Origin of the sequence: Paenibacillus helianthi (assembly GCF_001909055.1) — a bacterium.
In the GTDB taxonomy this organism is placed as follows: Bacteria; Bacillota; Bacilli; order Paenibacillales; family Paenibacillaceae; genus Paenibacillus_AQ; species Paenibacillus_AQ helianthi.
Genome location: NZ_LVWI01000001.1, coordinates 576,714 through 634,384, shown reverse-complemented (window position 1 = coordinate 634,384; position 57,671 = coordinate 576,714). Strand labels below are relative to the sequence as shown.

47 protein-coding genes, 1 pseudogene and 1 other annotated feature (2 of these 49 cut by a window edge) are annotated in these 57,671 nt (G+C 50.6%); of the genes and pseudogenes, 40 read left to right on the top strand and 8 right to left on the bottom strand.

The window, feature by feature from the left end; genetic code table 11:
* From A3844_RS02780 to ptsP, 3 genes are all read left to right on the top strand, one after another.
* A protein-coding gene (locus A3844_RS02780) for a CoA-binding protein (protein WP_074088555.1) crosses the window boundary here: on the top strand, window positions 1-390 show its 3' portion. It extends 45 nt beyond the left edge of the window; 390 of the gene's 435 nt are visible here — the last part of the coding sequence; its start codon lies beyond the left edge, outside the window; it ends in the stop codon at window positions 388-390.
* A 412-nt stretch (window positions 391-802) separates the two neighbouring features.
* A complete protein-coding gene (locus tag A3844_RS02775; protein ID WP_074106524.1) occupies window positions 803-2,689 on the top strand; it encodes a glucose PTS transporter subunit IIA in 1,887 nt (628 codons plus the stop codon).
* Window positions 2,686-4,452: a phosphoenolpyruvate--protein phosphotransferase gene (gene ptsP / locus A3844_RS02770; protein ID WP_074088557.1), complete on the top strand. Its 1,767-nt coding sequence runs from the start codon at window positions 2,686-2,688 to the stop codon at window positions 4,450-4,452. Before A3844_RS02775 ends, ptsP begins: the two co-directional genes overlap by 4 nt.
* A gap of 178 nt (window positions 4,453-4,630) precedes the next feature.
* Here ptsP and A3844_RS02765 read toward each other — a convergent pair whose 3' ends face one another.
* Window positions 4,631-5,155, bottom strand: a complete 525-nt coding sequence (locus tag A3844_RS02765; RefSeq protein ID WP_074106523.1) for a type 1 glutamine amidotransferase domain-containing protein — start codon at window positions 5,153-5,155, stop codon at window positions 4,631-4,633.
* 252 nt (window positions 5,156-5,407) lie between these two features.
* Here A3844_RS02765 and A3844_RS02760 point away from each other — a divergent pair, with 252 nt between their 5' ends.
* The 3 genes from A3844_RS02760 to A3844_RS02750 all read left to right on the top strand — a co-directional run bounded on the left by A3844_RS02760 (window position 5,408) and on the right by A3844_RS02750 (window position 7,961).
* Window positions 5,408-5,842: a hypothetical protein gene (locus tag A3844_RS02760; RefSeq protein ID WP_074101683.1), complete on the top strand. Its 435-nt coding sequence runs from the start codon at window positions 5,408-5,410 to the stop codon at window positions 5,840-5,842.
* 319 nt (window positions 5,843-6,161) lie between these two features.
* The gene (gene ccpA / locus A3844_RS02755) at window positions 6,162-7,172 is read left to right on the top strand and encodes a catabolite control protein A (RefSeq protein WP_074088561.1); all 1,011 of its coding nucleotides are present in this window, start codon (window positions 6,162-6,164) and stop codon (window positions 7,170-7,172) included.
* A 93-nt stretch (window positions 7,173-7,265) separates the two neighbouring features.
* Window positions 7,266-7,961 carry a 5'-methylthioadenosine/adenosylhomocysteine nucleosidase gene (locus A3844_RS02750; RefSeq protein WP_074088562.1) on the top strand — a complete coding sequence of 232 codons (696 nt, stop codon included), beginning with the start codon at window positions 7,266-7,268 and terminating at the stop codon, window positions 7,959-7,961.
* Window positions 7,962-7,991: 30 nt separating this feature from the next.
* Here the strand turns inward: A3844_RS02750 and A3844_RS02745 are convergent, their stop codons facing one another.
* Window positions 7,992-8,624, bottom strand: coding sequence for a GNAT family N-acetyltransferase (locus A3844_RS02745; RefSeq protein ID WP_074106522.1), 633 nt, complete (start codon window positions 8,622-8,624; stop codon window positions 7,992-7,994).
* Between the two features lie 160 nt (window positions 8,625-8,784).
* On the opposite strand from A3844_RS02745, the gene acsA reads away from it, so the two are divergent.
* Entirely contained in the window at window positions 8,785-10,509 is a 1,725-nt protein-coding gene (gene acsA / locus A3844_RS02740) for an acetate--CoA ligase (protein WP_074088564.1), read from the top strand.
* Window positions 10,510-10,607: 98 nt separating this feature from the next.
* Here the strand turns inward: acsA and A3844_RS02735 are convergent, their stop codons facing one another.
* Window positions 10,608-13,577, bottom strand: a complete 2,970-nt coding sequence (locus A3844_RS02735) for a transglycosylase domain-containing protein (protein WP_074106521.1) — start codon at window positions 13,575-13,577, stop codon at window positions 10,608-10,610.
* A gap of 138 nt (window positions 13,578-13,715) precedes the next feature.
* Window positions 13,716-13,972: a binding site (T-box leader), on the top strand.
* A gap of 80 nt (window positions 13,973-14,052) precedes the next feature.
* Here A3844_RS02735 and tyrS point away from each other — a divergent pair.
* Window positions 14,053-15,304 (top strand): annotated as a pseudogene (gene tyrS, locus A3844_RS02730) (tyrosine--tRNA ligase).
* Window positions 15,305-15,419: 115 nt separating this feature from the next.
* On the opposite strand, the gene rpsD reads toward tyrS, so the two are convergent.
* A complete protein-coding gene (gene rpsD, locus A3844_RS02725) occupies window positions 15,420-16,019 on the bottom strand; it encodes a 30S ribosomal protein S4 (RefSeq protein ID WP_025704015.1) in 600 nt (199 codons plus the stop codon).
* Between the two features lie 462 nt (window positions 16,020-16,481).
* Between rpsD and A3844_RS02720 the strand changes: the two genes are divergently transcribed.
* From A3844_RS02720 to A3844_RS02700, 5 genes are all read left to right on the top strand, one after another.
* Window positions 16,482-18,488 (top strand): sensor domain-containing diguanylate cyclase, encoded by a 2,007-nt coding sequence (locus A3844_RS02720; protein WP_074106520.1) that lies wholly within the window; start codon window positions 16,482-16,484, stop codon window positions 18,486-18,488.
* 102 nt (window positions 18,489-18,590) lie between these two features.
* A complete protein-coding gene (locus A3844_RS02715; protein WP_074106519.1) occupies window positions 18,591-19,454 on the top strand; it encodes a hypothetical protein in 864 nt (287 codons plus the stop codon).
* A gap of 95 nt (window positions 19,455-19,549) precedes the next feature.
* Entirely contained in the window at window positions 19,550-20,665 is a 1,116-nt protein-coding gene (locus A3844_RS02710; protein ID WP_074088569.1) for an aminopeptidase, read from the top strand.
* 136 nt (window positions 20,666-20,801) lie between these two features.
* On the top strand, window positions 20,802-21,047 hold the full coding sequence (locus tag A3844_RS02705) for an HPr family phosphocarrier protein (protein ID WP_074088570.1): 246 nt from the start codon (window positions 20,802-20,804) through the stop codon (window positions 21,045-21,047).
* 181 nt (window positions 21,048-21,228) lie between these two features.
* Window positions 21,229-21,534: an Fpa/YlaN family protein gene (locus A3844_RS02700; RefSeq protein WP_074088571.1), complete on the top strand. Its 306-nt coding sequence runs from the start codon at window positions 21,229-21,231 to the stop codon at window positions 21,532-21,534.
* A gap of 93 nt (window positions 21,535-21,627) precedes the next feature.
* Here the strand turns inward: A3844_RS02700 and cax are convergent, their stop codons facing one another.
* Window positions 21,628-22,698, bottom strand: a complete 1,071-nt coding sequence (gene cax / locus A3844_RS02695; protein WP_074088572.1) for a calcium/proton exchanger — start codon at window positions 22,696-22,698, stop codon at window positions 21,628-21,630.
* Window positions 22,699-22,851: 153 nt separating this feature from the next.
* On the opposite strand from cax, the gene A3844_RS02690 reads away from it, so the two are divergent.
* Entirely contained in the window at window positions 22,852-23,217 is a 366-nt protein-coding gene (locus tag A3844_RS02690; protein WP_019911482.1) for an Asp23/Gls24 family envelope stress response protein, read from the top strand.
* A 134-nt stretch (window positions 23,218-23,351) separates the two neighbouring features.
* Here the strand turns inward: A3844_RS02690 and ftsW are convergent, their stop codons facing one another.
* Both ftsW and A3844_RS02680 read right to left on the bottom strand, forming a co-directional pair.
* Complete coding sequence (gene ftsW / locus A3844_RS02685) at window positions 23,352-24,596, bottom strand: putative lipid II flippase FtsW (RefSeq protein WP_074088573.1); 1,245 nt, start codon at window positions 24,594-24,596, stop codon at window positions 23,352-23,354.
* Window positions 24,593-24,940: a YugN family protein gene (locus A3844_RS02680; RefSeq protein ID WP_074088685.1), complete on the bottom strand. Its 348-nt coding sequence runs from the start codon at window positions 24,938-24,940 to the stop codon at window positions 24,593-24,595. The genes ftsW and A3844_RS02680 overlap by 4 nt, the downstream gene beginning before the upstream one ends.
* A gap of 238 nt (window positions 24,941-25,178) precedes the next feature.
* On the opposite strand from A3844_RS02680, the gene A3844_RS02675 reads away from it, so the two are divergent.
* The 15 genes from A3844_RS02675 (at window position 25,179) to A3844_RS02605 (ending at window position 40,451) form a co-directional block, all read left to right on the top strand.
* The gene (locus tag A3844_RS02675; RefSeq protein ID WP_074106518.1) at window positions 25,179-26,348 is read left to right on the top strand and encodes a M20 family metallopeptidase; all 1,170 of its coding nucleotides are present in this window, start codon (window positions 25,179-25,181) and stop codon (window positions 26,346-26,348) included.
* Window positions 26,349-26,425: 77 nt separating this feature from the next.
* Window positions 26,426-26,857 (top strand): CBS domain-containing protein, encoded by a 432-nt coding sequence (locus A3844_RS02670; protein WP_083606649.1) that lies wholly within the window; start codon window positions 26,426-26,428, stop codon window positions 26,855-26,857.
* 123 nt (window positions 26,858-26,980) lie between these two features.
* A complete protein-coding gene (locus A3844_RS02665; RefSeq protein ID WP_074106517.1) occupies window positions 26,981-28,681 on the top strand; it encodes a DNA repair helicase XPB in 1,701 nt (566 codons plus the stop codon).
* Window positions 28,678-30,636: a helicase-associated domain-containing protein gene (locus A3844_RS02660; protein WP_074106516.1), complete on the top strand. Its 1,959-nt coding sequence runs from the start codon at window positions 28,678-28,680 to the stop codon at window positions 30,634-30,636. The genes A3844_RS02665 and A3844_RS02660 overlap by 4 nt, the downstream gene beginning before the upstream one ends.
* Window positions 30,637-30,709: 73 nt before the next feature.
* Window positions 30,710-31,150 carry a YlbF/YmcA family competence regulator gene (locus A3844_RS02655; RefSeq protein ID WP_074106515.1) on the top strand — a complete coding sequence of 147 codons (441 nt, stop codon included), beginning with the start codon at window positions 30,710-30,712 and terminating at the stop codon, window positions 31,148-31,150.
* Window positions 31,151-31,193: 43 nt separating this feature from the next.
* Window positions 31,194-31,457, top strand: coding sequence for a YlbG family protein (locus tag A3844_RS02650; protein ID WP_074088579.1), 264 nt, complete (start codon window positions 31,194-31,196; stop codon window positions 31,455-31,457).
* A gap of 123 nt (window positions 31,458-31,580) precedes the next feature.
* Window positions 31,581-33,047, top strand: a complete 1,467-nt coding sequence (locus A3844_RS02645; protein ID WP_074106514.1) for an ethanolamine ammonia-lyase reactivating factor EutA — start codon at window positions 31,581-31,583, stop codon at window positions 33,045-33,047.
* Window positions 33,048-33,077: 30 nt separating this feature from the next.
* Window positions 33,078-34,433 (top strand): ethanolamine ammonia-lyase subunit EutB, encoded by a 1,356-nt coding sequence (gene eutB / locus A3844_RS02640; RefSeq protein ID WP_074101667.1) that lies wholly within the window; start codon window positions 33,078-33,080, stop codon window positions 34,431-34,433.
* Between the two features lie 53 nt (window positions 34,434-34,486).
* Window positions 34,487-35,197: an ethanolamine ammonia-lyase subunit EutC gene (gene eutC / locus A3844_RS02635; protein WP_074106513.1), complete on the top strand. Its 711-nt coding sequence runs from the start codon at window positions 34,487-34,489 to the stop codon at window positions 35,195-35,197.
* Window positions 35,198-35,380: 183 nt separating this feature from the next.
* Entirely contained in the window at window positions 35,381-36,289 is a 909-nt protein-coding gene (locus A3844_RS02630; protein WP_074088583.1) for an EAL domain-containing protein, read from the top strand.
* Window positions 36,270-37,235 (top strand): GGDEF domain-containing protein, encoded by a 966-nt coding sequence (locus A3844_RS02625; protein ID WP_074088584.1) that lies wholly within the window; start codon window positions 36,270-36,272, stop codon window positions 37,233-37,235. Before A3844_RS02630 ends, A3844_RS02625 begins: the two co-directional genes overlap by 20 nt.
* 34 nt (window positions 37,236-37,269) lie before the next feature.
* Window positions 37,270-37,785, top strand: a complete 516-nt coding sequence (locus A3844_RS02620) for a hypothetical protein (RefSeq protein ID WP_305953388.1) — start codon at window positions 37,270-37,272, stop codon at window positions 37,783-37,785.
* Between the two features lie 183 nt (window positions 37,786-37,968).
* Complete coding sequence (locus tag A3844_RS02615) at window positions 37,969-38,868, top strand: LysR family transcriptional regulator (RefSeq protein ID WP_074106512.1); 900 nt, start codon at window positions 37,969-37,971, stop codon at window positions 38,866-38,868.
* Window positions 38,869-38,957: 89 nt separating this feature from the next.
* A complete protein-coding gene (locus A3844_RS02610) occupies window positions 38,958-39,527 on the top strand; it encodes a GNAT family N-acetyltransferase (RefSeq protein WP_074106511.1) in 570 nt (189 codons plus the stop codon).
* Window positions 39,528-39,548: 21 nt separating this feature from the next.
* Window positions 39,549-40,451, top strand: coding sequence for a PHP domain-containing protein (locus A3844_RS02605; RefSeq protein WP_074106510.1), 903 nt, complete (start codon window positions 39,549-39,551; stop codon window positions 40,449-40,451).
* Window positions 40,452-40,672: 221 nt separating this feature from the next.
* On the opposite strand, the gene A3844_RS02600 is transcribed toward A3844_RS02605, so the two are convergent.
* Window positions 40,673-42,598: an Rqc2 family fibronectin-binding protein gene (locus A3844_RS02600; protein ID WP_074106509.1), complete on the bottom strand. Its 1,926-nt coding sequence runs from the start codon at window positions 42,596-42,598 to the stop codon at window positions 40,673-40,675.
* Between the two features lie 192 nt (window positions 42,599-42,790).
* Here A3844_RS02600 and A3844_RS02595 point away from each other — a divergent pair, with 192 nt between their 5' ends.
* The 11 genes from A3844_RS02595 to priA all read left to right on the top strand — a co-directional run.
* Window positions 42,791-45,616: a calcium-translocating P-type ATPase, SERCA-type gene (locus A3844_RS02595; RefSeq protein ID WP_074106508.1), complete on the top strand. Its 2,826-nt coding sequence runs from the start codon at window positions 42,791-42,793 to the stop codon at window positions 45,614-45,616.
* Window positions 45,617-45,688: 72 nt separating this feature from the next.
* Window positions 45,689-46,525 (top strand): diaminopimelate epimerase, encoded by an 837-nt coding sequence (dapF, locus tag A3844_RS02590; protein WP_074106507.1) that lies wholly within the window; start codon window positions 45,689-45,691, stop codon window positions 46,523-46,525.
* 253 nt (window positions 46,526-46,778) lie between these two features.
* Window positions 46,779-48,086 carry an ABC transporter substrate-binding protein gene (locus A3844_RS02585; protein ID WP_074106506.1) on the top strand — a complete coding sequence of 436 codons (1,308 nt, stop codon included), beginning with the start codon at window positions 46,779-46,781 and terminating at the stop codon, window positions 48,084-48,086.
* A 5-nt stretch (window positions 48,087-48,091) separates the two neighbouring features.
* Window positions 48,092-49,798: a methyl-accepting chemotaxis protein gene (locus A3844_RS02580; protein WP_074106565.1), complete on the top strand. Its 1,707-nt coding sequence runs from the start codon at window positions 48,092-48,094 to the stop codon at window positions 49,796-49,798.
* A 155-nt stretch (window positions 49,799-49,953) separates the two neighbouring features.
* Window positions 49,954-51,828 (top strand): bifunctional homocysteine S-methyltransferase/methylenetetrahydrofolate reductase, encoded by a 1,875-nt coding sequence (locus tag A3844_RS02575; RefSeq protein ID WP_074088593.1) that lies wholly within the window; start codon window positions 49,954-49,956, stop codon window positions 51,826-51,828.
* A gap of 38 nt (window positions 51,829-51,866) precedes the next feature.
* A complete protein-coding gene (locus A3844_RS02570; RefSeq protein ID WP_074088594.1) occupies window positions 51,867-52,757 on the top strand; it encodes a YicC/YloC family endoribonuclease in 891 nt (296 codons plus the stop codon).
* Window positions 52,758-52,808: 51 nt separating this feature from the next.
* On the top strand, window positions 52,809-53,069 hold the full coding sequence (remA, locus tag A3844_RS02565) for an extracellular matrix/biofilm regulator RemA (RefSeq protein WP_006209218.1): 261 nt from the start codon (window positions 52,809-52,811) through the stop codon (window positions 53,067-53,069).
* Window positions 53,070-53,087: 18 nt separating this feature from the next.
* Window positions 53,088-53,657 carry a guanylate kinase gene (gmk, locus tag A3844_RS02560; RefSeq protein ID WP_074088595.1) on the top strand — a complete coding sequence of 190 codons (570 nt, stop codon included), beginning with the start codon at window positions 53,088-53,090 and terminating at the stop codon, window positions 53,655-53,657.
* A gap of 55 nt (window positions 53,658-53,712) precedes the next feature.
* Window positions 53,713-53,913: a DNA-directed RNA polymerase subunit omega gene (gene rpoZ, locus A3844_RS02555; protein ID WP_074088596.1), complete on the top strand. Its 201-nt coding sequence runs from the start codon at window positions 53,713-53,715 to the stop codon at window positions 53,911-53,913.
* A gap of 225 nt (window positions 53,914-54,138) precedes the next feature.
* On the top strand, window positions 54,139-55,371 hold the full coding sequence (coaBC, locus tag A3844_RS02550) for a bifunctional phosphopantothenoylcysteine decarboxylase/phosphopantothenate--cysteine ligase CoaBC (RefSeq protein WP_244169665.1): 1,233 nt from the start codon (window positions 54,139-54,141) through the stop codon (window positions 55,369-55,371).
* Window positions 55,371-57,671, top strand: partial view of a primosomal protein N' gene (gene priA, locus A3844_RS02545; RefSeq protein WP_074106505.1) — the 5' portion only. 231 nt of this gene lie beyond the right edge of the window; the window shows 2,301 of its 2,532 coding nt (coding positions 1-2,301); the start codon lies at window positions 55,371-55,373; the stop codon falls past the right edge of the window. The genes coaBC and priA overlap by 1 nt, the downstream gene beginning before the upstream one ends.

Sequence of the window (57,671 nt, the reverse complement as noted above, 5' to 3'; positions counted from 1 at the left end):
GCTGCCGCGGGCAATATAGCTGTAGTCGGGCTCTCCGACAAAACAGACCGCACCTCTTATATGGTGGCAGGTGCCATGCAGAGCCGGGGCTATCGCATTATTCCGGTCAATCCATCGGTGGATGGTGAGATTCTGGGCGAGAAATGCTATCATACGCTGGCGGAAATCCCTGAGCCTGTGGACATTGTCAATGTGTTTCGCCGCAGTGAATACTGCGCTGACGTAGCCCGGGAAGCCGCTGGCATTGGCGCGCGTGTCCTCTGGCTTCAGCAGGGCATTGTCAGCCAGGAGGCTGCCGACATCGCAGCTGAGCACGATATGATTGCGATCATGGACCGCTGCATTAAGGTTGAGGAAGCGATCACGATGAAAGGCCGCAGCCGGTTGTAAGTGCTTAAGGTGAAGCCAATCTGCGGGACCCCTGAACTTAAGGGTTCTTCCTTCCTCACGGTTGCGCTGGGTTCGGCTAATGTGAATCCGCTGGATCATTTTCACCAGAACCGTCGTTATTTCAGGCGGTATTGTTATACTTAATGAAGACGAGGAACGTCCTTTGCTCCATTTCACTTTGGAGCGGGACGTTCTTTTTTATTTTTTCCGGGGAAGGAGCCAACGAAGGGGCATAATATTCTCAGAATCAAACCGCTTTTCATCACTCTGATTAATCAAGTACATTAGGTGCACCGGCACCAGTCTTCCACATGAAATTCCTCACTTTCCCGGTAACTTTGCGCTCATAATCTTTTGACAAAAGCTGCTGTAGCGCTTACCATTCAATATAGAATGAAAGGAGAGGGTCACCTTGAATTGGCTCGGATCTTTGCAGCAGTTGGGCAGAGCCATTATGCTTCCTACCATGGTGCTTCCGGCGGCGGCTATTCTGCTGAGTCTGGGCAGCTTGCCGTGGTCTGCATGGGGACTTTCTTCGGTATCCGAAGTGACTACTTACGCGGGGCAGGGGATATTTTATTTCATGCCTTATTTGTTTGCTGTCGGTGTGGCGTGGGGGTTGTCCAATCAGGCCGGACCGGCGGGGATGGCGGCACTCGCGGGGATGTTCACTTATGACCGGATTGTTTCCAACATGGGATACGGGGCTGTACAGCCTGCAACACTAATCGGAATTATCCTCGGAATTGTTGCCGGTGTGGCGCATAACCGGTTCAAAAATATCAAGCTGCCGGAGGCGATCCAGTTTTTTGGAGGATCGCGTTTTGTTTTGCTGTTCATGGGACTGTTCTCCGCGCTGTTCGCCTGGGTGATGCTTGGACTGTCACCGGTGCTGCAGCATGGCCTTGATATTATGTTCCGGGATATTCAGATGACCGGCGGATACGGAGTCTTCGTCTACGGGGTTCTTTACAGGGTGCTTACGGCATTTGGACTGCATCATATTTTGAATAATCTGTTCTGGTTTCAGCTGGGAACCTATGCTACACCTGACGGCAGCGCGGTCGTGCAGGGGGATTTGCCGCGTTTTTTTGCCGGAGATCCTACAGCGGGTATATTTATGGCCGGTCTGTTTCCGATTATGATGTTCGCGCTGCCGGCAATTGCGTTTGCCATTATTCAGGAAGCGCGTGAGGATTTGAAGCCCAAAATCAAGAAGACGTTTTTGCGCGCCGCTTTGGTCTGCTTTTTGACCGGAGTATCGGAGCAGATCGAGTTTGCTTTCTTGTTTGCTTCTCCTTATTTGTTCGCACTTCATGTGGTCATGTCCGGCCTGGCGATGGTGCTGACCTATGCGCTCGGCATTCATCATGGCTTCTCCTATTCTGCAGGGGCCATTGACTTCTTCCTTAATCTGCATTTATCACAGCGAGCCTGGCTGCTCATTCCGATTGGGATCGGCTACGGCATTGTCTACTATAATGTGTTCCGCTGGGCAATCCGGCGCTTTCAGATTCCGACTCCTGGACGTGAGGAAGGCTCGGAGCTTGGCGACTGGGCGGGTAACATCCCTTACCAGGCACCATTGATCCTTGAAGCGCTGGGCGGGAAGGAAAACATCGTTCAGGTGCAAGCCTGTATCACAAGGCTAAGATTAACGGTACACAATGACAGAAATGTAGATACGGGGGCGCTGAAGGGCCTGGGTTCAGCAGGTATTATCAAGCTGGGCGGCGGAAATGTTCAGGTCGTATTCGGGACCTATTCGGAGCTGATCCGTGAAGAGATCAACAAGCTTCTGCTCCGTGATTTGCCTCAAGTGCTGTTCAGTTCGCCGATTCAGGGCCGGATGATGCCGATTGAAGAGGTGCCTGACCATATTTTTGCCGCGAAGCTGGTTGGAGACGGGGTGGCCTTTTTCCCGGAAAAGGGAGAGCTCGTCTCGCCGGTCTTCGGCAAGGTCATGCACGTATATCCAACCATGCATGCAGTAGGCATTTCTACACCAGAGGGGCTGGAGGTGCTTATGCATATAGGGATCGATACTTCACAGCTAAAAGGGCCGTTTGAGGCGCTCGTGAAGGAAGGGGACAGTGTGGAGCCAGGGCAGCTGCTGGTCAAATTTGACCTGACCTTTTTACGTGACCATGCAGCCTCATTAGCTACCCCGATGGTCATCACCAACCCGGACCGTGTAAAATCCTGGAGCTATGCTCCATTTAAAAATGTTAAAAAAGGACAGTCTTCTGTGATGTCCGTAGTTTTACATGAAAGCAATGTTGGAGGGATTGAAGCATGATACAAGGCATAGGCGCCGCAGCAGGTGTAGCCATCGGGAAGGCCTTTGTCTTGCCGAACTGGGAATGGAGCCTGCCGGACACACAGGTGAACCCTGTAGATCTGGCGAAGGAATTTGAACGTCTATACGAAGGCATCCGTACCTCTAAAGATGAGATTGAGTTTATCAAAAGAGAATTCCGTGAGGTTGTCGGGCCGGAGGAATCCAGCATTTTCGACGCCCATCTGGCGATTCTGGATGATCCGGTATTCATGAGTGAAATCCGCGGTATTATCGAGCGTCAGTACAAGGCGGCCGAAGTGGCAGTCAAGGAAGCAATTGACCACTTTGTCGCCATGTTTGATCTGCTGGACGATGAATATATGAAGGAACGGGCTGTCGATATCAAGGATGTCGGCAACCGTCTGCTGAAGCATCTCCTGGGAGCGCCGGAGGTCACACTGCCATCAGATACACAGCCTTATATTCTGGTGGCCAAGGAGCTCTCACCTTCTCAGCTGGCCCATTTGAATCCTACCTATGTGCTTGGCATCGTAACCATGATGGGGGGTAAAACCTCACATTCGTCCATTATGGCCCGGGCCCTCGGTATTCCGCTGGTAGCAGGGCTGGAGAACAAGATCCTGACTCCGATTCAGACCGGCGATATGCTGGTCATGGACGGTGAAGCCGGAGTCGTTCAGCTCTACCCGGATGAACAGACCGTGGAGGATTATGCATCCAGACGTGCGAAGCAGCAGCGCAAAAAAGAGCAGCTGGAACTGCTCGCTACCGTGGAGGCCGTGACCAAAGATGGCGTTCCGCTGCGATTGGCCGGCAATATCAGCTCCGTGAAGGAGCTGGATATGGCGCTCAAATACGGGGCGCAGGGTGTCGGACTGTTCCGGACCGAATTTTTGTATATGGACCGTACTTCTTTCCCGACGGAAGAGGAGCAGTTCGAAGTCTATAAGCTGGTTGCTGAAAAAGTAGGAAGCGAAACGGTGGTCATCCGCACACTGGATATTGGGGGAGACAAGCATCTGGATTATTTTCAGCTTCCCGAGGAGCAGAATCCATTTCTTGGCTACCGGGCAATCCGCATCAGTCTGGACCGTAAGGACATGTTCAAAACCCAGATAACAGCTATACTGCGGGCCAGTCATTACGGGAATATGAAAATGATGTTCCCGATGATTTCTTCCATTGAGGAAGTACAGGCTGCCAAAGCGGTCTTGAACGAGGTCAAGGAAGAACTCGATCAACTTGGCGTTCCGTATAACCGCAACATGCCTGTAGGCATTATGATTGAGGTTCCGGCAGCGGTGATGATTGCAGATCTTCTGGCAGAAGAGGTTGACTTCTTCAGTATCGGCACGAACGATCTGGTGCAGTATGTATTGGCGGTAGATCGGATGAATGAACAGATTGCCCATATGTATCATCCATACCATCCCGCAGTACTGCGGATGATCCGGATGACCGTGGAAGCAGCGCAGAGTGTGGGCATCGAAATTAGTGTATGCGGTGAAATGGCTGCAGATGAACGGTCTTTGCCACTCTGGCTGGAGCTGGGAATCAGCAACCTCAGCATGTCGCCTCAAGCGTTGCTGAAGGTGAAGCACCGCGCCTTGAACACGCTGGCTTCTGAAGCCAGAGAAACGGCCAAGTTCTGTTTCAAGCACCGGACCAGCACACAGACAGAGGAGCTGCTGACAGCCTTTGCTGGACGGAGCGGGGTTCCGCTTGGGACAGGTGCCGACTCGAAAGAAAAAACCTCTTGAGTATTCAAGGGAACCCATAGTGACAGTGAGCAGAATCCGGCGGGTCCGCCGGATTTTTTGCAAGTATTAGCTTCCTGTAATCCGATAAAAGAACAAGTTTCCCTCTCTATCCGCAAATAGCCGCATAAGCATAATAAGAGCCCTGACCTTCTAGCTGAAGGTGCAGGGCTTATTGATTTTATTCTCCCGCCAGCGCATCGCAAAAGGCTTTGCCGTAAGGCGGAAGATCCGGTGGGCGGCGGGCCGAGATGATATGCCCGTCAGTGACGACAGCCTCATCTTTCCAGATCGCCCCGGCATTTTCCATATCATCACGGATGCCGGGAGTAGATGTAACTGTCACACCGTCCAGTATTTTCGCAGAGATCAGCACCCAGCCGGCATGGCAGATTTGGCCGATTGGCTTCTTGGCGGCGTTGAAATCCTGCACCAGCTTCAGCACTGCGCTATATCGGCGGATTTTATCGGGAGCCCAGCCGCCCGGCACCAGAATGCCGTCATAATCGGCGGCGTGCAGTTCATCCCAGGAATATTCGGCTTTGGCGGGTACGCCATATTTTCCAACGTAAGTTTTGTCTTTTTCCAGTCCGGCCAGATGCACTTCGGCACCTTCCTCCCTGACACGGTACACCGGGTACCACAGCTCTAAATCTTCGAACTCATCGTCAACGAGTGCTATGACCTTTTTTCCGGTTAGTCTCATGCTTTGCAGCTCCCTTCATCAATCTTGACTTCAGTTCATTCTAGCAAATTTGAAATATGAAGTCATCCCGGGCCTAGGAATACTTTGCTTAATTGCCAAATAAATCATTTTTTGCAAATCGGAAGGGTTTAAGGGGAAGCAGGTCGAATATAGCAATTGAACAGGAGAGTTTTCGTTTTTTTTCTTAAAGATAGCCGTTCAGGGAATCTTATTACTAAGTCTGAGGTGTGGGAGATGCATAAGGAACAATTAATGAAGAAACCGTGTGACTGCGGCGGTATCATGACCATACATATGCATACGCTGATCTATAGTGCAAAGATAAAAATAACACATGTTCCAGTCTACACCTGTACAGAATGCGGCCGTTACGAGCCTCTGCCATTTATCAAAAGCGATCTGGGCAAGCTGATCCACGAACTCGGGGAATCACCGCCTAAGCGGCATATTTCGTTTGCGGACAAGAATGAATGGGCAAGTGTACTTAAAGAAACTTTTGCTGCTGGATTGTTCGCGGGTGGTATGTCCGAGGTAGAGGACGCGATCCGGAGCGGCATACAGGGACGCATAGACTTACTGCTGGATGTCTACCGGGTGGCAGCGGATCTTCTTGATCGTAAGTGGATGGACGAAACTGGAAAAAGAATATCTCAATTGACAGTTCAATCGGCAGAAAGAGCAAAATAAATGCAGAATAAAGCGGATTCTGAAATTTTTTCTGCAAAATCAATGAAAATCTTTCACGAATGTTGGATTTTTCACGCGCTTTTTGATACGATAGAATCATATCAGACAAACCTATGAATGCGACAAGTTCATTAGAAGCAATCATTCGGAGAAAATGATGCAACAGCAGGCCTTTATTCCGTATAGCGATAGCGTTCTCGGCCTTTTGAAAGAAATTTTGAAAGGAAAATGAAGCGTTATCATTGCACAATTGTACAAAGTGTCGTATCATAATTTTAATTAGTCGAACGATAAAATTTATCGCAATGGAGAGAGTAATTTGACGGTAACCATTTACGATGTAGCTCGAGAAGCAGGCGTATCTATGGCTACGGTATCACGGGTTGTGAACAATAACCCGAACGTGAAACCGCAGACCCGGAAGAAAGTTTTTGAAGCGATTGAGCGTTTGGGCTATCGTCCAAATGCCGTGGCGAGAGGTCTCGCCAGCAAGAAAACGACAACCGTTGGGGTTGTTATCCCCGATATCTCGAACTCGATTTTTGCAGAAATTGCGCGTGGGATCGAAGATATTGCCAACATGTATCATTACAACATTATTTTGTGTAACGCGGATAAACGCAAAGAGAAGGAAATTCGTGTTATCAATACGCTTTTGGAGAAGCAAGTGGACGGTCTGCTCTTCATGGGCGGGACGGTAACTGAAGAGCACATTCAAGCGTTCCAAACGTCTGCTGTGCCAATCGTGCTTTGCGCTACACGTGATGAGAAGGGAACCTATCCTTCAGTTGACATCGACCATGAGACGGCGGCATTTGATGCTGTGAACACACTGATCCGTCATGGTCACCGCGAAATTGCGATGATCAGCGGTACACTGCAGGACCCTGCCAACGGCTATGCCCGTTTTCAAGGTTATAAGAAAGCACTGGAAGCGGCAGGCATTGAGTATCAGGAGGACCTGGTCCGCATCGGGAACTATCGTTACGAATCCGGTGTCGAAGCCATGAAGTATTTCCTGGGGCTTAAGAAGAAGCCGACGGCTATATTTGCTGCAACCGATGAGATGGCGATTGGAGCAATCCACAGTATTCAGGATGAAGGTCTTAAGGTTCCAGATGACTTTTCAATTATCAGTGTTGATAACATCCGCATGGCATCCATGGTTCGTCCATTGCTGACCACAGTAGCACAGCCAATGTACGATCTGGGTGCTGTAGCAATGAGACTGCTGACGAAGCTAATGAAGAAGGAAACTGTTGAGAACCCGAGGGTTATTTTGCCGCATGAGACGATTCTCCGTTTGTCTGTCAATCATGTGAACAAGTAAGCATTCGAATAGGTTTGAATATCAGTGCGTAGAAAGCTCCTTTTGGGGCTTTTTATGTTTTATATCGTTGATTTTGACCGTAGGAGGATACATATGAACGAAGTCATTGGATTAATTGGAGCGATGGACGAGGAGATTAAACTGCTGCTCGACAGCATGGATGACAAAGTGAGCACTCTTAAGGCGGGTATTGTTTATTATACTGGTACAATCTCCGGCAAACAGATCGTTCTCTGTAAATCGGGGGTCGGCAAAGTGAATGCTGCGGTAACGACACAAATTCTGATCGATACCTTTGGCGTGGCACGTGTGTTGTTCACAGGTGTTGCGGGAGCGGTACATCCGGATCTGGGCATTGGGGATATTGTGATCTCAACGGACTGCATTCAGCATGATATGGACGTTACCGCTCTTGGCTACCCGCGGGGGGTGATCCCCTATCAGGCGGTATCCTCTTTCCCCGCAGACCCTGCTCTTGTTCAGTTGGCAGAAGAGGCCTGTATGAGTCTGAAGCAAAAGTGGATTACGGGAATAGTGTTGTCAGGGGATCAATTTATTGCCAGCGCAGCCGTTGTGGCTGGGCTCCGTGAGCATTTCAACGGGGCATGCGCGGAAATGGAAGGGGCCGCCGTTGCACAGGTTTGCTTCATGAACGATATTCCTTTTGTGATTATCCGCTCCATGTCTGATAAAGCAGATGGTTCGGCACATGCGAATTATCACGAGTTTACGGTAACCGCCGCCGAATGCTCCCATGCTATCCTTGAATATATGCTGAAGGCGATGTAAAACATTCCTTCCGGAGATGGATCTGCCGCGTTAGTACATGAAACGCTGCCTGAACCGCACCCGGTCAAAGGTTTCCTGCGAAGACATCGGCACTTCACGGCCGATGCGGACCATGAGGCAATTGGCAGGGTGGGAGCAGATCTCCGGATCATCTGTGGCATACCACACCATGTCCACGGTTTGCATAAGCTTCTCCATCATCTGGCGGTAAGCCCATACATCAAGTCCGCTGCCTTTAAGATCCCAATGCCAGTAATATTCGGTTGTAAATACGATGCAATTCTCCAGCTGTTCCTGCTCAAAAGCGCTGGTAATCAGCAGCTTTGCAAGCCCCATCCCCCGATATCCATCCGCTACTTCAATAGCACCCAGCTCTATAAGATCTACCATACCGCCCTGGGACCACAGCTCCAGTTCATCAGGATAGTGAAAAGTAACATATCCTGCGATCATGTTGCCTGCAACAGCAGCTATTACACGGCCCTCAGGCAATCCAGCTATCTCTATAAGCGCTTCCAACTGTTCCTGCGGTTTACGGAAGGCATCCAGATCAGGATGCATCTGCAGGCCTTTCAGCGTGTCTGGAGATAGAGGTCCACTAACGGTAAGTATACTATCTTGCTGATGAAGGATATGGGATACAGGAATTTTGCGGTGCTCCATGGCCAGGCTCCCTTCAGTCACTATAATCTAGAATGTAACCGCTTCCTGTGATATACTAGGTCCGACATAAAATATTCACAATTGATCCATTGACAGCATTGCTTAAGAGAAGAGTCTCGCCCTTAAAGCTTAAATCAAACGAGTGAGGGAGGCAAGAGTAATGGGGCAAGTCCACAGCGAAATTTTACCGGGCCGCGTGAAGCAAGCCAATATGGCGGATTATTCCCGGGCAGTAAGCGAATTCCGGTGGGAGGATGTGGAGAAAAACTTCTCCTGGCATGAGAGCGGCAAGGTGAATATGGCTCATGAAGCGATTGACCGGCATGTGCTCGAAGGCCGCGGAGCAGCAACGGCTTTGATCTACAGTGATGCGGTAAGGGAAGAAATGTACACGTTCTCAGATCTGCGGGAAAGGTCCAACCGCTTCGGAAACGTGTTGCGTGCGCACGGTATTGGCCGGGGAGACAGAGTATTTATTTTTATGCCCCGCAAGCCGGAGCTGTATTTCAGTCTGTTGGGTATTCTCAAGGTAGGTGCGGTAGCGGGACCGTTGTTTGAGGCGTTTATGGAAACGGCTGTTAAGGACCGCCTGGAGGATAGCGGCGCCGTAGCTCTCGTAACCACACCGGAGCTGCTGCATCGGGTCAAACGTGAAGAGCTGCCTGCGCTGAAGCATATTTTTGTGGTAGGAGGCACTGCAGATATTGAACATGGGCTAGTAAGCTATGAAGAAGAAACCGCTGCAGCGTCAGTGGAGCTTGATCCCGAATGGCTTAGTCTGGAGGATGGGCTGATTATGCATTATACTTCCGGCTCAACCGGCAAGCCCAAAGGTGTATACCATGTGCAAAGAGCAATGATTCAGCATTATTATACAGGGAAGATTGTACTTGACTTGCGTCCTGACGATATCTATTGGTGCACAGCCGATCCAGGATGGGTCACGGGAACCTCTTATGGGATTTTTGCCCCTTGGCTGAACGGTGTGACCAATGTTGTACGTGGTGGCCGCTTCAGTCCGCAGGATTGGTATAAGACCATTGAACGGTTTGCGGTTACTGTATGGTACAGTGCACCTACCGCATTCCGCATGCTCATGGGGGCAGGAGAGGCAAGCCTGCAGGGGATGGATCTTAGCAGTCTGCGTCATGTCCTGTCAGTAGGGGAACCGCTGAATCCCGAAGTGGTGCGCTGGGGAGATAAATTCTATCGGCAGCGCATTCATGATACGTGGTGGATGACGGAAACCGGAGCACAGCTGATCTGTAATTACCCTGGAATGGATATCAAGCCCGGCTCCATGGGGCGGCCACTGCCCGGTATCGAAGCTGCTATACTGGATGACCGGGGTAATCTGTTACCGCCTTATTCCATGGGCAACCTGGCCATTCGGACCCCTTGGCCCTCTATGATGGGTAAGATCTGGAATAACCAAGCGAAATACGAGGAGTACTTCCGCATTCCCGGCTGGTACATCTCCGGAGATTCTGCTTACATGGACGAGGACGGCTATTTCTGGTTCCAGGGCCGTATCGATGATGTCATCAATTCCTCTGGTGAGCGGATCGGACCTTTCGAGGTGGAGAGCAAGCTGGTAGAGCATCCTGCGGTAGCTGAAGCCGGGGTTATCGGTAAACCGGATGTTATGCGGGGAGAGATTATTAAGGCGTTCATTTCTTTACGGGATGGTTATTTCCCCACGGCCGAGCTGAAGGAGGAAATTGCGGCTTTTGTCAAAACGGGATTATCCGCTCATGCAGCGCCGCGTGAAATCGAATTCAGGGAAAAGCTGCCCAAGACCCGATCCGGTAAAATTATGCGCCGCGTTCTGAAAGCCTGGGAGCTGCATCTCCCCGCAGGTGATCTGTCCACCATTGAGGATTAAAGAACGATATAGGTATACCAAAAAACACCACTGCCGGCCATGAACCGGTAGCGGTGTTTTTTGGGTTTCGAGAGTCTGACAGTTTCTGCAGACCAATATTAAGGTGTTGTAGCTCCGGCATTCCCGCCAGCAGCGTTTCCTCCGCCAGCAGCAGCATTGCCTCTACCTGTGGCATTGACTTCTTCACCAGCGGCATTAGTGCCCGATCCGGTAGGAACGTCAGAGCCACCCGATGGCGGGATAATAATCATCCCGGGATCCTCTGTAGCTGACGGCCCGGCTCCCGGGTCGGGTGTCGCTTCTGTATCCGGAATATCTGCCGGTGGTGGAGTCGATTCCGGGGTAGGTGTAACTCCTCCTGCTACACTGCCGGATGCCGACTCATGACCGGCAACATCTACGGCAGCCACATAGAATGAGGCATTTACGTTAGCCGGAGTACCTGGTGTAAAAGTAGTCCCTTCACCAACAGACAGAACAGCCTGCTTCTTGAACGAACCACCGTTCAGCGAACGGTACAAGCGGTAGCCGACTACATCCGGTGAACCGCTCGGATTAAAGGTAATGACAGCCTTGCCCGTACTGTAGGATACATTGACTCCGCTTGGAGCTGTTGGTGCACTGCCATCATCCACACGGGGATCAACCTCGGTAGGGAAGTCGGATTTGGCATCTTCAGGCATATAATATTCCAGCGGTTCATGCTCCTTCATTGATGGGAAAGCGGCAAGCAGTTCCTTTACCAGATCCTGAATTGGTTTTTCACGCTTGACGACAATTTTTTGTTTGAGGAAGTCCTCAGGTGTGCCATCCAGAGGGATATAGTTCACTCCATTATAGCTAATATACTTGGCTTTGGAGATTCCGTCATCACTTGCGGTCGGCACAAATTTTGCATTGAATACATCTGTAGTGAACCTGTCGGTCAAGTCAGTAGGAAGCTTACCGCTGTATGCAGACACTGTCTTTTTGACGATTCCTTCAGGTTTTGGGAATTCCTTCGTGACAAAAAGCTCAGGCTGCTTATCAATAACGGCATTCATCACTTTCGTCCATAGGGTCTGTGCCTGCCGTTTCTGGGTATCGCCCTGTAGAGTATGAATTTGCTCCTTGTAGCCCACCCACATGCCAAGGGTCACATCCGGTGTATAACCCATAAACCACACATCCCCATAATTTTGGGTAGAACCGGTTTTGCCGACAATCGGCACATCTTTAAAGTGCTTATAGTTTTTCTTAACCGTACTTGCTGTTCCTTCGGTAATAACCGTGCGCAGCATATCCGTCATCAGATAAGCGGTTTGCTTGGAGTAGACCTGCTCGGGATTTACTTTATGCTGGTAAATAATTTTACCTTGGGAATCTACAATCTTCTCGATCATATAGGCGTCATTGAATGCCCCCTGATTCCCAATAGAGGAGTAGGCATTTGTTAATTCCTCAACTGTAACCCCATAGCGTAACCCGCCGATAACCCCGGTCTGGGCGTTGTAATCATTATCCTGTATGGTGGTAATGCCCAGTTTCTTGGCAAAAGCCCATGCCTTCTCAATTCCAACCTTTTCATTGAACAGCTTCAGGGCTGGCAAGTTCAAGGATTTGTTAAGCGCATAACGGGCTGTGACCAGACCCTGATACCGGTTGTTGGCATTTTTCGGTATGTGGAATCCTTTACCTCCGTCTTTGAGAATAATCGGCGCATCATCCAGAATGCCAGCAGGCTGAATGAATCCAGCGTCCAGCGCAGGGAGGTAGGCAGCTATCGGTTTCATGGTCGAACCCGGCTGGCGAACCATTTGCGTAGCATAGTTCATTTGCTCAATGTTGAAGTCTCTGCCTTCAATCATGCCCAGGATAGCCCCGGTTTTGTTGTTGATCATCATGCCTGCCGTCTGTTCCTTGCCTCTCGCCTTGCTGTCCTTTGTGAAGTTTCCGCTGTCCTCGGAGATGCCGTGCATAGCGCTGTATACCTTTTTATCAATCGTTGTATATACGCGGTAGCCTCCGGTCATAAGCTGCTGGCGCGCTTCCTCCAGCTGCACACTGTTATCTTCAGTAGAAGGGGAATTCGGATCGACCACACCGTTATTGCCTTCATTGATGGACAGTAGGACCTCGGCCGCTTTGCGTTCCGTCTCTAGCATCAAATAAGGATATGTAGCGTAAGCCTTCTTCGTATGCGGCGCTAAAGAACTCTTGATATCAAACTGGAGTGCTTCGTTATACTGGGAGGCAGTGATTTTGTTCTCCTCCAGCATCCGGCGAAGTACAAGCTTTTGGCGCTCCATGGCACGTTTAAATGCGGTTTCATTAAATGCACCAACTCCATTAAACGCAGAATACTTGGAGGGGAGCTGGGGGAGTCCGGCTAAATAAGCAGCTTGGGCAATATTCAGCTTTTCCAGGTCATCTAATCCGAAAATCCCTTTAGCTGCAGCTTTGATACCGTACACATTGTAGCCGTTGGATCCGTTTCCGAAAGGAACCTTATTCAAATAGGCCGTCAAAATTTCCTGCTTGGATAAATAGCGTTCCAACCTTAGAGACAGCAGGATCTCCTTGATCTTGCGGTCCTCTGTCCGGTCCAGATTAAGGAACACGCGCCGCGCCAATTGCTGGGTCAGGGTGCTCCCGCCGGTCTGGACGGATTCGTTCAGCAACTTTTGCTTAACGGCACGCAGGGTGCCGCTGAAATCGACCCCTTTATGATTGTAGAAATTATTGTCCTCTATAGCGAGAACGGCATCAATCACGAGCTGCGGAATATTGTTGAATTCTACAAGTCTTCGGTCCTCTTCAGTCCGGAGCTGGCCAATCGGTTGGCCATCGCGGAAATACGCAAAGCCGGTAATGGAATTCTGGCTGACTTGCTGTTGGATCAATTCTTCGGAGCGGACAGGATCGTCCTTCACTATGGAAGTGACATAGCCTGCCACAGCACCACCGGCAAACAGTATGCCGAGTATGCCGAGTATAAACATCCACTTCACGACGGAACCGAACCTGCGGAGCCAGGATCTACGGGGTGGACGCTGCTTTACGTTCTTCTTTTTGTTCTCCTCAACCATCGACGTTAATCCTCCTTTTAACGGAACTATTATAGCACAATTTGGCGATTTTGAATGCGCCCCTGCGTTAGGCGGCTTTTCAGCCTGTAGTTGACTTTTGAAAAGCGGCTGCGATACAAATAGATTCAATTAGATATCATAAAGGCGTGGAAGGACATCAGTAGAAGGCAAGCCATGTGTTTCAGAGAGCCGGTGGGTGGTGCGAACCGGCAGCAGGCCCCTTTGAATTACAGTCTGGAGCTGACCGGAGGAAAGACAATCTGAATTCTGGCTTGTCCAGTAGTCCGGTACCGGGTATGATCCCGTTATCTTAATGAAGTGGAGGATTACGGCTGCGTCCAGCGCGGCGGATCTTTAATTAGGGTGGTACCGCGAGTCTTTTGCTCGTCCCTTGTGGGATGAGTGAAAGGCTCTTTTTGCGTTATTTGAACATGGAACGAAGGATGCACTAACAGATTTTTTAGGAGGCGTAATTATGAAATGGGGAGAGTTGACCCGTGCGCAGCAGCAGGAAGTCGAGCGGCAGCTGGAAGTGGTCTCACGCGGAGTGGTAGAAATTGTGCCGGAAGAGGAGTTGAGAGGCAAGCTGATGAAGTCTGTAGTGACGGGGGTTCCGCTTAACGTTAAGCTGGGACTGGACCCTTCGGCTCCGGACATCCATATCGGGCATACGGTTGTGCTCCACAAGCTGCGTCAGTTTCAGGAGTTTGGGCATGTAGTCCAGCTGATTATCGGGGATTTCACTGGACGGATTGGTGACCCTACAGGTAAATCCGAGACACGCAAGCAGCTTAGTGAAGAAGATGTGCAACGCAACGCGGCGACGTACAAGCGGCAAATTTTCAAGATTCTTAATCCTGAGCAGACACAGTTACTATGCAACTCGGATTGGCTGAGTCTGATGACTTTTGCAGAAGTAGTAAATTTGTCGTCAAAAGTAACCGTGGCCCGGATGATGGAGCGTGACGATTTCACGAAACGCTTCCAGAGCGCCAGGCCATCAGTATTCATGAATTTTTCTACCCGCTGATGCAGGGAATGGATTCGGTTGAGAACAAGACTGATATCGAGCTGGGCGGTACGGATCAGAAGTTCAATATATTGATGGGGCGTACTCTGCAGAAGGAATACGGTGCAGAGCCGCAGGTTGTCATACTGATGCCTTTGCTCGAAGGGCTCGACGGAGTTAAGAAAATGAGTAAGAGTCTCGGCAACTACATTGGTATCGATGAAGATCCGAATGAAATGTACGGGAAGACCATGTCTGTTCCGGATGAGCTGATGCTGAGATACTATGAAATGGTTACGGCCTCAGCAGTGAGGAGCTGGCTGCACTGAAGGAAGCTCTGTCGTCAGGGAAGGTACATCCAAGGGATGTCAAAATGAAGCAGGCCTATACCTTTGTACGCCTATACCACGGTTCAGCAGCAGCGGAGTCTGCGCAGCAGCATTTCATCACTGTCTTTCAGCAGCGGCTGCTGCCCGAGAATATCGAGATCTATAATCTTGCAGCTGCTGAGCTTGAGAATGGCAAGATTCAGCTGGCCGAGCTACTGACCCGAATTGGTTTTGCAGGCTCAAAAGGTGAAGCCAAACGAAGCATTAAGCAAGGCTCAGTAAAATTAAACGAAGTGAAACAGGAAGAAATGAATGGTGAATTCATGCCGGTAAACGGAGATATTATCCAGGTGGGCAAGCGGAGGTTCATTAAGTTGCACTTGGTCTAGCCATGCTGAATAACCAGCGAAGGAATTTCTCCCCGCTGTACTCTTGTTCAATGGAAATGAAAAAAGCCCCCAGATTGCTCTGGAGGCTTTACTCGTTTTCGCAATAAGCGAAATCTTAACGGTTGTAGAATTCGACGATTTGCTTTTCATCGATATCTTGGGACAGCTCGGCACGTTCTGGCAAACGAATGTATTTGCCTTCGAAAGAGCCATCAGCATATTCCAGATAGCCTGGAAGGTGGGAACGGTTTTCCAGAGCTTCTTTGATGGAAGCCATAGCGCGGCTTCTTTCACGAAGTCCGATAACGTCGCCCACGCTTACACGGTAAGAAGCGATGTCGACTTTTTTGCCGTTAACGGTAACATGTCCGTGGGATACCAGCTGACGCGCACCAGCGCGGGAGTTAGCAAAACCAAGACGGTATACCAGGTTGTCCAAGCGGCTTTCGAGCAGGAACATGAAGTTTTCGCCCGCAATACCCTGGAGCTTTTGTGCTTTAGTGAAGAGAGTCTTAAACTGCTTTTCACCCAAACCGTACATGTGACGCAGTTTTTGTTTTTCCAAAAGCTGCATTCCGTAGTTACTTACTTTTCTGCGTTGGTTAGCGCCGTGCTGTCCTGGTGGGAAAGGGCGTTTCAGGTCTTTGCCTGTACCGCTAAGGGAAATGCCCAGACGGCGGCTGAGTTTGAATTTAGGTCCGGTGTAACGTGCCATGTTATAGTAGACTCCTTTATAATTGAAATTTCATGTTAGGGCCTATTTGCGCCGCAAATCGTATCCGTGAAAGCGTTAGATGGTTTCACACTGCCGGGGAAGTTCAGCCGCTGCCCTGGCAGTAACGAGATGCGTGAGGGTGACACAACGTTACGCCCAATTAAGACTTGTTACAGTCTTGTTCAACAATAAATATTATATGAAAATGACAGGTAAAGTCAAGAGCAACTTAAAAGAGTTTTTGTCTATCTTTGTCGTTAGTTCTTTGGTCCTAAAAAAAATCCCGGTTTTGAGGAAAATATAATGCAATACCTAAAGAAAGGGAGTAAAATATAACTAATTAGATGTTATCGGAAAGCTATTTTAAAATTATCCTTCTCTTTCTTGTTGAAACGTTACAGGCCTATTTGAGGGCGGCAAAGTCGTTTCTGCTTGTTTTGAGATGCAAAGGGGATCCTCTTTATGTCAGAGCGGGAAGCATACGAATGCAAGGATAATCGTGTGCTGTTACAGGACACCATGCAATCAAGCGGAGAGAATCAAGATCCCGCCGCATGGCTCAGGGAAATGGATATTGTATCCTATGACTTCCCTTATGCTGCCAGTTTGATTGTGGAAAGCTTCAGGGAATGGCGAAGTCTGGCTGGACCGGCATTCGCGAAGTCCTGGAACTGGGGTGTGCTTAATTTTGAAGGGAAATATATTGATAATACAAATTTTATAGGCCATTCGGAGCAAAGCTGGAAGGTTCAATGGGAGGCTGCGGCAGCTTTTGCCCTCGAATCAAAAGAGCTATATACGGCACATCAAGAGGCTGATGGACATCAAATGTCCTTTTTAGTTCTGCCGATATTCTCGCGTGGTAAACGGGAAATATTTGCTCTGCTCGGCTGCGCCATGCCGCAAGATCAATATGAACAAGGCGGATTGCATACTGCGGAAGCCATGGCGGCACATTATGAGACATGCTTTTACCGCAGATTTGAGCATGTGTTCGTGTCTGACTTGGCTGGTGTGCATCTTCATGCGGAGCGTGAGAGCAACAGGCGTTCACTGCTCTTCCAAATTGTGCAGCGGATGCATGACAATATAGATGTGAACGCTGTGCTTAATGAGGTTATTGACAGTATTTCGGCCATGTACCCGGGAGCCAGACTGGAACTCTTCATGTCACAGGACCACCGGAGCACTCATCCTCAGGTCAAACCGCTCCCGCTGTGCTGGGCCAATGATGATGTGTGCGCCAAGGCATTCAAGGATGGGCGAGTTGCCTTGTATGCCGGACGAGATGATTGCCATTCTGTTGAGATTGGCCTTCCGCTCGGCGGGAAGCAAGGGGTATATGGCGTATTTCATATGGTGATGGACAAGCCCTCTTTTCCGGAGGTCGATTTGCGCTTTCTAACCATGGTAGCTGATACTGCAGGGACTGCTTTTGAAAATGCCAAACTGTATGAACGTTCCAACCAGCTGATTCGAGAACTGCGCATGAGCAATGAACTCACTCAGCGTCTGAACCAAAGCCTGCGGCTCGGGGAGATCTTTCAATATGCCTTTGAAGAGCTGCTTGATATGTTTGATGCAGATTATTGCTGTATTTTGCATATGAATGAAGAAAAGGGCGGGCTGGAGGCGATCGCCTGCAACTATCATCCTCTGCTGGGCGAAATTATTGAGAAGAGTGCAGGTCTTGGAGGCAAGGTGTATGCCACGGGCGAGGCGCTTATTCTATCCGATTATCAGAATTCGGCGGGTACCTATTCGCGTCTGATGGATGCTACCGGGTCTAATTCTATCATCGCTACTCCACTTAGTGTCGGCGGAGAGGTTCGCGGCGCAATTATGCTTACCCACCGTGATCCGCATTTCTTCTCTTATGACAGCTACAGGCTGCTTCAGGCGATGGCTGGTCATATCGGACTTGCAGTAGGCAATGCACGTCTGCATGCCGAGGTTCGGCGTTTGGCAAACCGTGATACTCTGACCGGATTGTATGCGAGGCATTATCTGGACGAAGTAATTAAGGACAAGCAGGTTACAGATTTTTGCGGTTCCTTAATTGTTGTCGATATCGATCAGTTCAAGATGGTCAATGACACATACGGACACCAGCAGGGCGATAAAATTCTGAAGCAGGTAAGCGAAATCGTCAAGTCATCTATCCGTCAGGGAGATATTGCCGCGAGATGGGGCGGCGAGGAGCTTGCAGTCTATTTGCCCCAGCTTGGCGTTCAGCAGGCTGTATTTGTAGCGGAACGCATCCGCAATCGGGTAATGGGTGAGACCAAGCCGCGTGTTACCGTCTCCTGCGGGATTGCAGAGTGGAGCTGGACCGACGAGAAGGTCAGCGTGGAATCGCTTTTCTATCGGGCAGACATGGCGCTATATGAAGCGAAGAATAACGGCAGAAACTTGGTCGTAATTGATAATAAAAAAGCTGAAGTCGGTGCGAAGAATCCTTGGGTGTAAGCCTGAGGATTCTTTTTTGTGTTTGGCTTGGGCGTATAAGCCTCAGTGCGTAGGAGACTCTAAAGAAATATTAACACTCTTAACCTGAAGGGCTTGAATACTATGAGAAAAACAAATGTTAAGAAAAAGGTCCTGAGCACTCTTCTGCTGGGCTCCGCGATACTATGCACGAGCTGTGGACCCCTAAATAACAAACCTGCGGCTGAGAATCTGAATCTGGCGCTAGCCGGGATGGACGGGAGCGACGGGGTATCCTTCGAAGGGGCTTCTTCCCTGCTGCTTAACGGCAAGCCTGCTCCGGAAGCTTCGCTATACTATGGAGGATCTGTTGCAGAACATAACAAGGTAAGTCTTTACACTGTTTTGCCGGATAGGGGGACACCTCGCACGGCGGCCAGGGGAGAAAAGGTAACGCTGAAATCAAGCCCGGCAGGAACTCCAGCCTACTATTCCAAGCTCGAGAAGAATAATGGCGAATGGACCCTGCTGTCGGAGAAGGGTTCTGCCCAGGGAGATAATCCGCTGCCTGCGCTTAATCCGATCCGTCAGCTCGACGAACTGGAGAATCTGGAAAAAAAGGTTACCGAAGAAGCCGGTACAGCAAGAGGAACAAGGGTGTTGCGCATCGAGCTCAGTGAAGCGGAATCGAAGAGACAGCTAGCTGCAGAGCTCCAGCATCAGATGGATGCCATCCGCCCAGAAGGGTCCACGATAAACCTTAAGACAGCGGACAAGGGATTGGAGTCTTTGCAGCTGGTATGGGAGCAGAAGAACAATGAACTTCAGCAGAAGCTTAAGCAGGTATCCGTCAAGACGGTGTACTATCTTAAGGTGGATAAGAAACGCAACCTTCCAAAGAGCCTGACCAGTAGCCGAAAAGTAAGCCGTCCTGGAGTCCAAACCGTAAGTGGCAGTACCGTAGAAGAAATTTATCTAACACAGGTCAATTTTTATGGCTACCGCTGAATTTCGGTGTCCCCCATGCCTTGCGCTCCAGTACAGGCGTGCTACAATGAAACGGTATGTCTACTATTTAGCATGAGGAAGGAAGAGAGAAAAGAATGAAGGATCCAAGGATTCAAAAGCTTGCGGAAAACCTTGTAAGCTACTCTGTAAACGTGCAGCCGGGCGAAAACGTGCTAGTCGAAATGATCGGCAGCGAGAGAGATTTGATCAAAGCTGTGGTGGAGGAAGTGGGTAAAGCCGGAGGCCGTGCATTTGTGCAGCTTACCGACCGTACAGTCCTGCGAAGCATGCTTAAATATGCGACACGTGAAGGGCTTGAAGCCTGGGCGGAAATCGATCTGAACCGGATGAAACAAATGGATTGCTATATCGGAATACGTGCCGGGGAGAACGTTAATGACCTCTCGGACGTGCCTGAAGAAAATATGAAATTGTATAATTCCCTGTATTCTCATCCGGTACATAGCGAACAACGCGTCAAGCACACAAAATGGGTTGTTCTTCGGTATCCCAATGCTAGTATGGCCCAATTAGCCAATACCACCACGGAAGCCTTTGAGGACTTCTACTTTGAGGTCTGCAATCTGGATTATGCCAAAATGGATAAGGCTCAGGACGCGCTTGCTGACCTCATGCGAAGAACGGATAAGGTCCGCATTGCCGGACCAGGTACAGAGCTTACTTTCTCCATTCAGGGGATTGGTGCAGAGAAATGCTCCGGACAGAAAAACATTCCAGACGGTGAGGTTTATAGCGCTCCAGTCCGTGACTCCGTGAATGGAACAATCAGCTATAACGCTGCCACACTGTATAACGGAGTGACTTTCGAAAATGTCAAATTCAAATTCGAAAACGGGAAAATTGTTGAAGCTACAAGCAATGATACCGCGCGGTTGAACGAGATTCTGGATTCTGACGATGGTGCCCGCCATATTGGCGAATTTGCGATCGGCTTCAATCCATATATCCTGCACCCTATGAAAGACATTTTGTTTGATGAGAAAATCGCCGGCAGTCTGCATTTCACCCCGGGCCAAGCCTATGATGTAACGGATAACGGGAACCGGTCCTCGATTCACTGGGACCTGGTTCTCATCCAGCGTCCAGAATACGGTGGCGGCGAAATCTATTTTGACGATGTGCTAATCCGCAAGGATGGGATTTTTGTTCTTCCTGAACTGAAAGGTCTGAACCCCGAAAACCTGAAATAAAATGGGTTCATAAGCGAATTTAGCGGCTTACATTCTATTTTCAGGAAAATTCCTTGCACGAGTAAGCGGATTCAATGTATCATGGAATTGGTTACAAAAGACTTAAGTTTCATAATCAAGTTGCGGAGGGATTCCTATGTCCAGTAACAATGCGGCAATCGTGGATATTGCCCAAACGGCAAGCCAGTTCAACTCATCTATCGTTCTTCAAGCAGAGAACAAGTACATTGATGTTAAGAGTATTCTTGGTTTGTTTACAACTCTTGTATCCAGCCAAAGCTACGAGCTGCATGTTCATGGCGCAGATGCCGAAGAAGCAAAGAAGGCAATGAGCGAAGTGTTTGCCAAACATGGATTGAAATTTACAGTGGTAGCGGAATAATTCAATTATTCCCGTAGGACGTCCTGCCTGTGCAGGGCGTTTTTTCTATAAACATATAACTAAAATATGGTGCATTTCTGCTTGATTATAAACTGCATTCTTGTATTGGGTTCCGATTTCGACTAATATTAAACTAAATAGCAATTGCAGCTGTAACTTTTGGACATGGGGGGGATAATGCATGACTTCATCGGATTTACAGGAACAGCTTAATCTAAGAGCAGTCACTCTTCTACAAGAAGATGCAGATAAAATTCAGAAGCTCATTGAAGTGCAGATGGAGAATCTGGCGACACGCTACTGTCCTCTCTATGAGGAAGTGCTGGATACCCAGATGTACGGTTTCTCCAGAGAGGTGGATTTTGCAGTCAGAGCAGGCCTGGTGCCGGAAATTTCGGGTAAGCTGATACTGAGCGAGCTGGAGCGTAATCTGGCTGTACTGTACGATGCGCTGAATAAGAAAGCTGAAGAGCGCGAGATGCTGTAATCTTAAGCAGGATAATGTATGGTGTTCAACAAATAATCCTTATATTTATAAAAAAGCACATGAGGACCTATGTCCGCCATGTGCTTTTTTGTCTTAGACGAGATAAAAAGAAACGCCGAGAATCATGTATACGGCAAGCAGGAGTAATCCCTCATACCAGTTGGTCGCCCCATCCTGAATGATGGATTTGGCGATGAAGACCGAGACGGCGATCGCGACAATCTCTATCGTGGTGAAGACAATGTCCATCGTGTTGCCCATGAAATAGCTGGCAAAGATCAGGACCGGGGCGACGAATAGAGCGATCTGCAGACTGCTGCCGACAGCTATTTCTACCGCTGCACCAATCTTGTTCTTCATGGCCAGCATGATTGCAGCGCTGTGCTCCGCGGCATTACCAATGATGGCAACAAGGAAGGCGCCGACAAAGAGCTCGCTGAAGCCGAAACGTTCGGTCAGAGTTTCCAGTGTACCCACCAGCCATTCACTGACGAAAGCAACCATTACTGTTGCCAGCACCAGATAAATAATCGATCTCTTCATGGACCAGGCTGGCTTATGCTCATTCGGCAGTTCTTCATCATTGTCTTCGGTAACGTCTGCCAGATATTTTTTGTGCGTAATCATGGAGAAGACCAGCCAGGCCATGTAGGCGGCGATCAGCAGTCCGGCGACCACGAGACTGAGTATATCCGTATCTTTTTCCGTGATGGAATGGGTATTGAAGAACATGGCGGGTACAAAGAGGGCAATGACCGCCACAATCATCAGAGAGCCATTTAGCCCAGCCAGCGTGACATTGAAGTTCTGAACTTTGAATTTCATGCCTCCGGCGAAGATACTAAGGCCCAGTACCAGCAGAAGATTACCGATGATGGAGCCGGTGAGGCTGGCTTTGACCATATCGAACAGCCCTTCCTTCACCAGGAAAAAGGCGATTATCAGCTCTGCCGCGTTGCCGAAGGTGGCATTTAGAAAGCCCCCCAGCCGCTGTCCGGCATAGTGAGCTACACTTTCGGTAGCCCTTCCCAGAAATCCGGCTACAAAAACGACCGAAATGGCAGAGAGTATGAACTGCAGCGTGTGGTCCCAGTCCGCATAATGTCCGATGGCGCTGAGGAGAAAGGTAACGGCTAACAGCGCGGGAGATATCCATTTTTTCAAGTAAGGCACACTCCAGTCTCAATATGTAGGTTGAATTCATAATCAATATACCCAAATTGTTCCTGTGTGTAAACGGAAATGCGAGAAAGTCATTTGCTTTTTAGCCTGTTTTCGAATTACAATAATTGATAATGAGTGTAGGGGGGTTATGGCATGGCGGAACAACTTCAACTGGAAATGGGTAACATACGGATATCAAATGACGTCGTCTCGAAGATTGCCGGACTGGCTGCTTTGGAGACCCCGGGAATTGCGGCCATGTCTGGTGGCTTGTCCGAGGGCTGGGCCAAGCGTCTCAGCGGCAAGAACGTGCAAAAAGGTGTAACCGTTGAAGTGGGGCAGCTTGAGGCCGCAGTGGACTTACGCATTATCGTTCTGTATGAAACTCCGATTCACGAGGTGTGCCGGATGCTTCAACAGAATGTACGCGAGGCTGTGGAGAGCATGACGGGACTTCATATCGTTGAAGTCAACGTTAAGGTAGAAGGCGTGGCTTTTAAGAACGACGAAATTTCGTAAGCGGTATACCGCTGAAGAGGGCAGCTTGCTGACCTGAATACCAAAAGGCAGTCCGGGAGGTTATCCTGGGCTGCCTTTTGTTTGGTGAAATCATATAAAAATTCATTTCTCGCTGAAACGACACATCTGTACCGTCAGCGGGCGCGTACCTGTCTAACGGTAGTAACCGATTTCGTGACTTCCTCTTTGGCTGGCCGGTTGGTCTCTCTTGATATACTAAGCATAATCCCCATGGAGAGCATGGTAACCAGCAAGGAGGAACCGCCATAGCTGATGAATGGAAGGGTTACCCCGGTAAGCGGAATCGTGTTGGTGACACCGCCGATGTTGACAAAGGCCTGGATGGCAATCAGACCCATGACCCCGATGCCGACAAGGGTTCCGAAAGGATCCGTGCATCTGAGCGCAATCAGGATGCCCCGCCAAATGAAGTAGAGGTAAATTAACAGAAAAATGGATGTCCCCACAAATCCCAGTTCTTCACCGATAACGGCAAAGATGAAGTCTGTATACGGATAGGGCAGGTAATGCAGCTTCTGGATACTTTGCCCGAAGCCGGAACCGCGGGTTCCACCCTCCCCAAGAGCAATCAAGGACTGAACGATATTGAAGCCGCTGTCTTCAGCGTCTGCCATAGGGTTTAAGAAGGCGCTGATCCGGTCCTGTTTGTAGTCCTGGCTGCCTGCCGTGGTCCCTGAGGACGGTGACAGGGAATCAATGGCTGTTTTCGCTCCCATAACAATGCCGACACCCAGCACAAGCAGAGCAATGGAAGCCATAATGTGCTTCATGCTCGCCCCTCCTGCGTAGATGACAAGCCCGCTGGTGGCAACAAGGATAAGACATGAACCTAAATCCGGCTGCATCATAATGAGTCCGGCTACAATCCCGACAATAACCATCACCGGAATATATCCAGTGCGCAAATCTCTAAGCCGCTCGCCTTTTTTGGTAATCAGGGCAGCCAGATAGAGAATGATGGATATTTTGGCCAGCTCCGTGGGCTGGATGCCGAGACCCCCGATGCTGAACCAGCTTTTGGCACCGTTGATTTTCTCTGTGGACGCTACGAACAATAGCAGAACTAATGTAATCATGAAGATTGGTGCATACCATTTCTTGAATTTAGTGTAGTGGATATTCATGGTCATAAACATGACGATGCTTCCAAGCACCACCCAGATGATCTGGCGTTTAACAAAAAATAAGGGATCATTTCCGAACTTTTCACTGGCTAAGGTAAGGCTTGAACTGGAGCTGAAGACCATCACGAGTCCAAAGCCGACAAGCAGGAGAGTCAGAATAAGCAACTGGAAATCAGGCGTTCCTCTTTTGGGCAGGCTGACATTTTTTGTCGTCGTTCCCTTTACACTTCTCAAGCCTCAAGCAGCGCTTTCAGTTCAAGAATATGCTTCGCTGCATCGTCCAGAACAGGTGTAGGAACCGGAGATTCATACTCCAGACCATGAGGAAAGGTGGCTTTGCCCAAGTAAACGGCTTCAATGGCGAGCACAGCGTCCGACTTTTCCAGCTTGCCCTCGACAGCACGTGTATTGATCCGTAAAAAATATTCTCCGCCGTTCTGCTTGTCTTCGATTTTGCAGTCGTAAGTGGCACGGTAGTATTCCCACTGCCAGCGGATGAACCCGGCTTTGGCGGCACTTTCGTCCAGATAGAGAAGGTCGCTTTTCAATCCAACGAGGCCCGTGTTCTCAAATATCATAGCGCACATATCCCCCTTATGAAGTATAATCATAATTTCATGTTCAATATTATAGATGTACTTTTTCATGATAGTATGTTTCCCGGTGTTCTGCAAGGCATGACAGGCCTATCAGTACCCTCTTTTTTGTGTTTCTGCTACAATAATAGAAATATAGCCTTAACGGCTGAATGGAAGTTGAACGGAAGGTTCGAAAGCCTGTCCAAAGCGGGAATCAAGAGAAGGGAATGGATCAGATATGGAGAGGTTAGTGCTTGAACAGCTGCTGCCGGATATGGTGGAATGGCGCCGGCATTTGCACCGTCATCCGGAGCTGTCTTACCAGGAGAAAGAGACATCGGCATTTGTTGCTGCCAAGCTTGAAGAGTTCGGGATTGGGATCATTAGAAGCAAGGCGGGTTATGGATTGACCGGGATATTAAAGGGGCAGAAGCCTGGGAAAACGGTCGTTCTGCGTGCAGATATGGATGCTCTTGCCATCACGGAAGAGAACGGCCGGGAATATGCCTCACAGAAACCTGGAGTCATGCATGCCTGTGGTCATGATGGACATACGTCCATGCTGCTTGCGGCTGCATCCTATTACAGCAGCCGGAAGGAAGAACTGCAAGGAGAGCTGCGCTTCCTGTTTCAGCCTGCGGAGGAGATTTGCCCCGGCGGAGCGCTGGGAATGATTGCTGAAGGGGTACTGGAGGGGGCGGATGCGGTCTACGGTCTGCATCTGTGGACACCGCTGCCCTTTGGAACGGTAGCCAGCGCACCCGGGCCGCTGATGGCATCAGCGGATGAATTCTTCATCGACATCATCGGCAAAGGCGGACATGCCGGTACTCCACATCGCACGGTCGATAGTATTGTGGCCGGAGCTGCTCTTGTGACGCAGCTACAGAGCATTGTGAGCCGGTCCGTAGACCCGTTACGGCCTGCTGTAGTCAGTGTGGGTACGATTCAGGGAGGTTCGGCCCAGAATATCGTTTCGGAGAGATGCAGGCTCACCGGGACGGTGCGTGCATTCGATGAGGAGACCCGTTATCTCATCCGCCATAGAATGGAAGAGATCGTGGCTTCCGTGGCGGCGGCCTATGGTGCGGAAGCTAAGATGGAATATTTGATGGGTTATCCCCCGCTGGTAAATGATGAAGCGGAATTCCGCCGTTTTTTCCGTGTGGCTCCCGCAGCACTTGGAGATTCGGTCAAAGTTGTTCAGATGGAGAAAATCATGCCGGCAGAGGATTTTGCATATTATGTCAAGGAAGTTCCCGGCTGTTTCATCTTTGTTGGAGCGGGCAACCCGGATAAAGATGCGGTGTACCCGCATCACCACAGCAAATTCGATTTTGATGAGGATGCCTTGTTGTATGGTGCGAAACTGCTCGTAGCGATGGCTGATTCCTGCCTGAATGAATAAATAATGGTGCATAAATTTACAGTTTAAGGGGACCCTACTTCCGAAGAACATGGACAACATGATAGGAGGGTTCAATCTTGAAGACAGTCAAAGAAGTGATGACAACGCATCCTGTGTGTGTGACACTGCAGGACAATATCTATGAGGTTGCCGTGAAAATGAGAGATGCTGATACAGGTGTAATCCCCGTTGTTGATTCAACGGATCGAGAAACCTTGATTGGTATCATTACGGACCGGGACTTGGTCATCCGTGGTTATGCACAGAAGCATTCTGGTTCAACTTCCGTGGAAACGGTAATGACCAAAGGGATCACAGCTGTTTCTGAATCGACCTCTGTGGACGAAGCAGCCGATCTGATGGCTTCCAAGCAGATCCGGCGCATACCGGTAGTGAACGGGAAAAAGCTGATCGGGATTGTATCGCTGGGCGATTTGGCAGTGAAGAACATTTTCGCTGATGAAGCAGCTGATGCCCTGACTGACATTTCGCAGCAGCATCTGCATTAGATAAGCATTAGGGGAAGCTCATGTCCGTTGTTTACGGGGGTGGGCTTTTTCCTGCTACCTTCTTATTTCAAAAGATACATAGTCCCGGGAGACCATAGCCAGATTCGTATTGGAGGGTTTTGGATGAAAGGAAGCGGAATAGGAGCGTGCATTGTCCGTAAGGACCGGACCCTGCTGCTGGAATGCGGACATCCCGGTTTTGAGGCGGCAAGAATGGACTTGGCCGATTATTGCGAGCTTGTGAAGAGTCTCCCTGCCTATCACACTTACCGGGTTACCCCTTTGTCACTTTGGAATGCGGCGGCTGCAGGCAAGACTGCGGAAGAAATAATACAGAGTCTGAGCCTGCTATCGCGCTCGGGGATTCCCGCAGGCCTGGAGGAAGAAGTCAAACTTCTGGTATCCCGTTACGGAAGACTGCAACTCTATGCTGATTCGGCCGATCTTTCGCTGATGATCCTGCGCGCTGACACCCCTGGGCTATTAGACGAATTGGCAGAACAAGCAAGCTTGGTTGAGGTCGGTCTGGTAAGAACGGCTCCATTGGAATACCAATGTCCGGCAGAACAACGGGGTCTGCTGAAGCAGGAACTGACGAGGATGGGGTTCCCGGTTCTTGATTATGCAGGATATCGGGACGGTCAGGCACTACATGTGCCATGGAAGGAATCTGCCGGGAGTGGAACGGCTGCCGTTTGGGATGCTTTTGGTCTGCGTGACTATCAGGACGCAGCGGTCCGCAGGTTCGAGGGAATGGGCGGGAGCGGTGTTGTTGTTCTGCCCTGCGGTGCAGGTAAGACGATTGTGGGTCTGGCGGTGCTGGAGAGTCTCCAATGCGAGACACTGATTCTCACTTCAAGCGCTACCTCAGTGACGCAGTGGCGGGAAGAGCTGCTGACGAGAACCGGTCTGGATGAAGAATCTGTAGGCGAATATAGCGGCGTGAAAAGAGAGGTCCGGCCGGTTACGGTGACGACATATCAAATGATGACGCACCGGCGATCCAAAGGAGGATCTTTTGTTCATATGAATCTGTTTACGCAGCGGAATTGGGGACTGATTATTTACGACGAAGTGCACCTGCTTCCGGCTCCGGTGTTCAGAGCTACAGCAGATATCCAGGCCACCAGGCGGCTTGGACTGACCGCAACATTAGTCAGGGAGGATGGGCGTGAAACGGATGTATTTTCTCTTATCGGCCCTAAATGCTATGAAATTCCCTGGAAGGTGCTGGAGAAGCAGGGATGGATAGCGGCTGTAGACTGCATAGAAGTCGTTGTGCCTATGCCTGATGAGTTAAGGCTCAAGTATCTGTATGCCGGAGAAAGAGAGAAGTTCCGGATCGCTGCAGGCAATCCGGCGAAGATTGCGGCTGTGGCGAGGATTGTTAGCACACATCCTAATGAACCCGTGCTGGTCATCGGGCAATACCTGGACCAGCTTAAGAACTTGGCGGAAAGCCTGGAAGCGCCGTTGATTACTGGGAAAACGCCTCAGCGCGAGCGGGGCGAGTTGTATTCTGCTTTTAGAGAGGGAAGACTGCGGCTTCTGGTTGTATCCAAGGTAGCGAACTTTGCCGTGAATCTTCCGGATGCTTCGGTGGGCATTGAGGTATCCGGTGCCTACGGTTCCCGGCAGGAGGAGGCCCAGCGCCTGGGGCGTATTTTGCGGCCGAAGCCGGGTGAGAACAAGGCCTACTTTTATACACTTGTGTCGGGAGACAGCAGGGAACAGGATTTTGCTTTGCGCCGCCGTCTGTTTCTGACCGAGCAGGGCTATGAGTATGCTGTCCAGACGGAGCAGCAGGAGGAGATCATCCTATGATGGGGTTATCTAGGGAAGCATTACTGGTGCTCCACCAAATCATCAGAAACTACGCCGCGCAACGGTTTACAGAAGCTCAGGCAGAGCAATTGTCTCCAGTGTCACTGTGCCGGGTAGAACTGCATCTGGCTCTTATGGAGCTGCGGGAGGCGGGTGTGCTGGAGCTTCGGCAGAAATTATGGGGGGAGCGGCTGTATCAAATTTCCGGTCAGTACCTCCCTTTTTTTCTACAGAAGCTGTTTCCCGGTTCACCTGTCCGGGCAGCAGGAAGGGTGGCGGTAATTGAAGCGGAGGCCGGACCGGAGCTCGCTGGACAATTGTTTCGAACGCTGGTGTTCATCGCCAGTGAAGGGCTTCCGGTTACTGCCAAAGGAGCCATCCATAAAAAAAATATCAGTCGTCTGGCCGCCACGCTTACTCTGCCGGAGGAACAGTTGAAGGGGCTGTTCCCGCCGGATCAGCTAGCGTTGTATCCGTTCCCGCTTCCGGTCATGGTTATGCTCGATCTCCTGCTATGCCTGGGGCTTGTCCGCCGCACAGATTCGGCGTATCTTCTGGACACAGGTATGCTGGAAAACTGGCTGCAACTTTCAGGCATACAGATGTCGAATCTGCTGTACGGAGTGATATTGAACCGTTACGGCCTTCTGGGGCCTGCAGAGCAGCATTTCCGCTATATCATTTCCTCATCCGGGTATTATTCAGGCCAGTGGTTTATGATCCGGGATATTCTGGTCTGGATGTCTGAAATGGGACTGGCCCTTGGACAATCCATGGAAACGCTGGAGGCTTCTGCACGGAATTGGCTCAGAGCGCTGGCCGGATTCGGCTGGTGTGAGCTGGGAAGTCTGGATGACGGATCAGCTTGTTTCCGCTGGACAGCGGTCAGACCAGAGATCCATCCGGGCGAGCCTGCTTCGTTCTCCAGCCCCAGCAGCGGCATTCCAGCACAAGAGATCGGAGCTGAGAAAAAAAGGGATCAGGAGGCCTTAGTGCAGCAAGCTGGAAAACGGCCGGTTTCCGCGTCTCCCGGATTCATTGTGCAACCGGATTTTGAGGTGCTGCTTCCTCCAGAGAGTCCTTACAATCAGCGCTGGATGCTCGCAGCTTGTGCAGAACTACTGCATAGTGATGATCTATGGAGCTACCGGCTGACCCGGAACAAGCTGGAATCTGCAGCAGAGCAGGGGCTGTCACCGCAAAATGTGATTAGCTGGCTGGCAAAGCATGCAAAGGGCGGACTGCCGGACCAGGTGGAGCAGTCTTTGGTGCAGTGGGGCAAAGGAATCGGCAGAACAGAGCTCTCAGAGGTAATCCTGCTGTCTTGCCGTTCCGAGGCAGACGGAAATGATATCGCTGCCCATCCCCGTGTGGCTGGAATTCTGTCCCGCTTAGGGCCATTGCATTTTATCGTCCGTGCGGAAGATATCGAGCTAGTACGAAAGGAATTGGGAGCAGCAGGAATGGCTCCAGCCAAGAGGATAGCAGGACAGGAAGAAAAGCCCGGGAAGGATTGGCCGTTAGTCAGCGGGAGTAGGGAGAACCTGTCTTCTGCAGCTGTCTTTTCCGTCGATGGTACAGAACGCGGTCTGCTTGTAAGCGCCCCGGAACTGCCAAGAGTACCTTTCAATCCGCATGCCGCAGAGGAGGCGATACTTACTGGTCTCGAGTCTGTTCCGCAAATGTGGATGAAGCAATGGCGCAAGTATCATGTTACGACTGCCCAAAAAGTAATGGAGCAGGCTTTGGAATGGGGGATTAAGGTCCGTTTGACCCATAAGGGACAAGACTGTGAATTTATCCCTGTACGGATCAGCCGCAATCCTTGGGAAGTAAAAGGTGTGCTGCTTTCCGTGGATTCGGATAGTGTGGAGGAGATGCGGCTGGGCGCGGACGATTGGCAGGAAATGCAGCTCATCATTCCCAAATTGCGGAGAAATTCCTCTTCTGCTTAGGCTAGCGGGTATGGTATGATAGGAGAGTCTACGGTATGCAGTAGAACATTAACGCAGAAACGAGTTGAAGTTCATGAGCGTAGCGGAATTGAATACGGTCGATATGGCCGAAGTGCTGACATACGCCTATGAATTAGGTGATATGATTAATCAATCCGCCGAAGTGTCGGATTACTTATACTGGAAAGGACGGGTGGATGCCAGCCCGGAAATCCAGGCCATGGTCAAGCGGCTGCAAGGGAAGAAGGAGCTGTTTGAGGAGACACAGCGGTTTGGACATTTTCATCCTAACTATCATTCAGCCAAGGATGAGGTTACAGCGGTAGAGCAGGAGCTTGAGCAGTTCGAAGAGGTTGCCCGCTTCAAGCAGGCAGAGAAAAACCTTGATGATATGCTTCATTCCATGTCAGAAACCATTGCTTATTCGGTATCGGAGAGCATTAAGGTTCCAAGCAATGACCCGTCTCCCAAAGGCGGAGGATGCGGCAGCGGCGGCAGCTGCTCCTGCGGATAGATAGGCTTCTGATCAGGGGAACAGAAAGTGAGGCGAATAGCTGATGTTTGCGGAACGAACAGGATATATTGTATGGGTTAGTGACGTTAAGGCGGCACGGAATCTGGAGAAATACGGGACTTTGCATTATGTATCCAGGAAGATGCATTACGCCGTGATGTATGTGAACGCGGAACGAGCCGAGGAAGTCATGAAGAACGTCCGCAGACTCTCCTACGTGCGCAAGATTGAAAGATCCTACCGAAATGAACTGAAGACAGAATATACCAGCAACGGACCGGACAAGACCCGTTATTATGGATTGTAGGTTCTGATCTTTGAGAATGAGCAGGTGCCAGGGCGGCATCTGCTTTTTTGCATAATTTACATAGGAACAGGTAGATCTGAAAGTCAGAGAGGGATATGAAGCAGGAGGGAGAACCCAAGGAACATGCAGAATGAAGAATGGCTCACAAGCGCAGGCATTGACATTGGAACCAGTACGACAAAATGTGTGTTCAGCCGTTTGAAAATAGAGCGGCAATCCGGCTTGTCCAGCCTTCCGCAGTTTCATATTACCGAACGAAATGTGTTCTATGAAAGCCGGATGCATCGAACACCGCTGATTGGAGATTCGCAGATAGATCTTGGGCAATTAGAGCGGATTCTAGCCAGCGAGTATAGCAATGCAGGTCTTTTGCCTGATGATATTCATACGGGTGCTGTTATCATTACCGGGGAAACAGCGTTTAAGCAGCAGGCGGATGTGGTATTGCATAGCCTTGCTGCAAGTGCAGGAGAATTCGTTGTTGCACAGGCGGGCGGGGATTTGGAAGCTGTGCTGGCAGGCAGGGGATCTGGGGCAGAAGCCCGTTCCCTGCACGTAAAGGGACAGGTAGTCAATGTGGATATCGGTGGCGGGACAGCCAATGCTGCTTTTTTCGAAGGCGGGAGCTGTATTCGAACGCTCAATTTCCATATCGGGGGCCGTTTGATCATGCTGGAAAGGGACGGGAGCATCACACGGATTTCCCCTTCTGTCCTGCAATGGCTGAAGGCTGCGGGTTTCAAGATGCTACAGGAGGGAGAGGTGGCTGAGATTGGCCGGCTCCGGCAACTTGCTGAGCGATGGAGCGAAATGCTGCTGGAGGGGATTCAAGAGACTGTGGACTGGAGCAAATATCCACTCATCTACGGAAATCCTGACAGCAGAAAGGTACGCGCTGAAACAGAGATTGCTGAGATCTGGATATCCGGTGGTGTAGGTGCGCTTATGGAGCAGGAGTCACCGCCAAACCTCGCTGAAGCCGCCAGATTCGGAGATATCGGACCGCTGCTGGCCTCGGCTTTGCGTATCGCCGGAATCCGTTATCCTGTAAAACTACAGGCTGCGCCAGAAGCGCAACGGGCTACCGTTATAGGGGCTGGAGTCCACACGGCAATGCTAAGCGGCTCAACCGTGTTCGCGGATCGGATGCTGCTCCCGCTGAGGAACCTACCTCTGGTGCGTGTGACATGGCATGACCAGCTTGGTGAAGAGCTAACCGCGATAGAGCTCGGAGTAAAAGAAGCTTTTGCGGAAGGGAAACAAAAATATGGGGGTGCAGGAACAGAGGCGTGCAAGTTCGCAGTAATTGTTCCGCATCTCTCTGTCTGCACCTATCCGATGATCCGCCGGATTGCCGAAGCTGCAGCTGCCTCGGCTCTTCATTATCAGCTGGAAATGGCTGTTATCATTTGTGAGAATGATATCGCAAAAGCGCTGGGGAATTGTATCCATCTGATAACGGGCGGGAACCTGCCTTGTGTATGCCTGGATCAGGTTGCGGCCCGGCATGGGGATTATGTGGACATCGGTGAGCCTGTAGGTGAAGGATATATTCCGCTAGCTGTAAAAACCCTTGTTTTTCATTCATGAGGGAAAAAACAAAGAAAGGGATTGAAGCCGATGAAATTGACGATCTCGCTACAAGGGGAGAGCTATGGCTTCCGCGATTTGAAGCAGCTGTTCGCTGCAGCCAATGAGGAGAGGTCAGGGGATATACTGGCTGGACTTGGAGCGGAGCATGCCAAAGAACGGATAGCGGCCAAGCTGCTGCTTGCGGATCTGACACTGGCCGATATCCGCAGCCACCCTATGCTCCCTCCAGAAGAGGATGAAATCTCAAGAGTCATCGAAGAAGGCGTAGATGAACAGGGATATCAGCGCATTCGCCACTGGACGGTGGGAGATCTTCGAGATCAGCTGCTGTCCCAAGACGCGGCCGGGGTTCAGGACATCAGCAAAGGATTGAACAGTGAGATGGTAGCAGCGGCTGCAAAGCTCATGTCCAACCTGGATCTGATTCAAGCCGCCGCCAAGTGCGAGGTTATCACCCGCTGCAATACGGTTCTTGGGGGCAGAGGAAGACTGGGGAGCCGGGCACAGCCCAACCATCCGACAGATGATCCTAAAGGCATGAAGGCTTCAATCTATGAAGCGCTGAGCTACGGTGTTGGGGATACGGTGATTGGGATTAATCCGGTCATCGATACAACCGACAACATCCTCCGGCTGTTCCATGAGACGATGGAGGTCATCCATCGCTGGAACATTCCGACTCAAAATAGTGTGCTCGCCCATGTCACCACCCAGATGAGAGCCATTGAAAAGGGCGCGCCAGCGGATCTGATCTTCCAGAGTCTTGCGGGTACGCAGAGCGGCAATGATTCATTTGGCATTAACCTGCGGCTGCTGGAGGAAGCTGATCAGCTGATTCAGGAGTCGGGAACGGCGAAGGGGGAGAACCGCTGGTATTTTGAAACCGGCCAGGGTTCCGAGCTGTCTGCAGGGGCCCATCATGGTATTGACCAGGTAACGCTGGAGTCCCGCTGCTACGGGCTGGCGAAGCGTTTCAAGCCCTTTATGCTGAATACCGTAGTTGGGTTCATAGGCCCGGAATATTTATATGACAGCAAACAGGTGATAAGAGCAGGCCTGGAGGATCATTTCATGGGTAAAATCCAGGGGCTGCCGATGGGTGTGGATGTCTGTTACACCAACCATATGCGGGCAGACCAGAATGATATGGATAATCTGGCTGTCCTGCTGGCTGCCGCAGGGGTGAATTTCATCATCGGGGTGCCCATGGCGGACGACTGTATGTTGAATTACCAGTCAACCAGCTTTCATGATATAGCTACTCTCAGGGAACTGCTGCGCTTGCAGCCCGGCGCTGAATTCGCGGCGTGGGCAGAGAGCATGGGCATTCTGCAGGACGGGCGGCTGACCGCGCTTGCCGGTGACCCGACGAGATTGATGTAGGTGGAATGGTCTCAAAAAAAGTATAGCTAACCAAACGTTCAGGAGGAAAAAATATGCCCTTTCGCGATGAAGACAGAATGCAGGAGCTGAAGCAGGCGACGCCCGCCAGAATTGGCACGGGCAGAGCGGGCACGCGGCCGACCACCCGTGAACTGCTGAAGCTGCGATATGATCATGCGGCTGCAGTTGATTCAGTGTACGGCAGCGTTAGCACCGACCTGCTTGCAGAGCTGGGGCTCTTCATGGTGGATTCCGGAGCGGTCGACCAAGAGCTATATTTAAGGAGACCGGATCTGGGCCGGCTCCTGCCGGATCACAGCATACAGCAGCTCATCCAGCGTTGTATTCCTTCCCCTCAAGTGCAGCTTGTGGTCTCGGACGGGCTCAGTGCCGGTGCCATTGAGCATAATGCGGGTGATTTGATTCCAGCGCTCCTGGATTCGCTGCAGGTGCAGGGTCTGAAGGCAGGGACTCCTTTTTTTGTAAGGAATGGGCGGGTGGGAATTATGAATACCATTGGAGATATTCTCCATCCAGAGACTATCGTGCTCCTGATCGGTGAACGGCCGGGGCTGATTACCTCCCATTCGATGAGTGCCTATCTCTGTTATAGACCGTGTGCCGGAATGACTGATTCGGATCGGATGGTCATCTCCAATATTCATCAAGGCGGGACACCTCCAGTGGAAGCGGGTGCTCATATAGGCAGTCTGATCGCCAGGATGCTGAAACAAAAAAAGAGCGGGGTTGGTCTGGTTCAGTAAACAGAATGAACGGGATCTAATTCCTGGACTGCCCAAATCAGGGCAGTTTTTTTGTGGACGAGGTCGTGGGAATTGTCGAAATGCCTCTGTTTTGCCTTGTACTTTTTATCGCTGCTTAATACTTCCGCTATATGCTGGGAAGAGAGTGACAAAATTCACGAGAGAAAACAAACAGGTGACCTAATGACGAAACGAATGGCAATAACCCAAAAACTGTCGGCAATTCCCCAGTATCTTCAGCACATCAACGGCAGGCTGCATAACGAGGTGAAGGAGCTGAGAAGGCTGTCGGCCCTGTTGGATATTATGAATCATGGGCGGCTGGATACCTTTTTCCAACCGATTCTGCAGCTGAGAAGCGGGCTGACGATGGGTCATGAGGTACTGAACAGGCCGCCCAACTCTACGCAATTTCCGACCACGGAGCATTTCTATGAATTTGCCGGCCGTACGGATCAGATGTTCAGATTCGAGCACTATTGCCGGCGGATTTCGCTATCGCGTTATATGGAACGGCTGCCGGAAGGAGGAGCAAAGACCGACACGCTTGTATTTATCAACGTACACCCGGGAGTCTTGAACGATGTCCGGCATAAAAGCGGTGAAACGCTCAGTCTCCTGCAGGAGCTGAATCTCTCCCCGGAGCGGGTTGTATTTGAATTAACCGAGCGGCAGGCAGTCCAGGATTATGTAGGATTCGAGAAAGTGCTGTCACATTACCGTGAGCAGGGCTTCCGAATTGCTGTGGACGATGCCGGCTCCGGTTATAACAGCCTCAAGACACTGGTCTATCTGAAGCCGGAGTTCATCAAGCTGGACAAATCCCTGATCCGTGGCATCCACGGCAACCGGGAGCAGCAGGAGCTATTGGAGCTAATCAGTGAATATGCCTATCGATCCGCTACCCGGGTCATTGCTGAAGGTATCGAAACGGAAGAAGAACTGCTGTATTTGCAAATGGCCGGCATTGAATTCGGACAAGGCTATGCGCTTGGCAGGCCCGGACACCGGCCGGTGCGGGGTGCTTTTCCAGCGGATTCCCCACAAGTTCCAGTTAGAGGAGGCTATAAGCATGTTTCTTCAGATCGGTGAAATTGCTGAACAAATTCCAGAGATCTCCCCTCACCAGAAATGCGCGTATGTAGACCATATCTTTAAGAGCAATCCTCAGCTCCAGGGTGTGGCAGTGACGGAGGGCGGGCAAGCGGTCGCATTGATCATGAGGATTCGCTTTTACCAGCAGATCGGTACACTCTATGGCTTCACCCTGTATATGGGCCGCTCCGTCGGACTGATCATGGACGGTTCACCGCTGGTTGTAGATTACAAAACACCGATTACCGAGGTCAGCCGGCTGGCGATGGACAGAAGTGAAGAGCATCTCTATGATTACGTGCTGGTCACCCATGAAGGGGCACTATTTGGAGCGGTAAGCGTAAGGGATTTGCTGCTTAATTTTGCCGAGATCCAGGCGGTGGCCGCGAGCTTTTTGAACCCACTGACCGGTCTGCCGGGGAATCTGAGCATAAATGAGTGGATGGTGAAATCGCTGCTGCAGGAGCAGTTCAGTGTTCTGTACATAGATCTGGATCATTTCAAGGCGTATAACGATACTTACGGGTTTAAGGAAGGCGACCGGATGATACAGGCCACCGCGGAGATTCTCAAGCATTGCACCTTGCGGCTGGAAGGGTTTTTGGGTCATATCGGCGGGGATGACTTTATTATTTTCATTGATGATTATCATTACGAGGAATATTGCCGGACCATTATGGAGGAATTTGATAAGGTGATGCAAGGGTTTTATCATCCAGGTCATTTAGCACAGCATTACGTGCTGACCGAGGGCCGATCAGGCGTGGTGGAAGAAATTCCGCTGGTTTCGATCTCAATAGCCGTTGTTACTAACCGTTACCGTCCATTCGATTCCATCGAAGACCTCTCCGGGGAGGCGGCAAGACTCAAGAAAAAATGCAAAATGATCAAAGGCAGCAGCTATGTCGATGACAGGGATCGCTCTGTAAGTAAAACCTGCTGAACCTTGGGCACTATAGACTGTAAGGGTGATATGCTTGAACAACAAACGTCAATGCGGTAATATTGACAACAATAAGAGCATGCCAAGACCCTTTCAGTGGAGTGTGATGATTATGCATGTCAAGGGGATGGAAACGTGGGGGGTGTACGAGCCCTTTCACATCATGCTGAATGAATACAGTGTGGCCGATATTGTTATAACACCGCATGCGAAAAGCCGTTATACAGACCGGATCAGTAAGGAAGACGGCAAGGACGTGGATATTGGCGCGTGGATATGGCAATGCGTGAAGCAGAACCGGGTAAGGCCGTATTCACAGAAAGAATATCACGCTTATTTGATCGACAATGACACATCAATGGTGGTTCAGTTCAAGGAACTGGAAGGGGCCACCACGATCTCCGGAGATCCGCTGTATGTGATGATTGTGGTTACGTTTCTCGGCAATATTTCATCGACTCCCCAGCTGCGGGATCTGAGAGCCTACTTTTCATGGCTGCGCCATTCCCGCCGCATAAAACTGGTGAAGAAGCGCCGCAGACGCAGATAACGAGCGCACAGTTACAGAGAAGGCATGCGGCGGAAGGCTGCATGTTTTTTTTGAAAATATAAGAATTTATATGTTTCACGCTATAAATCATCCTTATATTTCTCGCTGAAACGGATTCCGTCCCTTAAAAGGGCGGCGAAGCCGTTTCCACTTGAGTTTTTTATAATAGAAGGAGTCCTGAGCATGAATTTTCATCAGCTGCATATTTTTTATACCGTTTCCGAGAGAGGAAGTTTCTCTGCCGCGGCACAGACGCTTCACATGACACAGCCCGCAGTGACTATGCAGGTTCAGGCGCTGGAGGATTACTTCGGAGCCAAGCTCTTCGACCGTTCCAGTAAAAAAATAATCCTCTCGGAGGCCGGCCGCACGCTGCTGCCGTTCGCGCTGCGCAGCATTCAGCTGATGCGGGAGACGGACCAGGCGATGTCGGCGTTTACCCATATGCTGGAGGGACGTCTGCTGCTGGGAGCAAGCCTGACCATTGGAGAGTACGTGCTGCCGCGCCTTTTGGGTCCGTTTGGCAAAGCCTACCCTCACATTTCCATTATGATGAAGGTAATGAATACCTCTCAGCTGCTGGAGGAGATTCACAAGCATCAGCTGAATTTCGGCCTGATCGAGGCGCCGGTCTCCCATCCGGATATGGTCATTGAACCGGTTATGGGGGATGAGCTGAAGCTGATCGTACCCCGGGTGCACCCGCTGGCGGAGAAAGATGAAGTTACGCTTGCGGAAGCGCTGCAGCATCCGTTTGTGCTACGTGAACAGGGCTCAGGGACCCGCCGGGTTATGGAAGAACAATTGCTGGCCAAGGGACTGGATCCGGGGGCGATGCGAGTGGTGATGGAGCTGGGAAGTACAGGAGCCGTGAAATCGGCGGTGGAAGCAGGGCTCGGACTCACCATTATTTCTACCTCCTCGGTTAAACATGAAGTGGCGCTGGGATTACTGAAGATTGTCAACATTACGGATGCTTCGTTTAAAAGACAGTTTTATGCGATCCATCTCAAATCGACGCTGCTGCCTATTTCGGCGGTGACGTTTCTGACGTTTTTGCGTGACCATGCAGGAGATCAGTAAACAGTATAATCAATTTGTATATACGCTCATCCGCATATTTGGGGTATTATGGGAATCAATATGCTGAAATTATCGAGCGGAGGATACGTATGGCCATTGTACTGCAGGGAGAAAAAGTTACGCTGAGGGATCTGACGGAAGAGGACATCCGCACCATTTATTATTATGAATATGAAGCCGAGGACAGGGAGCATCTGCTCTGGAATGGTCCTTACGGGATGCAGGAATGGGAAAGCTACGAAACGTTCGCGTCAAAATTTACCGAGACCTTGGCTCTGGTATATACCGACGAGCCCCGCAGCCGTCTGGTGATTGATATTGACGGCGAACTCAAAGGAACGGTAGGCAGATATTGGGTGTCGAAGGAGACGAACTGGTTTGAAATCGGAATTGTTCTGTTTGATTCGCGTTTTTGGTCAGGCGGATATGGGACCGAGGCATTCCGGATGTGGATGGAATATCTTTTTGAGGCCATGGATACGGTCCGGCTTGGAATAGGCACATGGTCGGGCAATGTCCGGATGATGGGGTTGGCCGCGAAATGCGGCATGATCGAAGAGGCGCGGGTACGCAAGGCGCGGATTGTGCGAGGTGAGTACTACGATGCCATTAAGATGGGGATTCTTCGTGAGGAATGGGAATCAGCAAGGAGCCAATAGACTTGAAGGGCAGGTAGGATAATGGGGCAGGAGCATAGGAACAACCAATTAAAAGAACAGACGGGCAGCGGGTTCTCAGGCAGAGCCGATCTGCATACCCATACATTATCTTCGGACGGAATGCAGCCTCCGGCTGAGAATGTAAGATTGGCCTATGAAAAAGGGCTGGCGGCAGTAGCAATTACAGATCACGATACGGTGGCCGGAGTCGCTGAAGCTCTTGAGGCCGGGCGGAAATGCGGCATTACCGTTGTTCCCGGAGTCGAAATCAGTACGCGAGCCGGCGGGAAAGAGATTCATGTGCTGGGCTATTTCATGGATACAGAGCAGGAACTGTTTCTGTCCAGGCTTGCAGAGCAAAGAGATACCCGCGCGCAGCGGAATGAGGCGATCATTGCGAAGCTGCAGGGACTGGGCATCGACATTACGCTAGATCAAGTTACCGCAGGCATAGGACGGGAGCTGAAGCCCGACGAGAGCGTGGGCCGTCCGCATATTGCCGACGCATTGGTGCGTCTCGGGGCGGCTTCGGATATGCGTGATGCGTTCGACAAGTATCTGGCTGAAGGCGCAGCGGCTTATGTGTCACCGCCGCGCATCACACCGGAGCTGGCATGCGACTGGATTGCCGAAGCAGGCGGAGCAGCGGTACTTGCCCATCCAGGAATCTACGGGGATGATGAGCTGGTCCGTGGTATTATTGAACGCAGTGCGCTGCGCGGCATTGAGGTTTACCATTCAGATCACGGCCCTGCCGATGAAGAACGTTACCTCGCGCTCGCTGAAGAATACGGACTCCTGGTCACTGGCGGTTCGGATTTCCACGGTGCGCGCCAAGGGGTTGTGTTTCATGGAGAGATTGGCAGCGTTTCGGTGCCGGTCGCGGTGCTGGAGCGGCTGAAGGGTGAGTCATCCGGATTTTAGGTAAAGTGAAGCTGAATTGCGCATGGGAAGTGGTCCGTGGTCTGGAATATGCCGACTGAGCAAAGCAACGGCAAAAATGCCGTTCTTAGCGACTCCCTTCGTGCCATTCCCGCTTTCGTGATATATAAAGAACCACCAGCCAAGGACATCTGTCTTTTGGCTGGTGGTTCTTTATGTTTAAGAATGCAGTCCAGAGTTACAGCAGCAATGCGTAGTATGCCTTAATTCTTGAGCGTATTCGGCAGACTCTTGATCCGTTCCTCATCAGGAGTGACGAATAGGGTCTTTTGATGATCGTAGATCACGAAGCCGGGCTTAGCCCCGCTGGGCTTGCGGACATGACGGATGAGTGTACAATCCACAGGGACACTGCTTGATTGTTTGGCTTGGCTGAAATAAGCAGCCAGTTGTGCGGCTTCCTCAAGCGTAGCATCTCCAAACGACTCGCTGCGGATCACCACATGAGAGCCGGGAATGTCCTTGGTGTGCAGCCAGGTATCATTGGCCGAAGCCAGACGGTTGGTGACATATTCGTTTTGAAGATTGTTTTTACCGACATAGATTTCCACGCCTTCCGAAGAAGTGAACACCTGCAGGGTAGGGCGGGTGGCTTTTTTCTTCTTTTTACCCTTTTTGCTGCGGTCACGCAGGTAGCCCTGACCCACTAGCTCATCGCGGATTTCCTCGATGTCATTCAATGAAGCATGGGCCAGTTGCTGCAGTAGTGTTTCCATGTAAGCAATTTCCTCATGGGTTTTGAGCAGCTGTTCGTTGATCACCAGCAGGCTGTTCTTGTATTTGTTGTATTTCTTGAAATACCGCTGTGCATTGTCTGAAGGAGTGAGCAGCGGATCTAGCGGGATGGTGATTTCCGCCTGGTCCTCATCGTAATAATTCACAAGTGTAGCTTGCTTGTCGCCTTTGGAGACAGCATGTAATGAAGCGAACAGCAGCTCACCCCAGATCCGGAATTGATCGGCGTCCTGGGCTTCATCCAGGTCTTTTTGCAGATTGGCTAGCTTCTTGACGTTTTTGCTCCGTTCATTGCTCAGGAAACGGATCAGGTCACTAACCCGCTGCTTCACTGTATCTCGCTCGGCTTTATCTCCGTAATAATCCTCCAGGCAAGCGCTGATGGAGCTGTAATGCTTCACATGCTCATCCTCAAGTGTAAGTGCGATGGCCGAGAAGACGGGTTTGCCTTTGGCGTTTGCTCCTGACATCGGGGAAAAGCTGTCTACCCGTACCGGCGCAAGCACTTTGTCAAAAGATCTCCATAATGACGTCATCTCTTCCGTCCAATGTTCATCCGACTCGGGTGAAACGACAGATGTACTACCTGCGGAGTCGGCTGCTGAAGCAGGTCCGGTTACACCGCTCTGCCGCACAATCTCTCCGGCAATTAGCGGACTGATGCCGCTGAAGGCATGCACGATCCATTGGATAGGGTCGGCTGAAGGCGCTGGACCGCCGGAGCCGTCCGCCTTGGGCTCCTCCAGCGACTTCAAGAGGTCAGCGAGCTCACCCTCAATCATCTCTTCTGGCTCCTGCTCTTCACCGGAGCCAGCTGTCAGCGCATCCTGCTCAGCAGCTGCTGCGAGACTTATAAATGCCTCTTGGCCGATTACCAAAGGATTCAGCTTATGCTGCTGCGGCGGCTCAATATAGGCGATACCGGGCATAACATTCCGGTAGCTGCTGATTGTCGGAGTAACGTGATGAATACCGTCGATAATGGTGCCTGTTGCAAGATCGGTAAGAATGATATTGCTGTGCCGGCCCATCAGCTCGATGATGATTTTTTTGGCCGATACATCTCCGAGCTCATCCCGGGTCCTTACCTGGATATGAATGATGCGCTCCAACCCAACTTGACTGATGCTCTCGATGGTTCCGCCTTCACAGTGTTTGCGCATCAGCATGCAGAACATCGGCGCTTCCGCCGGATTAATGCTGTTTCTGTCGGTCAGATGAACCCGCGGATAAGTAGGATTGGCAGAGAGCAGCAGCTTACCGCCACCCCCGGAGCCACGGAGGATGAAGATTAGATCGTGTGTACTGGGTTGATATATTTTGCCGATACGTGCACCGATAAAGGATTGAAGCTCGTGCACGATCGCTCTGGTTACTATGCCGTCTAATGCCATGATCATGTTCTCCTGTCGCCTGATAATAAAGTACTCTCTCTATGATGCCATACTTTGACACATTTGCGCAAAAGGAGAAGCCATGGGAGAAGTGATATTTTGGGACGACTATGAATACACTTGGACATGAACAGGTGGAAAAGCTGTGCGCCGCCGGAAGTCAAGAAACGACCGGGAGGGGAAAGTAGGACTATGGAACAAAAAAGTTGGCACCGGCTCGGTGCAGAGGAACTGCAGAAGATGTTCGGCGTTCATCCGGGATCGGGCCTAAGCGGAGAGGATGCCGCGCAGAGGCTGATGGAGAACGGACACAATGAGCTGTCGGAAGGGAAGGCAATATCTCCGCTTACCCTGATGCTTAACCAGTTCAAGGATTTCATGGTGCTGGTGCTGATGGGAGCGACGCTGGTGTCCGGTCTGCTGGGTGAATACCTGGACGCCATAACGATTGTCGCTATTATTATGCTGAACGGGGTTCTGGGTTTTGTCCAGGAATTCCGCGCCGAACGTTCGCTGCGTGCGCTCAAGCAGCTCTCGGCACCTTCTGCAAAGGTGCTGCGCGATGGAAAGGTTGAGCACATTCCCGCCAAAATGCTGGTGCCTGGCGATATTGTGCTACTGGAGAGCGGTGACCGGATTCCTGCCGATGTCCGCTGGCTGCAGTGCAGCGCTTTGTACGCAGAGGAGTCCGCGCTAACCGGTGAATCACTGCCCGTCTCCAAGCATTCGGAAGCTATTCATGCCGAGGAAATTCCGCTTGGTGATCAGAAAAATATCGGATTTATGGGCACAATGGTCACGCGGGGAACTGGCCGGGCCATCGTTGTACGCACCGGCATGGATACCGAGATGGGCAAAATTGCCGATCTGATCCTGAATACCGAATCTCAGGAAACACCACTCCAGCATCGGCTGGAGCAGCTGGGGAAGATTCTGATCTATGTTTCACTCGGCCTGACTATTGTGGTTGTAGCTGCGGGTATTCTGCATGGGCAGCCTGTAGCTGCTATGTTCCTTGCCGGTGTAAGCCTTGCTGTAGCGGCGATTCCGGAAGGGTTGCCGGCCATTGTCACCATTGCGCTTGCACTCGGCGTTCAGCGGATGATCAAACGCAAGGCCATTGTCCGCAAGCTCCCATCGGTCGAAACACTCGGGTGTGCCTCGGTGATCTGTTCCGATAAGACGGGAACGTTAACCCAGAACAAAATGACGGTCACGAGGTTATGGAGTGCTGGGCGGAATTTAGAGGTAACGGGTGAAGGCTATGCCCCAATCGGACATGTACTGCAAAAGGGCAAGCCCATTGACCTTAAAAATGATCAAAACCTGCGGCGCATGCTCCAGATCGGCGCACTGTGCAGCAATGCAGAGATTATTGAAACCTTTCCCGGGGAAACCCGGAGCAAACGCAAAGGCAAAGAGAAAGAGAAAAGCAGTGAAACCGGCAAGAATGCGGCCAATCCGTCTGTATGGGAGCTGAAAGGTGACCCAACGGAAGGGGCACTGGTTACTTTATCCGCAAAAATGGGGCTGACTGCGCAGTCGCTTGCTGTGACCTATACAAGGGAAACGGAGTTTCCGTTCGACTCCGAACGCAAGCTGATGTCCGTGGTTGTCAATCATCCGGGCGGTAAAATGATCTGTACCAAAGGTGCGCCGGATGTTCTGCTGAACTGCTGCTCCTATATGCTGTGGGAAGGTGCGGTCGTACCTTGCACACCTACCTTGCGCCAGAAGGTGATGGAGGCCAATGAAGAAATGGCATCGGGTGCGCTGCGTGTTCTGGGAATGGCTTACAGGGAAATGCGTTCCGGTGAAGTTGCAGGCAGTGAAAAAGAAGCCGAATGCCAATTGGTCTTCGCCGGACTGGCCGGGATGATCGATCCGCCGCGCCGTGAGGTGCGCGATGCCATCAGCATCACCCGCAGAGCAGGAATCAAGACAGTGATGATTACCGGAGACCATGGAACCACAGCAGAAGCGATTGCCCATCAGCTGGGTATTTTGCAGCGTGGCGGAACTGTATTAACCGGCAGCCAGCTCACCCGGATGGATGACGATGCCCTCGATAAGGTATCGGATAATGTATACGTGTATGCAAGGGTTTCTCCAGAGCATAAGCTGCGCATCGTCAAGTCCCTGCAGCGCCATGGGCATGTCGTGGCGATGACCGGGGACGGGGTCAATGACGCCCCGGCGATCAAAGCGGCGGATATCGGGATCTCCATGGGGATCACGGGGACAGACGTAACCAAAGAAGCTTCTTCGCTCATTCTGGGCGACGACAACTTCTCTACTATAGTAGCGGCCATTGAGGAAGGACGGAACATTTACGAGAATATACGCAAATTTATCCGTTATCTGCTCGCTTCGAACGTAGGGGAGATTCTGACGATGTTCTTTGCCATGATGCTGGGGCTCCCTCTGCCTCTGGTTCCCATCCAGATTCTCTGGGTCAATCTGGTAACCGACGGCCTGCCCGCGATGGCACTTGGGGTGGATCAGGCTGAGAAAGATTTGATGGAGCACAAGCCGCGCGGATCGAAAGAGAACATCTTTGCCCGCCGCCTTGGCTGGAAAATCATCAGCCGCGGGCTCCTGATCGGCCTCTGCACCTTAGCCGCTTTCTGGCTGACGCTGCGAATTGACCCCGGCAGTCCGCAGCAGCTGATCCGGGCGCAATCGGTTGCTTTTGCCACCCTGGTTATGGCCCAGCTGATTCACGTCTTTGACTGCCGCAGCTCCCGCTCAGTGTTCCACCGCAATCCGTTTCAGAACAAATATCTGGTGCTGGCTGTGCTCTCATCAGTTCTGCTGATGCTGGTAGTTATGTATCTGCCTGTGCTCCAGCCAGTGTTCAAGACCGTGCCGCTTACCTTCCGTGAATGGTGTCTGGTGCTGGTTACCGCAGGCATTCCTACCTTCCTGATGGGAGCTGGCAGCGTGTGGGGCGGCAAGAAGAACCACAGCCGCAGCGGAGGACGGACAATGATAAAAAGTACAAAAATTTCGGCATAAAATCAATAGCTTAAACCCACTCCTTAAGGTATGCTTGGTTCACTGTTACTAACCTTTAGGAGTGGAATCTCAATGGAATTTACCAAAATGCATGGCCTTGGCAATGACTTTATTATCGTTTTCGGCGAGCAGGAGCTTCCTGCTAATGCCTCTGAGCTTGCAGTTACCCTGTGTAACCGGTTCTTCGGAATAGGTGCGGACGGGCTAGTCTATATACTGCCGTCAGAACGCGGTGATTATATGATGCGCATTATGAATTCGGACGGTTCGGAAGCAGAGCAATGCGGGAACGCGATCCGTTGTGTGTCCAAATATGTCTATGAGCATGGACTGGTCAGCTCTGAGCAGATTGTTATCGAAACCATCGGTGCCGGTGAGCAGAAGGTATCCCTGAAGGTGAAGGACGGCGTGGTGGAGACGGTTACAGTTGATATGGGCGAGCCTGTGTTGTCAGGAGCGCAGATACCTGTGGCTATCGATGCCGAGCCTGTGCTGGACCAGCCGATTGAAGCGGATGGCAAAGAGTTCAAATTCACCGCTGTATCTATGGGCAATCCGCATTGTGTAATCTATGTGGATGATGCTGTAGGCTTTGACCTGACCACTTGGGGGCCAAAGCTGGAGGTACACCCACTGTTTCCAAGAAAGGTCAACGTTGAATTCGCCACCGTACTGGACCGCGGACATGTCGATATGCGTGTCTGGGAACGCGGAGCAGGACCTACCTTGGCCTGCGGAACCGGTGCTTGCGCCACGTTGGTCTCCTCAGTGCTGAATGGTCTAACCGACCGAACCGCGACAATCAGCCTGAAGGGCGGCGATCTCTATATTGAATGGAACGAAGAAGACAACCATGTTTACATGACTGGCCCGGCCCAGGTGGTATACACGGGTTCGGTGGACATTTAATCGGTCATCCTACAATCAGGATTTAACAATAAAAGAGCTATTTTCAAGCGGAATCTTTCACTTGAAGATAGCTCTTTTTCGTATTTGCGCATGATTGTGAATGAATGCACAACCAATACAAATGCTTTTTTGCTGAAAAAAGTCGAAAAAATACACAAGAAATTAGAGGGATCATCCGATATAAATTATAAGTTTTTACAGTTTTAGAAAATTGTTTTTTAGAGTTTGATTAGCATTAGAAAGGTGGACATTCATGAAACACAAATCAACCAGGATTTCGGCCATTTTTTTGACCTCTGTGATGTTGATATCACTTGTGGGGTGTACAGGGAAAGGTAACGAAGAAGTTAAGAAGTCGGATGAACAAATCACATTGAATTTTATGTGGTGGGGTAAGCCGAGCCGTAAGGAGATCACGTTAAAGGTTATTGATTTGTTTGAGAAAGAGAATCCCAATATTAAAATTAATACCGAGGATTACTCTTCAACTGCTGAGGTAGCCCAGAAGCTGGCGATGGAAACCGCTGAGCAAAAAACACCGGATATCATGCAGACAGACTATAATTTTGCTTTTAACTATGTCACCCATCACTTGATTGAGCCACTCGAACCGTATATGAAGTCCAACGTCCTTGATCTGTCCGATGTGGATAAATCCTATCTGGCCTCAGGACAGTATGAAGGGAAACAGTATGGTATTCCCATGGGATCGAATGCTCTGGGAATCGCATATGACCCTGAAATGTTTAAACAGTATGGTATAGAGCCACTTCAGGATTCGTATTCCATTCAGGATATGCAACAAACGATGCAGCAATTTAAAGACAAGGTTCAAACCCCGGGTTTTTATCCTTTGTATGCGATGTTTGATTTATCCTATTGGTTCAGAATGAAGGGTGAATCTTTTTACAATAAGGAAAAAACAGGTCTTGGTTTCAAAGATGCTACCCTGGTTGAATATCTGACACTGACGAAAACATGGCTGGATCAGGGGCTTCTGAACCCCGGTACAGATTCATCCAAGGATGAGAAAAACCCGCTGGCAACAGGGAAAACTGCATTTTTACAACTGGTAAGCAACCAAATGGTTTCAAATGGTGACGAAGCGGGCAGAACGCTGAAAATCATGAACCTTCCTACGGTTGAGGGGGCTGCTGCAGAAGGGAACTTTGTGAAGCCTTCTATGTTCATCATGGTATCTTCTTATTCTAAACATAAGGAAGCAGCGGTTAAATTCGTTGATTTTGTCACTAATAACAAGGAAGCGAATAACATTCTTAAGGGTGACCGCGGAGTTCCGATTGCAACTAAAATCGCAGAACAATTATCCAGTCAATCCACCGAACAGGGGAAAGAACAATACTCATACATGAGTTATATTGCCAAACACTCCACCCCAATTGATCCGCCAGCACCGCTGTCTGATGCGGTCGTTCAAAACGCTCTGAAAATCATACTGAAAAACCTGTATGCCGGCAGTATTACACCAGAGCAGGCTGCAAGCACGTTCAGAGCACAGGCTGAAGAGATTTTGGGACCGAAAGAGGAGGGAAGCAAGTGAACAGGATGCAGAGTATCTTTCAAGCGAAAAGTATAAAACAGCGTCTTTACATAGGGTTTGGTATCGTTTTGATTTTGCTGGTGTTTATCGGAGTTACCGGGTACATGTATCTCTCGCAAATTAACGGAACCTATACCAGCCTCCTCAAAAAACAAGTGGCTACAATAGGCTTAATAAAAGATTTGAACACTACCATCGAATCTGAACATGCGGATGTATCCGATTTTATCATTTCTGCAGATCCGAAAAAAATGGATGCCTATGCAGCTGCACGCCTCAAATTCACGGAACATCATGCGAAGCTGGAATCACTGATCACAGATCCCGGTAAACAGCAGATTTTGGCCGGATTAGATTTGCTGCAACTGCAATTCATCGTAATATCCGATCAGATGATTGACGCTAAAAATAAAGGTGAATCAGAGAGCATAGTATCTATTGCAGTAAATCAGAGCGTCGTGTTGGATAAATTTGTTGAAGTAGCCCGTAACCTGGTTACTACGGAACAGACGGAAGCTGATCATAAAATTGCCATGGCGCAGCAACGTGCAAAAGATGTGGAATCCACGATAATTGGAGTCATCATCATATCTCTAATTGCGGCAGCGGCATCATCTCTGCTGATCAGCAGTCAGATAACGAAGCCCATTAAGCTGCTGCAGACAGCTGCTGTGCGGATTGCAAACGGAGATTTGACAGTTAACGAGATTCGAATCAAGAACAAGGATGAGCTTGGCGATTTGGCGGTTTCCTTTAATCACATGTCGGGCAATCTGCGGCATCTGATTCAGGAAATCGGGTCTCATGCAGAGCAGGTTGCAGCATCCGCCGAAGAACTGACAGCCGGTGCTGAACAAACAAGCCAGGCCACTGAACATATTGCTCATATTACTGAGGATCTGGCCCAAGGTACGGAAAAACAAGTTGAGAGTATTGCCGGAAGCATGAAAATGGTAAACCGGATGAATGAGCAGGCAGTTTTTATTGAAGAAAGTGCCTCCAGTGTGAACCAGTCCGCCATTAATGCTTCGCAAATTGTGGTACAGGGATCTGACGCGGTTAAGTCAGCGATACAGCAAATGGCTTCGATCCAGAATAACTCTACTGAGGTTGCCGTATCCGTTAAATCACTAGGTGAAAAATCAAAGGAAATCGGTACGATTATTAACTTTATTAATGAGATTGCAGGACAGACGAATCTGTTATCTTTGAATGCCTCCATCGAAGCGGCGCGTGCAGGAGAAGCCGGCAGAGGATTTGCGGTTGTAGCTTCTGAGGTGAAAAAGCTTGCTGACCAGACTGCTATGTCTGGAAAGCAGATCTCTGAGGTCATCAAGAGCATCCAGCTGGAGAGCGAAATCAGTGTATCCAGGGTATTGAAAGGCGAAGAAGAGGTACTTGAGGGAATACGTTCCGTCACTGAAGCAGGAGAAGCTTTTGAACAGATAGAAGTGGCTATGCATGGTGTGACCGCTGAGATCAGTGAAGTTTCCGAGGCTTCCAAAGAAATGTCCAGTGATACCAAAAATCTGGTAACAGCTTTTGAAGGGATATCTGTAATTGTCAGTGAAACATCCGGTGGGACACAGAGTGTTTCAGCTTCTGCGCAGGAAACGCTGGCGACGGTAGAAGAAGTCAATAGTGCTTCAATGGCTCTGGCAAAAATGTCTGAAGAATTATTAGAACTGGCTGGAAAATTCAAAATAAGCTAATCCTCATTACTTTTACAGCAAATCTCCGATTCGGGGATTTGCTTTTTTTAGGGTCTGGTAATATGAATGGCTTTTGCCTGCTGAAAGCTTATCATCCATCCCGATTTATGTTACATTAGTATGAAACTATGGACTGATTAAGGGAGGTTCTTACGGTGAAGCCGGATTTGCGCTCTGCATGGAAGAATAACGTGTTGGTCGGAGACGGAGCGATGGGAACCTTTTTATATCAAAAAGGCTTCCCGGTCGGCATCTCCTATGAAGAATTGAATCTGACCTCTCCGGAGGTTATTGAAGATGTACACCGGAGCTATATTGAAGCGGGAGCGGTGCTGCTGGAGAGTAATACTTACTCTGCCAATTATGACAAGCTGTCCAAATTTGGCCTGGAGGCCAAGGTGGATGAAATCAACCGCGCAGGTGTACGGATTGCACGGCATGCTGCCGGGGATACCGGTTATGTCGTAGGTGCGGTTGGTTCAATCCGTGCCGGTAAACGGGCAAACCTGTCCAGCACCGAGCTGAAACGGTTTTATGCCCAGCAGTTTTCGGCGCTTTTGGAAGAGCAGCCTGACGGGATTATGCTGGAAACGTTCTATGATGTGGAGGAGCTGCATCTGGCATTAAGAGCGGTCCGCAAGCTCAGCGAGCTTCCGGTGATCTGCCAGCTGGCTGTAGATGAGACCGCACGCACCCTGGACGGATTAACGCTGACGGAGGCTTTTCATATTCTGGAGCAGGACGGTGCGGATATTATCGGCTTTAACTGCCGAACCGGACCTAATGGCATTAAGCGTGCACTGAAATCACTGCAGGGCAGCTTAAGGCTCCCCGCTTCGGTATATCCTAATGCGGGTATCGCCGATTATGTGGACGGGCAGTACCGGTATGGTGCCTCGCCGGATTATTTCGGCCAGATGGCCCCGGTTTTTGCGGATATGGGTGCCCGTATTATTGGGGGCTGCTGCGGCACAACGCCACAGCATATCGCTGAGATCTCTGCCGCTCTTCGCGAGTATTCGCCGCAGCCTCTGCCGGAGCCGACAGCCCAGAACAAGCTGGAGCGCCTGACGGTACAGGAGCATCTGGGAGACAACGAAGAACGTGATGGTCATGAACCGACACTGGTCGATCTGGTCAAGGAACGCCACACGGTGATCGTTGAGCTTGATCCGCCGCGTGATCTGGATATTGCAAAGTTCATGCGTGGCGCGGAAGCGCTGCGAAGAGCAGGTGCAGATGCTCTGACGCTTGCGGATAACTCGCTTGCTGTGACACGGATGAGCAACATGGCGCTGGGGCATCTGGTTCAGGCCCGTACGGGCCTGCGTCCTCTGGTTCATATTGCCTGCCGTGACCGCAATCTGATCGGAACCCAATCCCATCTCATGGGCTTCGATGCCTTGGGCATTGACCATGTGCTGGCAGTTACGGGTGATCCGGCCAGATTCGGCGATTTGCCGGGTTCAAGCTCCATCTACGATCTGACCTCATTTGAAATTATACGGATGATCAAGCAGTTGAATGACGGCATCGCCTTTTCCGGCAAGCCGCTGAAGCAGAACGCGAATTTTGTTATCGGAGCCGCATTCAACCCGAATGTTAAGCATTTGGACAAGGCGGTTGAACGTCTGGAGAAAAAGATTGCCTCCGGCGCCGACTATATCATGACCCAGCCAGTCTACGATCCTGAGCTGATCGAACGCATTGCAAAGGCTACGGCGCACCTGGAGATCCCTATTTTTATTGGTATCATGCCGCTGGCCAGCGGACGTAACGCGGAATATCTTCATAATGAAGTTCCCGGCATTCAGCTGTCCCCAGAAGTACGAAGCCGGATGCAGGGTCTGGAAGGCGAAGAAGGACGTGCAGAGGGTGTGCGGATTGCCAAAGAGCTGCTGGATGCGGCTACTAGGCATTTTAATGGCATCTATTTAATGACGCCGTTCATGTTCTATGATATGAGTGTGCAGCTCCTGGAGTATGTGTGGGAGAAACAAGGACGTAAATTGTCCCCCTTGTTTCGCTAGTAAGAATCAATTACAATAGTGTAATGGATGTGATTCCGTTGTCATTTAGCATGACCGGATACGGTCAATCATCCCTGCAATTCGGCGGTTACAAGATTACGTTCGAAGTTAAATCGGTGAATAACCGTTACTGCGAAGTTGTACTGCGGATGCCCCGGGATTGGACGATTTATGAGGATATGCTGCGAAGACAAGTTCAAGCTCATATCAAACGGGGACGAGTAGATGTCATCATTAACAGGGAGCATACCGAAGAAGCCGAGTTGGCACAAGTGCTGAACCGTTCGGCGGTGCGTTCCTATTTGAAGTCAGCTGAGCAGCTGCAAGAAGAATTTGGGATTCAAGGTGAGCTGCTGCTGCGAGACATCCTTTCGATGCCAGGTGTAATGGAGTTCAAGGAAGATACCCATGTATCCGTCCTGGACCAGGACTTCAAGGATATTCTTGAGCAGGGTCTGAACCAGAGTCTGGAAGCTTTGTTAGAGATGCGAGCCCGTGAAGGCGGATTTCTAGCCGCTGATCTGGGGCGCAGGCTGAATCATCTGAAGGAGCTGCATGCTGAAATGGCAGCACTTGCTCCAGTGGTGGTGAACGAGTACCGTGAGAAGCTGCGCCAGCGGCTCAGCATGCTGAGTGACGGGACGTTCCCTTTTGAAGAGCATAAATTCGGAATGGAAATTGCTGTCTTTGCCGACCGCTGTAATATTGATGAGGAGCTTACCCGGCTGTACAGTCATTTTGAACAATGCAAGGCTTTGCTGAAGGGAAGCGAGCCGGCAGGACGCAAGCTGGATTTTCTCATTCAGGAGATGAACAGGGAGACGAATACAATCGGGTCCAAATGTAATCATCTGACTCTGGTGAATCTCACGCTGGATATGAAGGCTGAGCTGGAGAAGATACGTGAACAAGCAGCGAACCTGGAATGACAGTGATCTGAAGCAAGCAAAGATGTAATCTATGGGGGGAACAACCGGAACATGGCAATTAAATTAATCAACATCGGCTTTGGGAATATCGTATCGGCCAACCGAATTATTTCCATAGTCAGCCCGGAATCTGCACCAATCAAACGTATTATCCAAGAGGCCAGAGACCGGCACATGCTGATCGATGCCACTTACGGCCGACGGACGCGGGCCGTCATCATTACAGACAGCGATCATGTCATTCTCTCGGCTGTGCAGCCAGAGACTGTGGCACACCGTCTTTCCAGCAAAGATGACGATAACGACGAATAACAACAAATGGAGTGTACTATGTCAAAAGGATTGCTGATCATACTATCCGGCCCGTCCGGTGTTGGTAAAGGAACTGTATGTTCCGCACTGCGGCCGAAGATGCCTGAACTAGTCTATTCCGTTTCCGCCACAACGCGTTTGCCGCGTGAAGGCGAAGAAAACGGAGTCAATTATTTTTTCAAAACCAGAGAGCAGTTTTCGGCTATGATTGAAGCCGATCAACTGCTTGAATATGCGGAGTACGTAGGCAACTATTACGGTACTCCGCGTGATTTTGTGGAGCGAACACTCGACAGCGGAAGAGACATTATTCTGGAGATCGAAGTTCAGGGAGCCCTCAAAGTCAAAGACAAATTTCCCGAAGGTATCTTTGTGTTCCTTCTTCCACCGTCCATGGACGAATTGAAGGACCGCATCCGCGGACGCGGTACGGAGCACCCTGATGTCATTAACCACCGTATGTCCGTGGCAGAGGATGAGATCGGCCTGATCCAGCATTACGATTATGCAGTAGTGAATGATGAGATTGATCTGGCCTGCAAGCGAATAGAAAGCATCATCATCGCCGAACATTGTAAGGTGAGATGATAGGTACGTCAGAACTCAAGCTCATATCACAGTAAAAGATGAAGAGGTGTTTTACATGCTATATCCATCCATTGACGAAATGATGACCAAAGTCGACAGCAAGTATTCCTTGGTTGTTGCAGCAGCCCGCCGGGCAAGAGCACTACGCGAAGGCGGCAAGACCGATATCAAAGCTCCGAGATCACATAAGAACGTCGGTGTTGCTCTGGAAGAGATTTATGAAGACCGCATCATTGTGACCCGCGGAGAAGAGTAGTCCGAGCTATTCCTGCTAGGCCATTGTCAGAAACGGACGTAGCCATTTGTATGGGTTGCTGCCGTTTCTTCTTGGGTTAGAGGTCAATTATTTTAAATAGCCCAGACCGGGCTGTACCGACAACCGGAAGGTTGTTATTTTTTTCTCAAAAAGTGAGGATTTTCAGTTTTTCTTTCATATCTGATGGTTATGGACGCTAAGCAAGGGAACAGGGGGGAGATTCAGTTGAAGAGCTTACAGGGCAAAACGATTATATTGGGGATTACCGGTGGAATTGCTGCTTACAAAGGGGCTGCCTTGACCAGCAAGCTTACGCAAAAAGGAGCCACAGTGCATGTGATCATGACGGCCTCGGCCAAGCAGTTCATTACCGAGCTGACGTTGCAGTCTTTGTCCAAGCAGCGTGTTTACAGCGATACCTTTCAGGAGCGTGATCCGTCTTCGATTTCGCATATTGACCTGGCAGATTCCGCCGATCTTATTCTGATCGCACCGGCAACCGCCAATATCATCGCTAAAATGGCACATGGGCTGGCCGATGATATGCTGTCCACCACGCTGCTCGCAGCAACCGCTCCCGTTATGGTGGCACCGGCCATGAATGTACATATGTATCAGCATCCGGCGGTCCTCGATAACATCAATACGCTGTATAAGCGGGGAGTGAAATTTATCGAGCCTGGTGAGGGTCTGCTGGCCTGCGGTTATGTAGGGAAAGGTCGGCTGGAGGAGCCTGAAGCGATAGTGCAGGTGGTGGAGCAATTTTTTGCTCTACAACATGCTGCAGTGAACGGGCCTCTTACCGGGAAAAAAGTCATCATCACCGCTGGCGGTACGATTGAACGGATTGATCCGGTCCGTTATATTACCAATGATTCCTCCGGCAAAATGGGCTTTGCCCTAACCCGTGCTGCACGTGCAATGGGAGCCGAGGTAACGCTTATCGCAGCGCGCACTGATGAAGCACCTCCACAGGATCCGGAGATTCAAGTCGTGAGGGTGGAATCGGCTGCGGAGATGTATGATGCAGTGGTGAGCCGCTGGAAGGATTGCGATCTCTTGATCAAGGCTGCTGCAGTTTCGGATTACCGTCCTCGGCAGAGTGCCGACTCCAAAATCAAGAAGAGCGGAGAAACGTTGACTCTTGAACTGGTGAAGACGACGGATATCCTAGAGAGCCTCGGAAAAACGAAGGATAAGCAATTTTTGATCGGGTTTGCTGCGGAAACAGGCAATGCAGAATTGTATGCCAAGGACAAGCTGGTCCGTAAAAACCTGGATCTGATCGTTGCTAATGATGTCGCGGCTGAAGGTGCGGGTTTTGGGACAGATACCAACATCGTAGCCGTCTATGATGCTAATGGCCTTGTGTTTGATCTTCCACAGGTCTCCAAAGACGAAGTCGCCCGGCAGGTCCTGCAGTTGGCGGCAGCGCGCATTGCCGGAGCAGGATTATAATGGAGATAGCCAAGGTCATTGTCGATGTTCCTGTACGCAGCACTGACCGGCCTTTTGACTATTTGATACCGGACTCGCTTAAGCTGTGGATCGAAGTGGGAAGCCGGGTGGCAGTGCCCTTTGGACACCGAACGGTGCAAGGCTTTGTCGTCTCGCTGGAATCTGGTGAGATTGGTGCAGTATCGGGATTGAAGCCCATTCAGGAAGTGCTGGACTTGCTTCCCCCGCTTTCCCCGGAGTTAGTAGAGCTAGGGGACTGGATGAGCCAAAGATATGCCTGCAGACGTATTTCTGCGCTTCAGGCGATGCTTCCAACAGCTCTCAAAGGTAAAGCCGAACGGCTTATTACGCTTGGTGATGCTGCAGAAGACAGCGGCGGCAGCACGGATGAGCTGTTCCCTTTGTTCCTGGAACTGGATCAGGAGGAGAGCCGGATTACTGAATTTGTGGGACGACATGGAGAAGTCTCTATGAAGCTTCTGACAAAGACCTTTCCTCAGGCTGCAGAAACGGTGAAGTTTATGCTCCGCCGCGGTGTATTGGCTGAGAGTCAGTCGATTAAGGATAAGATGGGCAAGAAGAAGCTGAAGGCAGTCGATCTCGCCATTGGACTCTCCGCAGCCCGTGAATCACTGGCCGGATTTTCGGCGCGTTCAGCCCGCCAAAAAGAAGTATTGTCCTTTTTGATCGAGATGGAAGCCTTGCTGCCCATGCCGATGAAGGATGTATTGTCGGTTCTGCAGGTCACAGCCGGGACGGTAAAAGCGCTGGAGGATAAGGGGTTCATTGAGATCACTGAGATTGAAGTATACCGTGATCCTTACCAGGGGCGTGATTTCAAGCCCAGTGCTCCATTGCCGCTGACAGCCGAGCAGGAAGCGGTATATACGCGTATCGCATCAACCGTCGATGCGCAGCGGCATGAGGTGTTTCTGCTGCATGGGGTAACCGGGAGCGGCAAAACAGAAATTTACCTGCAGTGTATCCAGCGCTGTGTGGATCAGGGCCGTCAGGCTGTGGTGCTGGTTCCCGAGATTGCTCTGACCCCGCAAATGGTTGAGCGGTTCAAAGGCCGCTTCGGAAGCGGAGTGGCAGTGATGCACAGCCGGCTGTCTGTCGGTGAACGATACGATGAATGGCGTAAAATCCGCGAAGGCAAAGCAACGGTGGCGGTAGGCGCCCGTTCCGCAGTTTTTGCTCCGTTCGTGAATCTGGGTCTCATCATCATGGATGAAGAACATGAATCCTCCTATAAGCAGGAGGAAAATCCGAAATACCATGCCCGTGATGTTGCGGTCCGCAGAGCAGAACAGGGTGGAGCTGCAGTGATTCTCGGCTCCGCGACTCCTTCTCTGGAGAGCTATCATGCGGCCCGCTCCCAGAGCGATATTCATTTTTCGCCTGTTCTCCTTCACATGCCGAGCCGTGCACTCGGCAATGAATTGCCTAAGGTGCATGTGACTGACATGCGGGAGGAGCTTAAGGAAGGAAATCGTTCGATGTTCAGCCGCCGGCTCCATGCCGCTCTGGAGAGCAGGCTGGAACGCGGGGAACAGACGGTGCTTCTTCTGAACCGCAGGGGGTTTTCCACCTTTGTGATGTGCCGCAGCTGCGGGTATGTGGCTGGCTGTCCCGAGTGTGATATTTCCTTGACCTACCACAGCCGCAGCGATAACCTCCGCTGCCATTACTGCGGTCATGCTGAACCTGCGCCTAAGCTTTGTCCGGAATGCGGAAGCGAGCATATCCGCTTCTTTGGTACTGGGACCCAGCGGGTGGAAGAGGAGCTGGGGAAGTTGTTCCCGGGTATCCGTGTCATCCGTATGGATGTCGATACAACCACAGAGAAGGGTTCGCATGAGAAGCTGCTGAACCAGTTCAGGGATAAGAAAGCCGATGTGCTGCTGGGTACGCAAATGGTAGCTAAAGGGCTGGACTTTCCTGATGTTACACTGGTAGGTGTAATCACAGCAGATTCTGCATTGAATTTGCCGGACTTCCGGGCGGCTGAGAAGACCTTTCAGCTGCTGACGCAGGTCGCCGGGAGAGCGGGACGCCACCAGCTTCCCGGCGAAGTAGTAGTGCAGTCGTATACGCCGGAGCACTATTCCATAGTGCATGCCAGCGGACATGATTATCACTCCTTTGTGCGGGAAGAGCTGAAACACCGCCGGGAGCTGCATTATCCGCCGTATTGCCGTCTGATTCTTGTTACGCTCTCCCACGAACAGCTTCCCGTACTGCTGCGGATGGCAGAGAATTATGCGCTGAACCTGCAGGGAAAGGCTCGCCAGCTACGC

Coding starts and splice junctions, on each gene's coding strand:
- ptsP (WP_074088557.1), top strand. CDS start 2,686: ATGATACAAGGCATAGGCGCCGCAGCAGGTGTAGCCATCGGGAAGGCC.
- A3844_RS02765 (WP_074106523.1), bottom strand. CDS start 5,155: ATGAGACTAACCGGAAAAAAGGTCATAGCACTCGTTGACGATGAGTTC.
- A3844_RS02760 (WP_074101683.1), top strand. CDS start 5,408: ATGAAGAAACCGTGTGACTGCGGCGGTATCATGACCATACATATGCAT.
- A3844_RS02750 (WP_074088562.1), top strand. CDS start 7,266: ATGAACGAAGTCATTGGATTAATTGGAGCGATGGACGAGGAGATTAAA.
- A3844_RS02745 (WP_074106522.1), bottom strand. CDS start 8,624: ATGGAGCACCGCAAAATTCCTGTATCCCATATCCTTCATCAGCAAGAT.
- acsA (WP_074088564.1), top strand. CDS start 8,785: ATGGGGCAAGTCCACAGCGAAATTTTACCGGGCCGCGTGAAGCAAGCC.
- A3844_RS02735 (WP_074106521.1), bottom strand. CDS start 13,577: ATGGTTGAGGAGAACAAAAAGAAGAACGTAAAGCAGCGTCCACCCCGT.
- rpsD (WP_025704015.1), bottom strand. CDS start 16,019: ATGGCACGTTACACCGGACCTAAATTCAAACTCAGCCGCCGTCTGGGC.
- A3844_RS02720 (WP_074106520.1), top strand. CDS start 16,482: ATGTCAGAGCGGGAAGCATACGAATGCAAGGATAATCGTGTGCTGTTA.
- A3844_RS02715 (WP_074106519.1), top strand. CDS start 18,591: ATGAGAAAAACAAATGTTAAGAAAAAGGTCCTGAGCACTCTTCTGCTG.
- A3844_RS02710 (WP_074088569.1), top strand. CDS start 19,550: ATGAAGGATCCAAGGATTCAAAAGCTTGCGGAAAACCTTGTAAGCTAC.
- A3844_RS02705 (WP_074088570.1), top strand. CDS start 20,802: ATGTCCAGTAACAATGCGGCAATCGTGGATATTGCCCAAACGGCAAGC.
- A3844_RS02700 (WP_074088571.1), top strand. CDS start 21,229: ATGACTTCATCGGATTTACAGGAACAGCTTAATCTAAGAGCAGTCACT.
- A3844_RS02690 (WP_019911482.1), top strand. CDS start 22,852: ATGGCGGAACAACTTCAACTGGAAATGGGTAACATACGGATATCAAAT.
- A3844_RS02680 (WP_074088685.1), bottom strand. CDS start 24,940: ATGATATTTGAGAACACGGGCCTCGTTGGATTGAAAAGCGACCTTCTC.
- A3844_RS02675 (WP_074106518.1), top strand. CDS start 25,179: ATGGAGAGGTTAGTGCTTGAACAGCTGCTGCCGGATATGGTGGAATGG.
- A3844_RS02665 (WP_074106517.1), top strand. CDS start 26,981: ATGAAAGGAAGCGGAATAGGAGCGTGCATTGTCCGTAAGGACCGGACC.
- A3844_RS02660 (WP_074106516.1), top strand. CDS start 28,678: ATGATGGGGTTATCTAGGGAAGCATTACTGGTGCTCCACCAAATCATC.
- A3844_RS02655 (WP_074106515.1), top strand. CDS start 30,710: ATGAGCGTAGCGGAATTGAATACGGTCGATATGGCCGAAGTGCTGACA.
- A3844_RS02650 (WP_074088579.1), top strand. CDS start 31,194: ATGTTTGCGGAACGAACAGGATATATTGTATGGGTTAGTGACGTTAAG.
- A3844_RS02645 (WP_074106514.1), top strand. CDS start 31,581: ATGCAGAATGAAGAATGGCTCACAAGCGCAGGCATTGACATTGGAACC.
- eutB (WP_074101667.1), top strand. CDS start 33,078: ATGAAATTGACGATCTCGCTACAAGGGGAGAGCTATGGCTTCCGCGAT.
- eutC (WP_074106513.1), top strand. CDS start 34,487: ATGCCCTTTCGCGATGAAGACAGAATGCAGGAGCTGAAGCAGGCGACG.
- A3844_RS02630 (WP_074088583.1), top strand. CDS start 35,381: ATGACGAAACGAATGGCAATAACCCAAAAACTGTCGGCAATTCCCCAG.
- A3844_RS02625 (WP_074088584.1), top strand. CDS start 36,270: ATGTTTCTTCAGATCGGTGAAATTGCTGAACAAATTCCAGAGATCTCC.
- A3844_RS02615 (WP_074106512.1), top strand. CDS start 37,969: ATGAATTTTCATCAGCTGCATATTTTTTATACCGTTTCCGAGAGAGGA.
- A3844_RS02610 (WP_074106511.1), top strand. CDS start 38,958: ATGGCCATTGTACTGCAGGGAGAAAAAGTTACGCTGAGGGATCTGACG.
- A3844_RS02605 (WP_074106510.1), top strand. CDS start 39,549: ATGGGGCAGGAGCATAGGAACAACCAATTAAAAGAACAGACGGGCAGC.
- A3844_RS02600 (WP_074106509.1), bottom strand. CDS start 42,598: ATGGCATTAGACGGCATAGTAACCAGAGCGATCGTGCACGAGCTTCAA.
- A3844_RS02595 (WP_074106508.1), top strand. CDS start 42,791: ATGGAACAAAAAAGTTGGCACCGGCTCGGTGCAGAGGAACTGCAGAAG.
- dapF (WP_074106507.1), top strand. CDS start 45,689: ATGGAATTTACCAAAATGCATGGCCTTGGCAATGACTTTATTATCGTT.
- A3844_RS02585 (WP_074106506.1), top strand. CDS start 46,779: ATGAAACACAAATCAACCAGGATTTCGGCCATTTTTTTGACCTCTGTG.
- A3844_RS02580 (WP_074106565.1), top strand. CDS start 48,092: ATGCAGAGTATCTTTCAAGCGAAAAGTATAAAACAGCGTCTTTACATA.
- remA (WP_006209218.1), top strand. CDS start 52,809: ATGGCAATTAAATTAATCAACATCGGCTTTGGGAATATCGTATCGGCC.
- gmk (WP_074088595.1), top strand. CDS start 53,088: ATGTCAAAAGGATTGCTGATCATACTATCCGGCCCGTCCGGTGTTGGT.
- rpoZ (WP_074088596.1), top strand. CDS start 53,713: ATGCTATATCCATCCATTGACGAAATGATGACCAAAGTCGACAGCAAG.